This window comes from Yoonia sp. R2-816 (genome assembly GCF_046762905.1).
Taxonomy (GTDB): Bacteria; Pseudomonadota; Alphaproteobacteria; order Rhodobacterales; family Rhodobacteraceae; genus Yoonia.
The window spans coordinates 1-55,770 of record NZ_JBKQXN010000304.1 but is presented as its reverse complement, the minus strand read 5'-3'; the positions used below and the strand labels follow the sequence as shown (position 1 = coordinate 55,770).

The 55,770-nt window shown below is 60.5% G+C and carries 58 protein-coding genes and 1 riboswitch (1 of these 59 only partly in view); of the genes, 31 read left to right on the top strand and 27 right to left on the bottom strand.

Going from position 1 to position 55,770, the window contains the following annotated elements; all coding sequences use genetic code 11:
* The 7 genes from cobM to ACFWW2_RS17515 all read right to left on the bottom strand — a co-directional run.
* A protein-coding gene (gene cobM / locus ACFWW2_RS17545) for a precorrin-4 C(11)-methyltransferase (RefSeq protein ID WP_393930090.1) crosses the window boundary here: on the bottom strand, window positions 1-656 show its 5' portion. It extends 118 nt beyond the left edge of the window; 656 of the gene's 774 nt are visible here — the first part of the coding sequence; the start codon lies at window positions 654-656; its stop codon lies off the left edge, out of view.
* A gap of 76 nt (window positions 657-732) precedes the next feature.
* On the bottom strand, window positions 733-2,541 hold the full coding sequence (gene cobJ / locus ACFWW2_RS17540; RefSeq protein WP_393930087.1) for a precorrin-3B C(17)-methyltransferase: 1,809 nt from the start codon (window positions 2,539-2,541) through the stop codon (window positions 733-735).
* Window positions 2,532-3,278, bottom strand: coding sequence for a precorrin-2 C(20)-methyltransferase (gene cobI, locus ACFWW2_RS17535; protein WP_393930124.1), 747 nt, complete (start codon window positions 3,276-3,278; stop codon window positions 2,532-2,534). The genes cobJ and cobI overlap by 10 nt, the downstream gene beginning before the upstream one ends.
* Complete coding sequence (gene cbiE, locus ACFWW2_RS17530; RefSeq protein ID WP_393930084.1) at window positions 3,275-4,477, bottom strand: precorrin-6y C5,15-methyltransferase (decarboxylating) subunit CbiE; 1,203 nt, start codon at window positions 4,475-4,477, stop codon at window positions 3,275-3,277. Before cbiE ends, cobI begins: the two co-directional genes overlap by 4 nt.
* Window positions 4,470-5,111: a precorrin-8X methylmutase gene (locus ACFWW2_RS17525; RefSeq protein ID WP_393930082.1), complete on the bottom strand. Its 642-nt coding sequence runs from the start codon at window positions 5,109-5,111 to the stop codon at window positions 4,470-4,472. The genes cbiE and ACFWW2_RS17525 overlap by 8 nt, the downstream gene beginning before the upstream one ends.
* A gap of 46 nt (window positions 5,112-5,157) precedes the next feature.
* Window positions 5,158-6,351, bottom strand: a complete 1,194-nt coding sequence (locus ACFWW2_RS17520) for a sirohydrochlorin chelatase (protein WP_393930080.1) — start codon at window positions 6,349-6,351, stop codon at window positions 5,158-5,160.
* Window positions 6,348-6,557, bottom strand: a complete 210-nt coding sequence (locus ACFWW2_RS17515; protein ID WP_393930078.1) for a DUF6732 family protein — start codon at window positions 6,555-6,557, stop codon at window positions 6,348-6,350. Before ACFWW2_RS17515 ends, ACFWW2_RS17520 begins: the two co-directional genes overlap by 4 nt.
* Window positions 6,558-6,819: 262 nt before the next feature.
* On the opposite strand from ACFWW2_RS17515, the gene ACFWW2_RS17510 reads away from it, so the two are divergent.
* Both ACFWW2_RS17510 and ACFWW2_RS17505 read left to right on the top strand, forming a co-directional pair.
* The gene (locus ACFWW2_RS17510) at window positions 6,820-7,284 is read left to right on the top strand and encodes a GNAT family N-acetyltransferase (protein WP_393930076.1); all 465 of its coding nucleotides are present in this window, start codon (window positions 6,820-6,822) and stop codon (window positions 7,282-7,284) included.
* Between the two features lie 132 nt (window positions 7,285-7,416).
* Window positions 7,417-8,391 (top strand): glutathione S-transferase family protein, encoded by a 975-nt coding sequence (locus tag ACFWW2_RS17505; protein WP_393930074.1) that lies wholly within the window; start codon window positions 7,417-7,419, stop codon window positions 8,389-8,391.
* Window positions 8,392-8,601: 210 nt separating this feature from the next.
* Here ACFWW2_RS17505 and ACFWW2_RS17500 read toward each other — a convergent pair whose 3' ends face one another.
* Entirely contained in the window at window positions 8,602-9,012 is a 411-nt protein-coding gene (locus ACFWW2_RS17500; protein WP_393930072.1) for a response regulator, read from the bottom strand.
* A 201-nt stretch (window positions 9,013-9,213) separates the two neighbouring features.
* Here ACFWW2_RS17500 and ACFWW2_RS17495 point away from each other — a divergent pair, with 201 nt between their 5' ends.
* The 4 genes from ACFWW2_RS17495 (at window position 9,214) to ACFWW2_RS17480 (ending at window position 12,693) form a co-directional block, all read left to right on the top strand.
* Window positions 9,214-9,588 carry a DUF1636 family protein gene (locus ACFWW2_RS17495; protein WP_393930070.1) on the top strand — a complete coding sequence of 125 codons (375 nt, stop codon included), beginning with the start codon at window positions 9,214-9,216 and terminating at the stop codon, window positions 9,586-9,588.
* Window positions 9,585-10,520: a threonine-phosphate decarboxylase gene (locus ACFWW2_RS17490; protein WP_393930068.1), complete on the top strand. Its 936-nt coding sequence runs from the start codon at window positions 9,585-9,587 to the stop codon at window positions 10,518-10,520. The genes ACFWW2_RS17495 and ACFWW2_RS17490 overlap by 4 nt, the downstream gene beginning before the upstream one ends.
* Window positions 10,517-11,422, top strand: coding sequence for an adenosylcobinamide-phosphate synthase CbiB (gene cbiB / locus ACFWW2_RS17485; RefSeq protein ID WP_393930066.1), 906 nt, complete (start codon window positions 10,517-10,519; stop codon window positions 11,420-11,422). The genes ACFWW2_RS17490 and cbiB overlap by 4 nt, the downstream gene beginning before the upstream one ends.
* Window positions 11,423-11,529: 107 nt before the next feature.
* On the top strand, window positions 11,530-12,693 hold the full coding sequence (locus ACFWW2_RS17480) for a lytic murein transglycosylase (protein ID WP_393930064.1): 1,164 nt from the start codon (window positions 11,530-11,532) through the stop codon (window positions 12,691-12,693).
* Here ACFWW2_RS17480 and ACFWW2_RS17475 read toward each other — a convergent pair.
* The 3 genes from ACFWW2_RS17475 to smc all read right to left on the bottom strand — a co-directional run bounded on the left by ACFWW2_RS17475 (window position 12,680) and on the right by smc (window position 17,182).
* Complete coding sequence (locus ACFWW2_RS17475; protein WP_393930062.1) at window positions 12,680-13,117, bottom strand: hypothetical protein; 438 nt, start codon at window positions 13,115-13,117, stop codon at window positions 12,680-12,682. The genes ACFWW2_RS17480 and ACFWW2_RS17475 overlap by 14 nt on opposite strands.
* Window positions 13,118-13,141: 24 nt before the next feature.
* Entirely contained in the window at window positions 13,142-13,543 is a 402-nt protein-coding gene (locus tag ACFWW2_RS17470) for a hypothetical protein (protein WP_393930060.1), read from the bottom strand.
* Between the two features lie 183 nt (window positions 13,544-13,726).
* Window positions 13,727-17,182: a chromosome segregation protein SMC gene (smc, locus tag ACFWW2_RS17465; RefSeq protein ID WP_393930058.1), complete on the bottom strand. Its 3,456-nt coding sequence runs from the start codon at window positions 17,180-17,182 to the stop codon at window positions 13,727-13,729.
* A gap of 235 nt (window positions 17,183-17,417) precedes the next feature.
* Window positions 17,418-17,635: riboswitch (cobalamin riboswitch) on the top strand.
* A 106-nt stretch (window positions 17,636-17,741) separates the two neighbouring features.
* Between smc and ACFWW2_RS17460 the strand changes: the two genes are divergently transcribed.
* The 3 genes from ACFWW2_RS17460 to ACFWW2_RS17450 all read left to right on the top strand — a co-directional run bounded on the left by ACFWW2_RS17460 (window position 17,742) and on the right by ACFWW2_RS17450 (window position 19,972).
* Window positions 17,742-18,386 carry a HupE/UreJ family protein gene (locus ACFWW2_RS17460; protein ID WP_393930056.1) on the top strand — a complete coding sequence of 215 codons (645 nt, stop codon included), beginning with the start codon at window positions 17,742-17,744 and terminating at the stop codon, window positions 18,384-18,386.
* 78 nt (window positions 18,387-18,464) lie between these two features.
* Window positions 18,465-19,526: a cobalamin biosynthesis protein CobW gene (cobW, locus tag ACFWW2_RS17455; RefSeq protein ID WP_393930054.1), complete on the top strand. Its 1,062-nt coding sequence runs from the start codon at window positions 18,465-18,467 to the stop codon at window positions 19,524-19,526.
* Entirely contained in the window at window positions 19,523-19,972 is a 450-nt protein-coding gene (locus ACFWW2_RS17450; protein WP_393930052.1) for a GNAT family N-acetyltransferase, read from the top strand. Before cobW ends, ACFWW2_RS17450 begins: the two co-directional genes overlap by 4 nt.
* A 2-nt stretch (window positions 19,973-19,974) precedes the next feature.
* Here ACFWW2_RS17450 and ACFWW2_RS17445 read toward each other — a convergent pair whose 3' ends face one another.
* Window positions 19,975-20,229, bottom strand: coding sequence for a hypothetical protein (locus tag ACFWW2_RS17445; RefSeq protein ID WP_393930048.1), 255 nt, complete (start codon window positions 20,227-20,229; stop codon window positions 19,975-19,977).
* Window positions 20,230-20,276: 47 nt separating this feature from the next.
* Between ACFWW2_RS17445 and cobN the strand changes: the two genes are divergently transcribed.
* The 7 genes from cobN (at window position 20,277) to bluB (ending at window position 27,420) form a co-directional block, all read left to right on the top strand.
* A complete protein-coding gene (gene cobN, locus ACFWW2_RS17440) occupies window positions 20,277-23,990 on the top strand; it encodes a cobaltochelatase subunit CobN (protein WP_393930046.1) in 3,714 nt (1,237 codons plus the stop codon).
* Window positions 23,991-24,125: 135 nt separating this feature from the next.
* Window positions 24,126-24,728, top strand: a complete 603-nt coding sequence (locus tag ACFWW2_RS17435) for a nucleotidyltransferase family protein (RefSeq protein ID WP_393930044.1) — start codon at window positions 24,126-24,128, stop codon at window positions 24,726-24,728.
* Window positions 24,729-24,774: 46 nt separating this feature from the next.
* Complete coding sequence (gene cobO, locus ACFWW2_RS17430) at window positions 24,775-25,383, top strand: cob(I)yrinic acid a,c-diamide adenosyltransferase (RefSeq protein WP_393930042.1); 609 nt, start codon at window positions 24,775-24,777, stop codon at window positions 25,381-25,383.
* Between the two features lie 24 nt (window positions 25,384-25,407).
* Complete coding sequence (locus ACFWW2_RS17425) at window positions 25,408-26,076, top strand: YrbL family protein (protein ID WP_393930040.1); 669 nt, start codon at window positions 25,408-25,410, stop codon at window positions 26,074-26,076.
* A gap of 17 nt (window positions 26,077-26,093) precedes the next feature.
* Window positions 26,094-26,438, top strand: a complete 345-nt coding sequence (locus ACFWW2_RS17420; protein ID WP_393930038.1) for a Lin0512 family protein — start codon at window positions 26,094-26,096, stop codon at window positions 26,436-26,438.
* The gene (locus ACFWW2_RS17415) at window positions 26,435-26,797 is read left to right on the top strand and encodes a Lin0512 family protein (RefSeq protein WP_393930036.1); all 363 of its coding nucleotides are present in this window, start codon (window positions 26,435-26,437) and stop codon (window positions 26,795-26,797) included. Before ACFWW2_RS17420 ends, ACFWW2_RS17415 begins: the two co-directional genes overlap by 4 nt.
* The gene (gene bluB, locus ACFWW2_RS17410; protein WP_393930034.1) at window positions 26,797-27,420 is read left to right on the top strand and encodes a 5,6-dimethylbenzimidazole synthase; all 624 of its coding nucleotides are present in this window, start codon (window positions 26,797-26,799) and stop codon (window positions 27,418-27,420) included. Before ACFWW2_RS17415 ends, bluB begins: the two co-directional genes overlap by 1 nt.
* Here the strand turns inward: bluB and ACFWW2_RS17405 are convergent.
* Entirely contained in the window at window positions 27,417-29,063 is a 1,647-nt protein-coding gene (locus ACFWW2_RS17405; RefSeq protein WP_393930121.1) for a thiamine pyrophosphate-binding protein, read from the bottom strand. The genes bluB and ACFWW2_RS17405 overlap by 4 nt on opposite strands.
* Before the next feature lie 107 nt (window positions 29,064-29,170).
* On the opposite strand from ACFWW2_RS17405, the gene ACFWW2_RS17400 reads away from it, so the two are divergent.
* Window positions 29,171-29,701 (top strand): NADPH-dependent FMN reductase, encoded by a 531-nt coding sequence (locus ACFWW2_RS17400; protein ID WP_393930032.1) that lies wholly within the window; start codon window positions 29,171-29,173, stop codon window positions 29,699-29,701.
* 10 nt (window positions 29,702-29,711) lie between these two features.
* On the opposite strand, the gene ACFWW2_RS17395 is transcribed toward ACFWW2_RS17400, so the two are convergent.
* Entirely contained in the window at window positions 29,712-30,107 is a 396-nt protein-coding gene (locus ACFWW2_RS17395; protein WP_393930030.1) for a VOC family protein, read from the bottom strand.
* A 35-nt stretch (window positions 30,108-30,142) separates the two neighbouring features.
* Here ACFWW2_RS17395 and ACFWW2_RS17390 point away from each other — a divergent pair, with 35 nt between their 5' ends.
* Entirely contained in the window at window positions 30,143-30,931 is a 789-nt protein-coding gene (locus ACFWW2_RS17390; RefSeq protein ID WP_393930028.1) for a MaoC family dehydratase N-terminal domain-containing protein, read from the top strand.
* 54 nt (window positions 30,932-30,985) lie between these two features.
* On the opposite strand, the gene ACFWW2_RS17385 is transcribed toward ACFWW2_RS17390, so the two are convergent.
* Window positions 30,986-31,714, bottom strand: coding sequence for an endonuclease/exonuclease/phosphatase family protein (locus tag ACFWW2_RS17385; protein ID WP_393930026.1), 729 nt, complete (start codon window positions 31,712-31,714; stop codon window positions 30,986-30,988).
* Here ACFWW2_RS17385 and ACFWW2_RS17380 point away from each other — a divergent pair.
* Entirely contained in the window at window positions 31,713-32,372 is a 660-nt protein-coding gene (locus tag ACFWW2_RS17380; RefSeq protein WP_393930024.1) for a hypothetical protein, read from the top strand. The genes ACFWW2_RS17385 and ACFWW2_RS17380 overlap by 2 nt on opposite strands.
* Window positions 32,373-32,375: 3 nt before the next feature.
* On the opposite strand, the gene ACFWW2_RS17375 is transcribed toward ACFWW2_RS17380, so the two are convergent.
* On the bottom strand, window positions 32,376-33,389 hold the full coding sequence (locus ACFWW2_RS17375) for an NAD(P)/FAD-dependent oxidoreductase (RefSeq protein ID WP_393930022.1): 1,014 nt from the start codon (window positions 33,387-33,389) through the stop codon (window positions 32,376-32,378).
* Window positions 33,390-33,437: 48 nt separating this feature from the next.
* On the opposite strand from ACFWW2_RS17375, the gene mnmD reads away from it, so the two are divergent.
* Entirely contained in the window at window positions 33,438-34,118 is a 681-nt protein-coding gene (mnmD, locus tag ACFWW2_RS17370) for a tRNA (5-methylaminomethyl-2-thiouridine)(34)-methyltransferase MnmD (RefSeq protein ID WP_393930020.1), read from the top strand.
* Window positions 34,108-34,974, top strand: a complete 867-nt coding sequence (locus tag ACFWW2_RS17365; protein ID WP_393930018.1) for a DMT family transporter — start codon at window positions 34,108-34,110, stop codon at window positions 34,972-34,974. The genes mnmD and ACFWW2_RS17365 overlap by 11 nt, the downstream gene beginning before the upstream one ends.
* Here the strand turns inward: ACFWW2_RS17365 and ACFWW2_RS17360 are convergent.
* Entirely contained in the window at window positions 34,971-36,989 is a 2,019-nt protein-coding gene (locus ACFWW2_RS17360) for a lytic transglycosylase domain-containing protein (protein ID WP_393930016.1), read from the bottom strand. The two genes, ACFWW2_RS17365 and ACFWW2_RS17360, sit on opposite strands and share 4 nt — an antisense overlap.
* Window positions 36,990-37,138: 149 nt before the next feature.
* On the opposite strand from ACFWW2_RS17360, the gene dapA reads away from it, so the two are divergent.
* Together dapA and ACFWW2_RS17350 are read left to right on the top strand one after the other, a co-directional pair.
* A complete protein-coding gene (gene dapA / locus ACFWW2_RS17355; RefSeq protein ID WP_393930014.1) occupies window positions 37,139-38,011 on the top strand; it encodes a 4-hydroxy-tetrahydrodipicolinate synthase in 873 nt (290 codons plus the stop codon).
* Between the two features lie 342 nt (window positions 38,012-38,353).
* Window positions 38,354-39,022 carry an imm11 family protein gene (locus ACFWW2_RS17350; protein ID WP_393930012.1) on the top strand — a complete coding sequence of 223 codons (669 nt, stop codon included), beginning with the start codon at window positions 38,354-38,356 and terminating at the stop codon, window positions 39,020-39,022.
* Window positions 39,023-39,172: 150 nt separating this feature from the next.
* Here the strand turns inward: ACFWW2_RS17350 and ACFWW2_RS17345 are convergent, their stop codons facing one another.
* Together ACFWW2_RS17345 and ACFWW2_RS17340 are read right to left on the bottom strand one after the other, a co-directional pair.
* Entirely contained in the window at window positions 39,173-40,369 is a 1,197-nt protein-coding gene (locus tag ACFWW2_RS17345; protein ID WP_393930010.1) for a winged helix-turn-helix domain-containing protein, read from the bottom strand.
* Window positions 40,366-40,809 carry an ion channel gene (locus tag ACFWW2_RS17340; protein WP_393930008.1) on the bottom strand — a complete coding sequence of 148 codons (444 nt, stop codon included), beginning with the start codon at window positions 40,807-40,809 and terminating at the stop codon, window positions 40,366-40,368. Before ACFWW2_RS17340 ends, ACFWW2_RS17345 begins: the two co-directional genes overlap by 4 nt.
* 76 nt (window positions 40,810-40,885) lie before the next feature.
* Between ACFWW2_RS17340 and smpB the strand changes: the two genes are divergently transcribed.
* Window positions 40,886-41,359, top strand: coding sequence for an SsrA-binding protein SmpB (gene smpB, locus ACFWW2_RS17335; RefSeq protein ID WP_393930118.1), 474 nt, complete (start codon window positions 40,886-40,888; stop codon window positions 41,357-41,359).
* Between the two features lie 24 nt (window positions 41,360-41,383).
* Here smpB and ACFWW2_RS17330 read toward each other — a convergent pair whose 3' ends face one another.
* The 4 genes from ACFWW2_RS17330 to ACFWW2_RS17315 form a co-directional block, all read right to left on the bottom strand.
* Window positions 41,384-42,568 carry an LLM class flavin-dependent oxidoreductase gene (locus ACFWW2_RS17330; RefSeq protein WP_393930006.1) on the bottom strand — a complete coding sequence of 395 codons (1,185 nt, stop codon included), beginning with the start codon at window positions 42,566-42,568 and terminating at the stop codon, window positions 41,384-41,386.
* A 109-nt stretch (window positions 42,569-42,677) separates the two neighbouring features.
* Window positions 42,678-45,098 (bottom strand): FAD-dependent oxidoreductase, encoded by a 2,421-nt coding sequence (locus ACFWW2_RS17325; protein WP_393930004.1) that lies wholly within the window; start codon window positions 45,096-45,098, stop codon window positions 42,678-42,680.
* A gap of 195 nt (window positions 45,099-45,293) precedes the next feature.
* Complete coding sequence (locus ACFWW2_RS17320) at window positions 45,294-45,944, bottom strand: ChrR family anti-sigma-E factor (RefSeq protein ID WP_393930002.1); 651 nt, start codon at window positions 45,942-45,944, stop codon at window positions 45,294-45,296.
* Window positions 45,945-45,952: 8 nt separating this feature from the next.
* Window positions 45,953-46,609, bottom strand: a complete 657-nt coding sequence (locus tag ACFWW2_RS17315) for a sigma-70 family RNA polymerase sigma factor (RefSeq protein WP_393930000.1) — start codon at window positions 46,607-46,609, stop codon at window positions 45,953-45,955.
* 123 nt (window positions 46,610-46,732) lie between these two features.
* Here ACFWW2_RS17315 and ACFWW2_RS17310 point away from each other — a divergent pair, with 123 nt between their 5' ends.
* The 7 genes from ACFWW2_RS17310 to ACFWW2_RS17280 all read left to right on the top strand — a co-directional run bounded on the left by ACFWW2_RS17310 (window position 46,733) and on the right by ACFWW2_RS17280 (window position 52,249).
* Entirely contained in the window at window positions 46,733-48,031 is a 1,299-nt protein-coding gene (locus ACFWW2_RS17310; RefSeq protein ID WP_393929998.1) for an NAD(P)/FAD-dependent oxidoreductase, read from the top strand.
* On the top strand, window positions 48,028-48,786 hold the full coding sequence (locus tag ACFWW2_RS17305; protein WP_393929996.1) for a DUF1365 domain-containing protein: 759 nt from the start codon (window positions 48,028-48,030) through the stop codon (window positions 48,784-48,786). The genes ACFWW2_RS17310 and ACFWW2_RS17305 overlap by 4 nt, the downstream gene beginning before the upstream one ends.
* The gene (locus ACFWW2_RS17300) at window positions 48,783-50,009 is read left to right on the top strand and encodes an MFS transporter (RefSeq protein WP_393929994.1); all 1,227 of its coding nucleotides are present in this window, start codon (window positions 48,783-48,785) and stop codon (window positions 50,007-50,009) included. The genes ACFWW2_RS17305 and ACFWW2_RS17300 overlap by 4 nt, the downstream gene beginning before the upstream one ends.
* Window positions 50,010-50,012: 3 nt before the next feature.
* Window positions 50,013-50,585: a DUF3833 family protein gene (locus ACFWW2_RS17295; RefSeq protein ID WP_393929992.1), complete on the top strand. Its 573-nt coding sequence runs from the start codon at window positions 50,013-50,015 to the stop codon at window positions 50,583-50,585.
* A gap of 1 nt (window position 50,586) precedes the next feature.
* Entirely contained in the window at window positions 50,587-51,324 is a 738-nt protein-coding gene (locus ACFWW2_RS17290; protein ID WP_393929990.1) for an SDR family NAD(P)-dependent oxidoreductase, read from the top strand.
* Between the two features lie 105 nt (window positions 51,325-51,429).
* Window positions 51,430-51,858 (top strand): GFA family protein, encoded by a 429-nt coding sequence (locus tag ACFWW2_RS17285; RefSeq protein WP_393929988.1) that lies wholly within the window; start codon window positions 51,430-51,432, stop codon window positions 51,856-51,858.
* 64 nt (window positions 51,859-51,922) lie between these two features.
* Window positions 51,923-52,249 carry a DUF3775 domain-containing protein gene (locus ACFWW2_RS17280; RefSeq protein WP_393929986.1) on the top strand — a complete coding sequence of 109 codons (327 nt, stop codon included), beginning with the start codon at window positions 51,923-51,925 and terminating at the stop codon, window positions 52,247-52,249.
* Here the strand turns inward: ACFWW2_RS17280 and ACFWW2_RS17275 are convergent.
* Genes ACFWW2_RS17275 through ACFWW2_RS17260 form a run of 4 tightly spaced genes read right to left on the bottom strand, consistent with a single transcriptional unit; the run spans window position 52,234 to window position 55,492 of the window.
* Window positions 52,234-53,184, bottom strand: a complete 951-nt coding sequence (locus ACFWW2_RS17275; protein WP_393929984.1) for a glutathione S-transferase family protein — start codon at window positions 53,182-53,184, stop codon at window positions 52,234-52,236. The two genes, ACFWW2_RS17280 and ACFWW2_RS17275, sit on opposite strands and share 16 nt — an antisense overlap.
* The gene (locus tag ACFWW2_RS17270) at window positions 53,184-54,233 is read right to left on the bottom strand and encodes a saccharopine dehydrogenase (RefSeq protein WP_393929982.1); all 1,050 of its coding nucleotides are present in this window, start codon (window positions 54,231-54,233) and stop codon (window positions 53,184-53,186) included. Before ACFWW2_RS17270 ends, ACFWW2_RS17275 begins: the two co-directional genes overlap by 1 nt.
* Entirely contained in the window at window positions 54,233-54,832 is a 600-nt protein-coding gene (locus ACFWW2_RS17265; protein ID WP_393930115.1) for a glutathione S-transferase family protein, read from the bottom strand. Before ACFWW2_RS17265 ends, ACFWW2_RS17270 begins: the two co-directional genes overlap by 1 nt.
* A 15-nt stretch (window positions 54,833-54,847) precedes the next feature.
* Complete coding sequence (locus ACFWW2_RS17260) at window positions 54,848-55,492, bottom strand: histidine phosphatase family protein (protein WP_393929980.1); 645 nt, start codon at window positions 55,490-55,492, stop codon at window positions 54,848-54,850.
* Between the last annotated feature and the right edge of the window lie 278 nt (window positions 55,493-55,770).

The window sequence follows — 55,770 nt, the reverse complement described above, 5'->3', positions numbered from 1 at the left end:
CGCGTAATCTTGGCCGCCCGCACCTTCTCACGCACATCCGTCAGCGTCCCCCGGATAATCATCTGGTCGGGCCAGCCCACCCGGTAGATCACCGCGACCGGACAATCCGCGCCATAGTGCGGCACTAACTGCCGCTCAATCTCGCGCAGCGCCCTGATGCCCAGGTGAATGGCCAGCGTCGCCCCGGATCGCGCGAAATTCTCCAGCGTCTCGCCAGCTGGCATCGACGTCGATTTCATCGACATCCGCGTCAGCACGATGGATTGCGCCACCTCCGGCACGGTCAGTTCCGTTCCCAAAGCCGCTGCAGCAGCCGCGTAGGCCGGCACACCCGGGATGATCTGATAATCAATCCCATCGGCTTTCAACCGCCGGATCTGCTCCGCTATCGCCCCATAGAGCGACGGATCGCCCGAATGCACCCGCGCCACATCCTGCCCCTTCGCATGCGCCTCCAGGATCACCCCATGCGTCTCATCCAGCGTCATCGGGGCCGTATCCATCACCAGCGCACCAGCCGGCGCACAGGCCACAACCTCCGCAGGCACCAGCGACCCGGCATAAAGACACACAGGACAGGCGCCGATCACCCGCGCCGCCTTCAGCGTCAAAAGCTCAGGGTCACCCGGCCCGGCACCGATAAAATAGACAGTCATTTCTTTCTTCCATAAATACTCCCGCCGGAGGCAGCGGGATGGCGGATGGGGCGCATTTCGCGATAGCGAAACAGCGTCATCCAGCCAGATCCCCATCAATCTTGCGGGCATAGCCGCGCGGCGTATACATCCGCGGCCCGTCACCCAGTTCCGCCAACCGCGAATGAGATGACCCCACCAGAACAACGGTCAGCATATCCACCTCATCCACCTGCAATTCGTCCAACCGGCGATACCGCACATGCTCCTCCGGTCGGCCCAGCGACGATGCCAACATCACCGGCGTGGCCCCTGGTCGATGCTTTAGCAGGATATCCCGCGCTTCTGCCAACAATGTCCGCCGCCGCATCGACACCGGATTGTAAAAGGCAATCACGAAATCCCCCTCTGCCGCCGCCCGCAGACGTTTGATGATATCCTCACGCGGGGTCAGCAGATCAGACAGCGAAATCGCACAGAAATCATGGCCCAACGGAGCCCCTGCCCGTGCCGCAGCCCCCTGCAACGCACTCACACCCGGCGAACAAACCACCTCAACCCGGCGCGCCGCATCCGACACACCCATCTTATCCGGCCCACGATCCAGCAACTCGAACACAAGCGCCCCCATCGCGTAAATCCCCGCATCGCCCGAACAGACAAGCGCGACATTCTTACCCTTGCCCGCCTGCTCCAACGCGTAGCGGCAGCGATCCTCTTCACCGCCCAATGGAAAATCCGACCGGTCCTTGCCCACAGCCAACGGCCCCAGCAGATCGATATAGAGTCCATATCCCACCAGCTCATCCGCCTCGGCCACCAACCGCGACACCTCCGGCGTCCGCCAGGCCGCCTGCCCCGGACCAATACCCACAACCGACAACCGGCCCCGCGCCCGGCCGCGCAGTTCCACCAAGGGCTCAGGGGCCACTACCAACGCGCAGGTCGCGTTCGGGGTCTTGCGTTTCGTCACCATAAACTCACCCTTCGGCCCGGCCTGCGCCAGTGCCGCAGCCTCAGCCACGCCATGCGTGCCCACTTCCGCAAAGACGACCTCCGACGGGTTGACCAGCCTCGGCGTCTCCGCCTCCAACGCATCCGCCTCGAACAACCGCAAAGGCACGGCCAGATCATCCGCCAATGTAATTATCGCAGGTTCATCCGCCTTCAGCGTGATCGTGTTCACCGAATGCACTGCCTCGGGCGCCACCCCGGCCTCTGCCAGCACATCGGCAACCAGTCCCGCCAATTCCTCCGGCGGACAATTCCGCGCGCAGCCCACACCCAGCGTTAGCCGCTGCGGTGCAAACTGCAGATGGGCAGGTCCCAGATCATCTTGCCGCGCCATCGCGCAGGTCAAACGCACCGCGTCGCCCTTCGGCAACTCAGCCAGCCACGGCGCATCACCACACACATCCGCACCGCCACCCGACAGCAATGCGGCCATTGCACCTTTCGCATCGTCGCGGTTCACCAGCCGCCACCCCGCAGGCGGCGCATCCAGCGCCACGCCCAGCGCCACATCCCCCGCCGTCGTCACTGCCGCCACAGCGCCCAGTGCCTCCGCAATCTGTGCCGCCAACCGGTTTGCCCCACGATGCCCGCCCAGCAGCGGCACCACCACAGCCCCATCATCCGAGACCGAAATCACCGGCGGCTCTGTCGTCTTGTCCGCCAGCAACGGAGCCACCGCGCGGATCAGGATGCCGGATGCACAAATCCCCACGACTGGCACACCGGCCGCAAACAGATCACGCGCATGGTCCAGCGCATTGGGAAAGAACGCGTCTGCGTTGTCCACACGGCCCTCGCGGCCATGCACCTGCGCACCCAACACCCCGGCGACGCGATGCGCCGTTTCCTCACCCGACCGGGACAACGCAAGCACGACAGGTTTCACAGCCATGGATCGGCCCCTTTGGTCAGTAAGATCATCGAAAAATAGGGGGCCGTGTCCGGCGCCTCCGCCAGCGGCAGCACAACCTCTTCCGGCAATGTCGCCCGCTCCACATAAACCGCCTGTTCCGTCAGACCCAGGCCATCGATCACCGCGCGTATCTTCGGTAGATGGCGACCCACCTTCATGATCGCCACGCTTTCGGCCCCATCGATCCGGGCGCGCAGCTCATCCTCGGGCAATGGCCCCGGCAACACCGTCAGCCGCTCATTCCGCGCCGCCAATGGCATGCCTGCCCGCGCCGCACAGGCGGTGATCGACGTGACGCCTGGCACCACCTCAACCCGATAACGGCCCGCCAGCCGAGCAAAGAGATACATGAAAGAACCATAGAAAAACGGATCCCCCTCACACAGGCACACAACGTCTTGACCCGCATCCAAAGCTTCGGCAATCCGCGCGGCGCCATCGTCATAAGCGTCCTGCGCAGGCGCGCGCTCCACGCTCATCGGCACATCCATCACGATCTCTTCAGCCGCCGCCGGGATCAACCCCGCCGCAATCCCACGGGCAAAACTCTCCGCCCCCGCCAATGTCGGATAAGCGATGACGGCGGCCCCCTCAATCAACCGCGCCGCGCGCAAGGTGATCAGGTCCGGTGCCCCCGGCCCCACGCCCACCCCGTAAAGCACCCCACGGGATGGCGGGAGGGGCGCATTGGCATCGCCAACAGCGTCTCCCGTCATCGCTTCACCAAACTCCACTGCGTCACCGGCATCAGCGGGCGCCAGCCGGTCAAACGACCCACAGGCTCCGCCCGATGCACCGACAGCTTCACCAGATCGCCACCGCGCTCCTTATGCAGCGCGATCAGCTCTGCCTCACTCTCCAGCGTCACCGCGTTGGCCACCATCCGACCCAACGGACGCAAGGCATCCCACGCCGCGTCAAATGTCTCGCGGCTCAACCCGCCGCCAATAAAAATCGCATCCGGCGCATCCAGCCCTTCCAGCGCATCCGGCACAACCCCGTCCACCAGTTCCAGCTTCGGCACACCCAGCGCCAGCGCATTCGCCGCCGCCATCGCCCGCCTGTCGGCGCGTGGCTCGATCCCCACGGCACGGGCATAACGGGCCGCCCGCATCCACTCGATCGCGACCGATCCGCAACCACAACCAATATCCCACAGCAGCGCCCCGCGCATCGGCATCAGCTTGGCCACCGTGGCTGCGCGCACCTCCTGCTTGGTCATCGTCCCATCGGACTGAAACAGATGATCCGCCAACCCCGGCACACGGGGCAACAACGCGGCATCCGGCGCGGCGATGCATTCGACAGCCAGAGTGTTGAACGCCGGCACCACATGATCCCAGTTCGCGGCGACACCATCAAACCGGGCCTCATTCTTGCCCCCCATCGCCGCCAGCACGGTCATCTTCGACTGGCCAAAGCCGCGCTCGGTCAGGAACCGGGCAATCTGCGCCGGCGTCTCCTCGCCCGTGGTCAGCACCAGCAGCCGCGCATCCGGCTGGATAAAGGCGATCATCTGCTCGACCGGGCGGCCATGCACCGTCAGCGTCTCCACATCCGGCAGGGACCAACCCATGCGGGCGGCGGCCAACTGAAACGCCGACAATTGCGGATGATAAACGATCTGCGCAGGGTCAATTGCCCGGCCAATCTTGGCCCCCACCGAATACCAAAGCGGGTCACCAGTGGCGAGCACGACAACACGCCGCCCCCGCAACCCTTCAATGGTCTCGATCAGCGCGTCAAACGGATGCGGCCAGGCCATCCGCTCCGCCACCAGATTATCCGCCAGCGTATGATGCCGCTCACCACCGATAATAATCTCGGCGGCCTCCACAACAGCGCGGGTGGCAGGCAACAGCCCGTCCATCCCGTCTTCGCCAATACCGACGATATGCAGCCAGGGATCAGACATCTTCCGGCAACCCCGCTGCCAGCGCATTCACCGCGGCTGATGCCATGGCCGACCCGCCACGCCGCCCGCGCAAGGCGACATATTCGCAGCCACGCGGATCGCGAGCGAGTTCCGCCTTGCTTTCAGCGGCGCCCACAAAGCCAACCGGAAAGCCCAGAATGACGGCAGGCTTGGGCCAGCCTTTTTCCAATAGTTCCAGCAGATGAAACAGCGCTGTCGGGGCATTGCCGATCGCCACAACGGCACCGGCCAGATGGTCGCGCCACAACTCCACCGCCGCCGCAGACCTTGTATTGCCAATCTCCAGCGCAAGGCCCGGCACTGCCCCATCATTCAACGTCACGATCACCTCATTCTGTGCAGGCAGATAGCGGCGGATAATCCCCGCCCCCACCATCTCGCAATCGCACAGCACAGGCGCACCCGCCTGCAAGGCCGCCTGTCCCACCGCAGCGGCATGGGCGGAATAGGACAGGCGATCCGCAATTTCGACCATGCCGCAAGCATGGATCAGGCGCGTCATCAACGGGCGCATATCGGTCGGAAACCGGTCCAGACGCGCCTCATCACGCACGGTGGCAAAGCTCTGAGCATAGATTGCCTGCGGGTCTTTTTCATACGGTCTCAACAGCATACCTCATCCGCGATGGACGCCAATTTTCTTGCAAGAAAATTGCCCCCTAGCCCCTCGTCTTGCGTGCGCTTTCCGGACCATGCGGATGGTCCGCATGAGGGTATGGCGCGTGATGATGGTGATGATCATGGTCGTGATCATGATGGTGGTGGTGATGGTCATGCGCATGCTGCGCCTCCAGCCGGCACATCCCCGTGCAGAACGTATCGCACAGCGTGCAATCCGCCACGTTCGACCCCGGCGCATTGGCACCTTGCCCTTCGACATGGTGGTGATGGCTTTCCTGCACGGCACCAACCTCAGCCTCGAAACCCACAACCTGCACCCGGTACTTGCACAGCACACAGGTCGGCGGCGGCACAGCACCAAAGGCCGGATGGTTGCGATCCTCCGCCTTAATATGCAGATGCCCGCCATCCTCCAGCGCCAGCACCTGTTCGCGATAGCCGCAAATCCCGCAATTGGGCGGTGGCGTGTCGCTGTCCTGCTCCATGATCCGCTCAGCAAAGGTTTCCAGCACCTTGGGATGGTCGCCCAGATACCCGGCCTTCACGAACTCGATACCGGGATGCTCTGCCGCCACCTGATCGGTGAACCCATAGATCCGGTCGATCAGAATGCCCGAGAACAGGAAATACGGGAACACGATGACACGCTTATAGGGCAGCATCGCCACATGTTGCAGACACGGCTCCACCAGTGGGAATGTCACCCCGGAATAACCCACCTCGCACCAGCCGAACCCCATGCCTTCCTGCAGCATCCGGGCAATCTTGGACACATTGCCATTCGCATCCGGGTCAGAGGCACCACGCCCGATCACAACCAGACAGGTCTCGACCAGTGGCATCTCACCCAGTTCGGCATTGGCGCGGTCCAGAGCCTCCTGAATACGGCCGGCGGCAGCGGCGATCATCTTGGGATCAACACCCAACTCGCGTCCATAGCTGACCTGCATCCCATGCTTGGCCGCATAAGTATTCAGCACCGTCGGAATATCGTTCTTGGCATGCATCGCGGCAAACAGCATGCCCGGCACTGCCAGAATACGCTCGCACCCGGCCTCGCGCAGATTATCCAGACCATCGCGGATCACTGGATTGGCGAATTCCAGATAGCCGTAATCGGTGATCCAATCCGGGGGCAGGTAATCGGGAAGTTTCTCAGCGAGCACCGCAAATTCATCCACCGCCGACTGGCTGCGAGAGCCATGGCCGCAGATCATCACACCCGTTTTCATGCGGTTTCCTCTTCCAGCTCTTCGTCTTCCGGCTCCGGGTCTTTCTTCTGGCCTTTCAGCGCGCCCCAGATTGCGGCCAGCCCGGCCAGCCCAATCGCCGCCCCGGCGACCCAATGATCATGCCCTGCCAATTCGCCCCAATGACCGGGATGAGCCATCGCCGCAGAGCCTGCAAAAACCAGCATCAGGGAAAGCACAACACGCATCGGGTCCTCCGTTTCATATCACGACCAGAGGCCCGGATGATCCGGGATTTGACGACGTGGTGCTTGGGTCCCCGTTTTGGGTCAACCGCCGCACCTCCAACCGTTCTGGCCACATCGGGCTTCGTCTGCAAAGACGTATAAGGTGCGGAACCGCCCGGGGCAAACCGATATGCGACAGTTCGGAACAATCCGGCGGCAGCGTATCGGTGAAACGACGCGGGGTTATTGCCACTCCTCCTGGGCGCAGGCATCTTCCACCCTCATGAACCATCAACCCACCATCCGCGCAGCCGGCCCCGGCGATCTTGAAAACCTTCAGGATCTCTACGCGCAGATGACCCCGAACCAGCAGCGTTGCCCGCCAGAGATCGCCACCGATATCCTGACGCGGTTCGAAAAATACGATGGCAGCGCCATCCTTCTGGCCGAGATTGACAAGACCCTTGTCGCATCCTGCGCGCTGATCATCGTCCCAAATCTGACCAGAGGCGGGGCACCCTTCGCCCTGATCGAAAACGTGGTAACCGATACGGGCCACCGGCGTCAGGGCTACGGCAAGCTGATCCTGAATGCCGCCGCTGACCTTGCATGGCAGTGCGGGTGTTACAAGGTCATGCTGCTGGCGGGATCGCTGGAACCATCGATACTGTCCTTCTACGAAGGGGCCGGATTTGCCCAGTCAAAGACCGGTTTTCAAATGCGGCGGTCGCCAAAGCGCCCCGCGTAAAGCGCCCGAACAGCCACCAAAGCACACCAAATCCGGCCCTATGTGCAGTTGCGCACGGTCCCTGCGCCTCGGTCCGCATTGGTTCATTAACGCAATTGCGCTAACTCCTCCCCCAGCAATAGGAGCATCGCAATGGGCCAACTGGTTGACGGCGTCTGGAATGACGTCTGGTATGATACGAAATCGACAGGCGGGGCGTTCAAACGGTCCAACGCAAAGTTCCGCAACTGGATCACCGCGGACGGGTCCGCCGGACCATCCAGCGAGGGCGGGTTCAAAGCCGAATCCGGACGCTACCACCTCTATGTTTCCTACGCCTGCCCTTGGGCGCACCGAACGCTTGTCTTCCGCAAGCTGAAGGACCTGACCGATCACATCAGCATCTCGGCCGTCCATCCCGACATGCTGTCCGACGGCTGGACGTTCGAGACCGATGACAACGGGGCCACCGGCGATACGCTCTACGGGCTGCCTTTTGCACGGGACATATACATCAAAGCAGACCCGAACGTCTCTGGCCGGGTGACCGTACCGATCCTCTGGGACAAACAACGCGAAACCATCGTGTCCAACGAATCCTCCGAAATCATCCGGATGTTCAACAGCGCCTTCAACGACATCACCGGCAATAGCGATGACTTCTGGCCGACAGACCTGCAGGCCGACATCGAACCCGTCAACGACCGGATCTACGACACACTCAATAACGGGGTCTACAAATCCGGCTTCGCCACCACGCAAGAGGCTTATGACAAGGCCGTCCACCCGCTTTTCGATACGCTCGACTGGCTTGAGGACCGGCTGGGCCAAAACCGCTACCTGATGGGCGACCAGATCACAGAGGCTGACTGGCGGCTCTGGACGACCCTGATCCGGTTCGACATGGTCTATCACCAGCATTTCAAATGTAACCGCAAGCGGATTATGGATTACCCCAACCTGTTCGGGCTCACCCGCGAACTATATCAATGGGATGGGGTGGCCGAGACGGTCAATTTCGACCATATCGTGCGGCATTATCACTACAGCCACGAAACCATCAATCCAAACCGGATTATCCCGATCAACCCACAGATTGACTGGCGCGCGCCGCACGGGCGGGGCTAGGGGGCGTTAGCCTTTGGAAGATAGCACCGGTTTCGGGCAAAATTGCTCTGTTCCAGGAAACAGAGCGCAGGACTAGCCGGCTAATTCAAGCTCTGTTGACGCAGAAATGGGCAATTTTGGCGAAACCCCTGCGGGGCGCGGCGCATTTTGCCTCTGCCGTCGCGGATTTACCCTGCCGATCACCCACATCGCTGCGGTCAAATCAGCTTGTCAGCGGCAAAATGGTGTCGCGCCGGTGCTGTGTTCCAAAGGCTGACGCCCCCTAGGGCTGCCATAATGATGCACAATCGCCGCCAGATCGCGTGGCGGTGTCGCCGTCTCGATAAAGGCGCGGGCGTTGGCACTATGGTTAAAGATCGAGCCATCTGAAAAGAACGTGGTATCCGTGACGAAAACCACATTGGCATCAGGTTGGCGAAACTGTGCAAAATCCGCGACGGTCAGGGCGCTGCCTTCTGCCAACACCAGATCAAGAACGATCACGTCAAAATCCCGGCCTTCGACCATCTGAAGGGCCTCGGCACCGGTCTGCACGTGGGTGACATCCGCGTGCAAACGCTCAAGGTGTCGTTTCCACAACTCACCCAGGCTTTGGTTGCTTTGGACAATCAGGACGCGCATTTTGACTCCGTGTTTTAGACAGTTGTAATCGTACATGAAGGACTCGTTAAACAAAACGTGTTCCATCACAACTCTGCCCAAATTACTAACGAAGTATTAACGTGGACGTTAACCTGTACGAAAAGAGAGTTAAGAAAGCTTAACCTTGTGATTCCGGCGAAAATCCGCTTGGTAAGCAGCACAAAAGACAGGCGGAATTTCATGACAACCTGGATCACCACATGTGACACCTGCAAGCGCGAAGGCTGGGAAGACAGCGATATGGCGCAGACCGATGGCGAAAAACTCGCCACCCTGATCGAAATGGCGGCGACCGGGCTGACAAATGTCAGAACGCGGCGCGTATCCTGCCTGATGGGCTGCAAAAAAGGGTGCAACGTGGCCATCCAGGGACGCGACAAGCTGAACTACACGATCGGCGATTTCGAACCCAATACCGAATCCGCGTCTGGGATTGTGGCCTATGCCATGGCGCACGCCACATCGGATACCGGGCAGGTCCCCTATCGGGAATGGCCGCAGGCGATCAAGGGGCATTTCGTGACCCGTCACCCGCCATTGCCACAGGACGAATGACCCAAACACGCGACCATGGCGGCGGCCTTGATGCCGCCATCGCCCGATATGGCGGCGACAGGGCCGGTTGGCTGGACCTGTCGACAGGTATCAATCCGATGCCGTATCCGATGCCGCGCCTGCCCGCCGATGCATGGACCGCGCTGCCGGACCGCGCCGCATTCACGCAGCTTTACGCGCGCGCGCGCAGTTTCTGGAATATACCGGACGGTGCGGCGATCATTGGCGCCACCGGGGCATCGGCGATTATCGCGGCCCTGCCCGGCGCCCTGCCAAAGGGCGAGGTCTGCATCCCCGGACCGACCTATAACGAACATGGCGCCGCCTTTCGCGCGGCGGGCTGGAACTTGGGTCAAGACCCAAGCCACGTTGTGGTTGCTGTTCATCCCAACAACCCCGATGGGCACCTGTGGCAGGCGGGCGACCTGACAGCCGATATCACGGTGATTGACGAAAGCTTCTGCGATGTGGCCCCCGATCAATCCCTGATCCATCTGGCGGACCAACCCGGCACGGTTGTCCTGAAAAGCTTTGGCAAGTTCTGGGGGCTTGCCGGCCTGCGGCTAGGTTTCGCCATCGGCGATCCGGACATCATTGCCAAACTGACCGACCTGCTTGGCCCGTGGCAGATATCCGGCCCGGCGCTGGCCATCGGGTCAGAGGCACTGGCCGACCCACAATGGGCCGACGAAACCCGCGCCCGGCTGACAACCGACGCCGCCCGGCTGGACACGCTTCTGACCTCCAAAGGGGCGGAACTGGTCGGCGGCACCAGCCTGTTCCGGCTTTACAAGGTGAAAGACGCTGCCGCCGCCCAAGATCAGCTGGCCCAACATCACGTGTGGTCGCGCATCTTTCCTTATGCCGCTGACTGGCTGCGACTGGGTCTGCCCGCCCACGGACGCTGGGCACAATTGGAAGCCGCCCTGTGACCCTGATCCTTGGCATGCTGCTTGATGCCATCTTTGGCGAACCACGCTGGCTTTGGTCGCGCATCCCGCACCCCGCCGTGCTGACCGGTCAGCTGATCGGCTGGTGCGATGCCAAATTCAACAAGGGCGATCATCAGCGGCTGATGGGTACACTGACCATTGTTGAACTCTGCATTGCCGCCGCAGCGCTTGGCTGGCTCTTACAAGCGATCCCCGGACAGATCGTTGACATCATCGTACTGGCAATCCTGCTGGCGCAAAAATCGCTGGTCCAGCATGTGCAGGCGGTGGGCGACGCCCTGCGCCTGTCGCTGGGCGACGGGAAACGGGCGGTCGCCATGATTGTGGGGCGCGACACCCGCGATATGGACGAGGCCGCAGTTGCCCGCTCCGCCATCGAAAGCGCGGCTGAAAACCTCTCCGACGGGGTGATCGCCCCGATCTTCTGGTTCGCCGTGGCGGGGCTGCCCGGGCTTCTGGTTTACAAGGCCACCAACACCGCCGACAGCATGATCGGCTACCGGACACCCAGGCACGAGAAATTCGGCTGGGCCGCCGCCCGGTTCGATGACCTCCTGAACCTGATCCCGGCACGGATGACGGCGCTCCTGATCTGGGCCGTCACAGCGCGCCCCGACATGCGCAAGATCCTTGGCGATGCCAGGCTTCACCGTTCGCCCAACGCCGGCTGGCCAGAGGCGGCGATGGCCTACGGACTTGGCATCGCGCTCAGCGGACCGCGCAGCTACAACGGCACCATGCGGGACTATCCGCTTGTGAACGCCGAGGGCGAACGCCATCTGACACCGGATCATGTGGATGCGACTGTCAAAACGCTATGGCAGGTCTGGGTCCTGACGCTCGCGGGGGCATTGGCTATCTGGATCATCCAGCTGACCTAAAATGGCTTCTGTTGCGCAGATATCAGCGGATCGCTCAGGTGATGATGACTTTGCTTGCGCCCTCACACATCGCTGTTAACGTCGGCGCAAATTCGAAAGGATACCCCATGCGCCTCGCCCTCGCCTTCGCCCTTCTGGCCAGCACCGCCCACGCCCAGACCTGCGGTGGCCCGGTCGGCGCGTTTATCGAGGGGGTCAAGGCCGAGGCACAGGCTGCAGGCATCCCAGCCGCCACCGCCGACAGTTTCTTCCAAGGGGCGCAAATCGACGATGCGGTTCTGCGGGCCGACCGGGCGCAAGGGGTGTTCCAGAAGGATTTCATCAGCTTCTCGCGCGCTCTGATCAGCCAGAACCGGATCGACAACGGACGGGTCTACAGCCAGCGTAACGACGCGACATTCGACGCGATCGAGGCACGGTTCGGCATCCCGCGCGGCGTGCTTCTGGCGTTTTGGGCGTTCGAGACGGATTACGGTCAGGTCCAGGGCAGCTTCAACACCCGCAACGCGCTGCTGACACTGGCCCATGACTGTCGGCGGCCCGATCTGTTCCGCCCGCAACTGATCGCAGCAATTGAACTCTACCGGCGCGGCGGCATGAACCCCACCAGCACCACTGGCGCCTGGGCGGGCGAGATTGGGCAGTTGCAAAAACTCCCCCGTGAGATCGTGGAAAAAGGCATGGATGGCGATGGGGACGGGGTTGTCGACCTCAAATCCTCCTCTGCTGATGCGCTGATGACCGGGGCCAATGTGCTGTCCTCGCTGGGCTGGCGACCAAACGAACCCTGGCTGCAGGAAATCAACGTGCCCGCCAATCTTGACTGGGGCCTGACCGGCCTGAACAACAAGGCCACGGTCGCCGATTGGGCCGCGCGCGGGGTCACCGCGCGCAACGGCAGCCTCGGCCCCGCCAACCTGCCCGCCGCCGTCCTGCTACCCATGGGGCGGAATGGGCCAGCCTTCCTCGCCTATCCGAATTTCGACGTCTATTTCGACTGGAACAAAAGCTTCGTCTACGTCACCACCGCCGCCTATTTCGCGACCCGGCTGGAAGGCGCGCCGGTCTATAACGCCGGCAATCCCAGCCCCCCGCTGACAGGCTCGCAAATGCAGCAATTGCAGCAAAAACTGACGGCGCGCGGGCACGACGTGGGCGGGATTGACGGGATACTGGGAGCGAAAACACGCGAAGCGGTTCAGGCGGAACAGGTGCGACTTGGGTTACCCGCCGACGCATGGCCTACAGTGGATTTGCTCAACCGCCTTTAGACAGCCCGCCATTGCGTCGCATCCACAACCAACCGCGCAACCCGCTCAGCGCGAGCGCCCCCGCGAATACCGGGACAATCCAGGTGAGCGCCAGTGCCGCGATCGGAAACTGGGGACCCCGGGTCATACTGTGGCCCAATACCGACAGAACCATATTCAAGAGGGCAAAAACAACGAACAGAACTACCATAATAGGGACCAGCCCGGCATTCCCGGCATGCATGCGAAAGGCGATAACAGCCAGACCCACAGCAACGGTTCCTGCAACCGCAGCCACGCGAAATTCGGGCGTCACCTGCACCAGCGCACTTAATGCAACAAGCAAGGCGTTCACTGCCATGATCAAAACCGGCTGGCCCGCCATCCTGACAGCCTGACGGGCCGATGCGGCATCCTCGACCGGCAGCCAAAAGCCAAAAGCCAAAAAAAGAAGCCCGGGAACCCGACATTACAATGCCACCTCCATGGCAGCACGTTCACCTGCCTTGGCTCTGACCGCCCGCACCATCATGAACGCGCCTGACCATTCTGGATGGTCCGCAAACCGCCAGACCCCGTCGATCCGGGTCAGTGCGCCATTCAACACCCCTTCATAAACCGGATCATCCCCCTGGTCGAAACCGGCATAGGTCTTGCGAAACGACACATCATGACCATGGCGTGTCCCTGCCAGACGTGCAATCAGATCACTGCCCATATCAGACCGAAAGGTGTTGGGCTCGGTGATCTCGCCGCTCAGCGCACCTGCCTCTTCCTGCAAAATGGCTTCGAAGGACACCGGGAACAGACCCTCACCATAATCATAGCGGCCCATCCAGACACCGCTGAGTGTCGTGAAAATGTCAGTCATTGTCAGCAGTCTTTCCAAATTCTCGGGCCGATATGCGTCCTGCAACAGGTAAATCGTTAATGCAGCCACCGTGCGTTGGGGTCCGACGTTTTGCCGACGCAAATCCGACGCGATGCCGACCGCCCAATCCGGGGCGAATCGGTCATATATGAACACTCCGTGCGGATGGGTTGCATCGCCCCCTCACGCCACCAGCGCTTCGGCTTTCTTGAGGTCCACAGACACCAGCTGCGACACGCCCTGTTCGCCCATTGTCACACCAAACAGCCGGTCCATCCGGCTCATCGTCACCGCATGGTGGGTGATGATCAGGAACCGGGTTTCGGTGCGGCGTGTCATCTCATCCAGCAGATCGCAGAACCGCGTCACGTTGGCATCATCCAGCGGCGCATCGACCTCGTCCAGCACACAGATCGGGGCCGGATTGGCCAGGAACACCGCAAAGATCAAGGCCAGCGCTGTCAGCGTCTGCTCACCACCCGACAGCAGCGACAGGGTGCTCAGCTTCTTGCCCGGTGGCTGGCACATGATCTCCAGCCCGGCCTCAAGCGGGTCATCGGATTCCACCAGAACCAGCTTCGCCTCACCACCGCCAAACAGATGGGTGAACAGCAGACCGAAATTATCATTCACCTGCTCAAAGGCGGTCAAAAGCCGCTCGCGGCCTTCCTTGTTCAGGCTCGCAATTCCCGACCGCAATGCGGCAATCGCCGCCTCAAGATCGGTCTTTTCGGACACCAGATTGTCATGCTCAACCTGGACTTCCTTGGCGTCCTCCTCGGCGCGCAGGTTTACGGCACCCAGCGAATCCCGCTGCCGTTTCAAGGCATTAACCTGGCCCTCGATCACGTCAGAGGCTGGCATCTGATCGAGATCGGCCTCCAGGCTTTCGAGCAGTTTGTCAGGCGTGACCTCCTGTGCCTCCATAATCCGCTCGGCGGCATAGGCGACCGTCTCCCGCGCGGCATCCGCTCGCGCCTCTGACCGGGCACGCGCCTCTCGCGCCTCCGACGCCAGACGCTCCGCATCGCGTTCCTGATGGCCCGCATCACGCAGGACGTTCTCAGCCTCGGCCAGCTTATCGGCCGACGCCTTGCGTCGGGTCTCGGCCTCGTCAATCGCTTCAGCCAGTTCGGCCCGTTTTGCCGCGATCTCTTCAGGGGCCGCTGTCGCCTCGGCCAGTTCCGCCTCTGATGCCGCCTTGCGTTCGGCCAGTTCCGCCGTGCGCTTGTTGGCCGTCTCCAGGCGGTGCTTCCAGCCCGAGATTTCTTTGGTGATCTCTTGTGATCGTTTCAGCCGCTGCTCACCCTCGCGGCGTACCTCGTCATGGGCAGACCGGCGTGACATCATGGTGATCCGCGCAGCCTCGACCGTCATCTTCACATCTTCAACCGACGCGCGCGCCTGATCCAGATCGGGCAGGCCCTGAGCGGTCTTTTCGGCCTCTGTTAGGGCCTTGCGCGCGATCATCGCCTCTTCTTCATGGCGCTTCACCGCCAGTCCAAGACTGTCCAATTTGCCCTGCGACAGATTTCGATCCGCCTCCGCCCGGCTTGCAGCCCGGTTTGCATCCGCCACGGCACGGTCGGCATCACGCCGGGCGGTGCGGGCGGCATGGTCGGCCTCCGTCTGCTGTTTCAACAGCGCGGTCAGTGCCTCATGCGCCTGCGCGGCGCCGACGGCCGTCGCCGCGGCCTCCTCCAGATCGCGCTTCAGCTCGGTCAGCCGGTTCAACTGCTGCAAACGCAGGGCCGCCGCTGATGGCGCATCCTCGGCCCCGGCGCGGAACCCGTCCCAGCGCCACAGATCACCATCCACAGAAACCAGCCGCTGCCCCGGCTTCAACGCCGCCTGCAACCGTGGGCCATCTGCAGCATCTACCAACCCCACCTGGCTCATCCGGCGCGCCAGAACCTCCGGCACGGTCACGTAATTCGTCAGAGCCATCACACCATCAGGCAAGGTCTGCGGCGTGGCATATCCTGGCAACAACGCCCAACCCGATTTCGCATCCGCGCCGACCTCTGGTGCGCGCAAATCATCGGCTAGTGCTGCACCAAGCGCCTTTTCATATCCGCCCTGAACTCGCAATAAATCAAGGACTTGCCCACCCTCAGCCGTATCGCGCTCCACCAGCTTGGCCAATGCGGCCACCTCGGCGCGCAAGGCATTCGCCTCACCCTCCGCCTCGGACCGCGACGCGCGCGCATCGCTTTCGCGACCTTGCGTTTCGGCCCGTGCCGCCTCGGCCTCGGCCAGCGCCTTGTCCGCCGCCTCAGCCGCCGCAACCGCCAGTTTTTCAGCCTCACCCGCCGCTGCAAAATCCGCCTCGGCCTTGGCGAGCGCTGCCGCCGCCTCTTCCATCGCGGCCTTGGCGCGCGCCGCCTCACCTTCGTTCTTTTCCAGGGTGGTGCGGTTGTCTTCCACCAGACGCTGCGCCGACTGATGACGCGCCGCCAAACGCGCCACATCTTCGGTCAATTGCGCCGAATCCGCTTCGCGCTCCTGCAGCACACCCGCCGCCTCGCGGGCGGCAACCTGCGCCTCTTCCAGGCGCTTTTCATGCCCTTCACCGGCCTTGGCGATCTCGCGGGCTTCCCATTCCAGCCGCTCAATCGTCTCGCCCGCGTCCTTGTTTAGCCCGCTCTCGCGTTCCATATCGCGGCCCAACTGGTCAATCCGGGCGCGCAGGGTTTCGATCATCTCAAGCGCGCGCGCTTCCTGATCTTTCAGCGTATCGCGCTGCACCTGCAGGCGCCGCAATACTGCTGCCGCAATCGCCTCTTCCTCGCGCAATGGGGGCAAAGCATCTTCGGCCACCTGCCTACCCTTAGAAGCCTCTCGCGCAGCTTTCTCGGCCTGTGCCGCTGCCGTTGTCCGCTCGCGCAACTGCTCAGACGCCGCCAACAACGCCTCATCCGCCTCTTTCCAACGACGGAACAGCAACATGCCTTCGGCCTTGCGCAGCTTCTCACCGATCTCGCGATAACGCGCCGCCTGTTTGGCCTGCCGGGCCAGTTGGCCCAATTGCGACGCCAGTTGTTCGATCACATCATCAACGCGGGTCAGGTTGGTCTCTGCCCCTTTCAGCTTCAACTCCGCCTCATGGCGGCGCTGATAAAGACCCGAAATCCCCGCCGCTTCTTCCAGAATACGCCGCCGCGATTTCGGCTTGGCGTTGATCAGTTCTGAAATCTGGCCTTGCCGCACCAACGCGGGTGAATGCGCACCGGTCGAAGCATCGGCAAACAGCATCTGCACATCGCGGGCGCGCACATCTTTGGCGCCGACCTTATAGGCAGAACCGGCATCGCGGGTGATGCGGCGAATGATCTCCAGATTGTCATTGTCGTTAAAGGCCGCAGGCGCCAGCCGCTCACCATTGTCGATGACCAGCGACACCTCGGCAAAGTTGCGCGCCGGTCGGGTCGCAGCGCCGGCAAAGATCACATCTTCCATGCTACCGCCACGCATGGCCTTGTGGCGATTTTCGCCCATGACCCAGCGCAGAGCCTCCAGCAGATTCGATTTGCCACAACCATTCGGCCCCACAACCCCCGTCAGACCATCGGCAATGATCAGATCGGTGGGGTCGACAAAGCTTTTAAAGCCATTGAGTCGTAGCTTGCTAAATCGCACTGGATACCTGCTCTTGATTCCCTCAAGTTGACAAATTCTGTCCCCGCAAGGCCCCCGGTGTCAACGAAAGCCATCTACATAAGGCCAAATCACGCCACTTATCCACAAGATATTGCGGTAATCTATCTTCTTTCTTCCATAAATACTCCCGCCGGACGCTGCCAACCTGTCAACCGAGGCCGTCATCGGCTCTGTAAAGGTCGGTTTCCACCTTGACGGCGCGGTCTGCAAAGGCGCACAACATTCCTTGTATGGTTCCCCGACGATGCCAAGCTTCAGGGGATCAAATGGGAATGTGGACGGGCCGATCCAAATCGGGGGCCTCAAGCCACAGCCGCCCCCGCGACTGTATGCGGAGAGTGCTTTGCGAATATGCCACTGGGTCCGCCCGGGAAGGCCGCAAAGTGCATCGACCCGCAAGCCAGGAGACCAGCCATACGTCGGGGTAAATGCCTCGGGAAACAACAACGGACGGGGTGTTCCGTGGGGGTTCTGGCCGGGGCAGATGCCGCGACCACTCCATGAAATCCCCCCTTTAAGACGATCCAAAGGGGACGACATGAAACGTATTATCACAGCCGCAGGCCTCAGCCTCGCCGCCTCACCCGCTCTCGCACATCACCCGCTGAACGGCATGCCGATGGAGACATTTGCGCATGGCGTACTCTCTGGCGTGGGTCACCCCGTGCTGGGCTTTGATCACCTGTTCTTCGTGGTCGCCATGGGGATCGCCGCGCTGTTCACCGGGCGCAAGCTGCTGACACCCGCGGCCTATATCGGGGCCATGCTGATCGGCACCGCGCTGATGTATGCAGGCATCGCCATGCCGATCGCCGAAACGGTGATCGTCCTGTCCTTGATCGTGCTGGGTGGCATCGTCCTGTCCGGCAAGGCGCTGAATACCACGACCGCTATCCTGATCTTCGCAACCTTCGGTCTGTTCCACGGCTCCGCCTTCGGCGGCTCCATCGGGGGGCAAGAGGGCGGCGTTGGTGGCGCGGTCCTCCTGGGCTATCTGATCGGACTTGGTGTGATCCAGTACGTCATCGCCATCGGCGCAGGCTGGGTCGTCACGAAACTCGGCGCATCTGACGCGACCGCCATCAACGCCCGCCTTGGCGGCGCAATGGTCGCCGGTGTCGGTGTCTTTCTCGCGCTGGAAATTGTCGAAGGGCCCATTGTGGCCCTTCTGGCCGCCGCTTAAGCGCCAAACAAAACATGAAACATGGCGGCCCCGCAGGGGCCGTCATTCCGTTTGGTCAACCCTTTCAAGGACGCGCAAATGCTCGCCAAAATCCCCGCTACCGTCGTCACCGGCTTTCTCGGCGCCGGGAAAACCACGTTGATCCGCCACATGCTGCAAAACGCGCAAGGCAAACGGATCGCGCTGATCATCAACGAATTCGGCGATCTCGGCGTCGATGGTGACATCCTCAAGGGTTGCGGGGATGAGGTCTGCAGCGAAGACGACATCGTCGAGCTGTCCAATGGCTGCATCTGCTGCACCGTGGCCGATGATTTCATCCCCACGATGGAAGCGCTTCTGGCCCGCGATCAGAAACCCGACCACATCGTCATCGAAACCTCCGGCCTCGCCCTGCCGCAACCGCTGGTGCGCGCCTTCAACTGGCCCGGCATTTCCACCAAAGTTACCGTCGACGGTGTGGTCACCGTCGTTGATGGCCGGGCTGTGCATGACGGCCAGTTCGCCCATAACGTCGCCGCCGTCGATGCCCAGCGCGCGCAGGATGAAAACCTCGACCACGAAACCCCGCTCTCCGAACTGTTCGAAGACCAGATCGCCTGTGCCGACATGATCGTCGTAAACAAGACTGATCTTCTTGACGGGTCAGAGGCCGACACACTTACCGCCCGGCTAAAATCCGAAAGCCGCGCCGGCGTGCAGGTCGTCAAGGCCAGCATGGGCGCGTTGCCGGTCGATGTCCTGCTCGGTCAGGGGATCGGCGCGGAAAGCGACCTCGCCGCGCGGCACGAAATCCACCATCACCACCACCATGATGATGACGAAGGCGACCACGATCATGAACACGACCACGGCCATGACGAATTCGAAAGTTTCATCGTCACTCGTGGCGAAATCAGCGACGCCAACGCCTTCGCCGAACAGGTGGCCGACACGATCCGCGAACATGACATCCTGCGGCTCAAAGGCTTTGTCGCCGTCGCGGGCAAACCCATGCGCCTGACCCTGCAGGCAGTCGGCCCGCGCGTCGAAACCTATTTCGATCAGCCCTTCGGCGATGCACCCCGCCACACCCGTCTTGTCGTGATCGGCGAGGCAGGGCTGGATCAGGCCGCCATCACCGTCGCCCTGTCGCGATGATCGTTGTCGAACGCACCGACCCGCGCCATCCCGGCGCCGTGGCCCTGCTGCAGCGAAGCCACGCACTGATGCAAAGCCTGTTCCCGCCAGAGGACAATTTCTATCTCGACATCAATGATCTGGCCGCAGATCACATCCATTTCTTCACGGCCCGGCAGGGCGACAGCATCCTCGGAACCGGCGCCGTCGCCATCAAGGACGGCTATGGCGAAATCAAATCCATGTTCGTGGATCAGGCCGCGCGCGGCACCGGCGTCGCCGATGCCCTGATGCGCCAGCTCGAGGACGCAGCCCGCGAAAACGGCGTCACCCTGCTGAAGCTCGAAACCGGCAATGTCCTGCACGCGGCACATAAACTCTATCGCCGTCACGGCTTCACCGATTGCGGGCCGTTCGGCGACTATGTCGCCGCCAAAAGCTCGATCTTTATGGAAAAGAAGCTGTGATCTCAGCCCGGCCGCTGATCCAGATCGCGCATCGGCTTGCCGCGCGCCTCGTCCACATCCACGTCATCGGCAGGATCGGACGGACGATCCTGGCTTGGATCCGCACCTGCGGCCTGCGCCTTTTTCATCCGGGCCAGCAATTCCTCCTTGCTCGGCCGCTGACCAAAGGGCTTCTTAGCCGACCCATGGGCATTATGTTCGCGATGTTTTGGTGCCTTCTTGCCCATTTTCGGCGCTCCTGCGGCTTTGTAGTCCATGATCTTTCCTCTTCATCTAGGGCGCAGCTACCACGGGGCCAGCGCTGATGCATCTGCTTGCTGCAACCCCCGGCGCGATTTCTGACGGAACCGAACCCGTCGATCTGGGTCAGACCCCCGCCGATCTGGTCATCGTTTCCGCCGCCGACACCGAACTGGCCGCCCTGTCGGATGCACGTAGCGAAATGGCCGATCCGCCAACCCTGCGGCTGGCCAATATGATGCACCTGACCCACCCGATGTCGGTCGATCTGCATCTGGACAATTGCGCCACGAAATCCCGGCTCGTCATCGCCCGCGTCCTCGGCGGGGCAGGTTACTGGAAATACGGGCTGACTCAATACGCCGCGCGGCTGCATGCGGCAGGCATCCCCTTTGCCGCCCTGCCCGGCGATGATAAACCGGACCCTGAGTTGCGTGGGCTTTCGACCGTCAGCGAACAGGATTACGACACCCTGTGGTCCTACCTTGTCGAAGGCGGCCCGCAGAACAGCACCAACCTGCTCGCCTATGCAAAGGCCATGCTGGACGGCGGCGCAAAACCCGCCGCCCCCGCGCCGCTCCTGCGCGCCGGGGTCTACTGGCCCGGCGCAGGCATCGCCGACCTTGCAGCAGCCCAGGCAACATGGACCAACGGTGCAGCCATCATCCCCATCATCTTCTACCGCGCCCTCGTCCAGGGCGGCGGGCTGAACCCCATCAACCGGCTCACACGCAGCCTGTCACGTGCAGGCCTCAACCCGCTGCCCATCTTCGTGGCCAGCCTCAAGGACCCCATCAGCACCGCCACACTGAAATCGGTCTTCGACGCCGCCCCGCCCGACGCGATCCTGAACTGCACCGCCTTCGCTGTGGGCTCTCCGCATGACGGCGACGACAGCCCGGAAAACCCTTTGCTCGCCAACAACGCCACAATCTTTCAGGTCATCCTGTCTGGTGCCGCCGAATCCACATGGGCCGACGGGTTGCACGGGCTGACCGCCCGCGACATCGCCATGAACGTCGCCTTGCCAGAGGTCGACGGACGCATCCTGTCACGCGCAGTCAGCTTCAAGGGCGAGGCTTTCTTCGACGACGCCACCGAATGCCCCATCGCCACCTATCAGGCGCGCGGCGACCGGATCGATTTCGTCAGCCAGTTGACAAAAAACTGGGCCAACCTGCGCCACACGCCACCGCAGGACAAGAAGGTCGCCCTGATCCTCGCCAACTACCCCAACAAGGACGGGCGGCTTGCCAATGGCGTCGGCCTCGATACACCCGCCGCCACAATCCACGTGCTGAAACTGCTACAAACGGAGGGCTACGAGGTCACACTACCCGCCGACAGCGCCGCGCTGATGCACCAGATCATGGACGGCCCCACAAACTGGCTCACCGACAGGGCCGACAAGGAGGGCGGCGAATTCCTCCTCCTCGCCCTCTACCAGCAATATTTCGACGCACTCCCCTGGGACATCAGGGAGCAGATCACCAGCCGCTGGGGCCAGCCCGAAGACGATCCGTTCATCCACGCTGACGGTTTCGCCCTCAGTATCCACCGCTTCGGCAACGCCGTGGTCGGCCTGCAACCTGCGCGCGGCTACAATATCGACCCGACCGACACCTACCATTCGCCCGACCTCGTCCCCCCGCACAACTACCTGGCCTTCTATTTCTGGCTGCGCCACCATTGGGGCGCGGACGCCATCGTGCATATGGGCAAACACGGCAACCTCGAATGGCTGCCGGGCAAGGCCGTCGCCCTGTCCGAAACCTGCTGGCCAGAGGCCGTGCTTGGCCCCACACCCCATATCTACCCTTTCATCGTCAACGACCCCGGTGAAGGCACGCAGGCCAAGCGGCGCGCCAGCGCGGTCATCATCGACCACCTGACCCCACCACTGACCCGCGCCGAAAGCTACGGCCCTTTGCGCGATCTGGAGGCGCTGGTCGATGAATATTACGAGGCCGCAGGCGTCGATCCCCGCCGGATCGATCATCTGCGGCGCGAAATCCTGTCCTTATCAGACGTCACCGGCCTTGGAAAAGACGCAGGCTTCACCGGCGATAGCGACGGTGACCTCGGCAAACTCGACGCCTATCTTTGCGAACTGAAAGAGGCGCAGATCAGGGACGGGCTGCACATCTTTGGCCAATCGCCCACCGGGCAACAGGAACGCGATCTGGCCATCGCGCTCGCCCGCGTGCCACGCGGCGACGGCAAAGGGGCCAACGCCTCACTCCTCCGGGCACTGGCTGCCGACCTGAACCTTGGCTTCGACCCGCTCGATTGCGACATGGGTGCACCGGCAGCAAAAAAATCCGACGCTCTCGCCGATGGCACCACCTGGCGGACCAATGGCGACACGATCGAAAAACTCGAAAACCTCAGCCAAAAACTCTTGCGGGACGGCGGGTGGGGCGATGTGGGGTTCACCCCACGAGCGTCACAGGCCGTCCTCACGGAAATCCGCGACCACATCCTGCCCACTATCCAAACCTGCGGCCGGTCCGAAGGGGCGGCCCTCCTCACGGCCCTTTCAGGGCACTTCGTCAGCCCGGGCCCGTCAGGCGCCCCAACGCGCGGGCGGCTCGATGTGCTGCCCACCGGGCGCAATTTCTTCAGCGTCGACAGCCGGGCCGTTCCCACCCCAACCGCCTGGGCGCTGGGCTGGAAATCCGCCAACCTCTTGATCGAAAAACACCTGCAGGACCACGGTGACTGGCCACGAACCATGCTGATCACCGCCTGGGGCACCGCGAATATGCGCACCGGCGGCGATGACATTGCGCAGGCACTCGCACTGATGGGCGTCAAACCGACCTGGGACAGCGCCAACCGGCGCGTCACCGGCTTCGAAATCCTGCCCCAATCCGTCCTCGGCCGCCCGCGCGTCGATGTGACCCTGCGTATTTCCGGCTTCTTTCGCGACGCCTTTCCGCAACTCATCGCACTGGTCGATTCCGCCGCCCGCGCCGTACAGGCACTGGACGAACCCGATGATCTCAACCCCGCCGCCGCCCGCACCAGACAAGGCGAGGATCAGTCCCGCGTCTTCGGCTCCAAACCCGGCGCTTACGGGGCCGGCCTGCAAGCCCTGATCGACGAACGGATCTGGACCGACAAGGCCGACTTCGCCGAGGCCTATCTGGAATGGGGCAGCTACGCCTACGGGTCAGGGGCCGAAGGTCGCAGGGCCCGCGCGGCCATGGAACAGCGCCTGTCTCAGACCGAGGCCATCGTGCAAAACCAAGACAACCGCGAACACGACATCCTCGACAGCGACGATTATTACCAGTTCGAAGGGGGTGCCGCAGCCGCCATCAGCACATTGCAAGGGCAGGACCGCCCAATCTATCACAACGATCACTCACGCCCCGAACGCCCCATTATCCGCACGCTGGATGATGAAATCGGGCGCGTCGTGCGGTCCCGCGTGGTCAACCCCAAATGGATCGACGGCGTCAAACGGCACGGCTACAAGGGCGCGTTCGAAATTGCTGCGACAGTGGATTACCTCTTCGCCTTCGCCGCGACGACTGGCGCGGTGCGCAACCACCATTTCGACCTCGTTGAAGAGGCGTTCATCGCCGATGACGTCACCCGCGACTTTATCGCCGATGCCAACGCCCCAGCGCTCAAGGAAATCGCCGAACGGCTGCAGGAAGCAATAGACCGCAACCTCTGGCAGCCGCGGTCAAACTCGGCCCGGGCGCGCATTGCGGGGCTGCTGTCAGATGCCAGTGGCCAGCGCAGCAACACTCAGATAACACAGTAATAAGGCTCCACAAAAATAGGGCATCAGATCGTCCAGTCCTTGATTTTACGTTGCAGACATAGTGTAGGCAAACAACGTCGCGAAAGCGGGAAAGGTTCACCAAATTTCCCCCAAAATCATCAGATCAGAGGGCGCATGAACCACCTTCGCTACGCCAATTTGCCAAAGAAAAAACAATGCGATGTTCTGGTAAGCATTGTTGAAGAATGCGCACCGCTGATTCAGGTCTTCTCCCAAGCGCGCACACTCAACCTGCCCGACTGGTGGATCGTCTCGGGCGCGATCTACAATCAGGTCTGGAACCACCTGACCGGCAGGCCAGACCTACATGGCGTCAAAGATATCGACCTGTTCTACTTCGATCCGGATACCAGCTACGGCGCAGAGGACGATGCGATCAGGCGTGCCGAAAGCCATTTTGACACCCCGGTGCCCGTCGAGGTCCGCAACCAGGCGCGGGTCCATGTGTGGTACAAGGATCATTTTGGACAGGACTATGACCCGCTGACGAAAACCACCGACGGCATCGACAACTTTGCCTGCAAAACCCACTCGGTCGGGATGCGCCTTAGCCCGGACAACCGGTTCGACATCTACGCACCCTTCGGCCTGGACGACATCTTCAGCTTCCGCCTTACGCCCCATACCAAACGCGACAACCGGGCTACACATCTGGCCAAAGCCAAACGTCAGATGAAACTTTGGCCGGAACTGAGCTTTGTGCCATGGCCAGATTGAACCCACCCCCGCCTCCCGCTACGCTCAGCCGCAAAGGAGCCATCCCATGACAGACGATACCGAACGCCACGCAATGAAAATGGCCAAGAAAAAGGCCGCCCGCGACAAGATCATGGCGACCAAGACCGACAAAAAAGGCCTGATCATCGTCCATACGGGTAAGGGCAAGGGCAAATCCTCGGCCGCTTTTGGCATGATCTTCCGCTGTATCGCCCATGACATGAAATGCGCCGTCGTGCAGTTCATCAAAGGGGGCATGTCGACCGGTGAGCGCGACCTGATCCTGTCAAAATTCAGCGATACCTGCGCCTTCCACACTATGGGCGAAGGCTTCACCTGGGAAACCCAGGACAAATCCCGTGATACGGAAATGGCGCAGGCCGCATGGGCTAAGGCCAAGGAACTGATCCTGGATGACACCAACCACATGGTCCTGCTGGACGAAATCAACATCGCGATCCGCTATGACTATGTCAGTGCTACCGAAGTGGTGGACTTCCTGAAAAACCACAAACCCGAAATGACCCATGTGGTGCTGACCGGGCGGAACGCGCATGAAGACCTGATTGAACTGGCCGATCTGGTCACTGAAATGGAACTGGTCAAACATCCGTTCCGGTCCGGGATCAAGGCGCAGATCGGGGTGGAATACTGATCAGCGCGGGGCAAGGGCACCGGCATGACACGTGCTTTGATCCTCAGCGAAACCGACCTTGTTGCCAGCGGCGTGCAGCGGGCCGTCTACTTGCACCCGCATGACAAGACAAAACTGGTCAAGGTACTGCGTCCGGCAGAAGAGATGCCCGCCCGGACCAATTTCAACGGGATCATGGACCGTCTGTTTCCCAGCACCCGTCTACGCCAGATCCGCAAGGAATATCAGGAATACCTGCGCACGATGCTGCGCCACCCCGAAGCCGATTATCACAGCCCGATTTCACATATGTACGGCTTTGCAACGACCAATATGGGGCTGGGATGCATCACCGAACGGGTAATGAACGCGGATGGCACGCTGGGGCCCACCATCGGGGCGATGGCCAAGGCGGGCAATCTGACGCAGGACGCTATCGACCTGCTCAACGATACAATCGGGCGCATTTACAGGTATCATATCCGCGCCAGCGACATGAACTCGAACAATTTTGTCGTCGGCCATCGCGACAGTGGCAGCGGGATGGGGCCAAGGGAATGTGTGCTGGTGGACGGGTTCGGCGATATCCATGCAATCCCGGTGCGGTCGATGGGACAATGGGCAAATCGCATGGGGCTGGATGACAGCTGCCGACGACTTGCCCGCAACACAGGGCTGCAATGGGACGGCGCTGCGCGCCGGTTCTCGCGCTAGGGACGAAAGGATATGACATGGCAAAACACCGCGTTCTGACCGAATTCGGCATGGGCACCAGCCTGCGCCGCCAGGATTACACGCAGGCCGCGCGGCGAGGGCTGCAGGATGCGCTCTGGCACAACTCCATCAACATGGCCGAACTTTTCGGGTTCCCGAAAGAGGCTATGCTGATTGATGTGCAGATCGGGGTGCAGGAACCGGATCAGGTGGATACAGACAGCCTGCTCGATATCTTCCCCTACGGCCAGCCGACCATCACGGTGCATCATGGCGGGCTGGATATACCCCGCCCGGACAGACCCCCGACCGTCATCGCAAATGTGGCGATCAACGTGTCCTTCGACATGGTGCCCGCATGACCGAACAACGCGTGATCATCGAAATGGGCATGGGCAACGACCTGCACGGGATGGACTATCAAAAAGCCGCCCAGCGCGCGATCGAGGATGCGATACGCCATTCCACCCTGCCAATCTTCGAAAGTATCGGCTTGCCCCACACGGACATGCGCGTGCAGGTCACCGTGGGCGTGCAGGACCCCGATCAGATCGACGCGGATGCGCTGACCGCCGGTCTGCCGCGCGGTCGGGCCACGGTCCGCGCGGTCAAGGGCGGCCTGAACGTTCCCAATCCCGAAACCGGCGACACCGCAGTTGTCGCGACAGCCGCGGTCGAGGCTTTTCTGCCCTCGCAAAAGGGCAAATGGACCGCCACTTGATGGAACTGACCGACGCCCACCGCAAGGCCCTGCATGACGTTCTGCAATGGCGGCGCGACGTGCGGCACTTTCTGCCTGACCCGATCGCGCCCGAAACCCTCGCGGTGCTGCGCAAGGCGATGGACATGGCCCCGTCCGTCGGCAACGCCCGGCCCTGGCGGGTCTTGCAGGTGACGACACCAGCACTGCGCGATGCCGTCATCGCCAATTTTGAGGCCGCAAATGCAGCGGCAGGCGCGATCTACGATGACGAAAAACGCGCAGCCTATGATCAACTCAAACTGGCCGGACTGCGCGACGCGCCGGTGCATCTGGCCGTGTTTACAGAGCAGACACCGGGCGAAGGCCACGGGCTCGGCCGTCAATCCATGCCCGAAATGCTGAACTACTCCACCGTGTCGGCCATCCACACGCTATGGCTGGCGGCACGGGCCGAAAACCTTGGGCTCGGCTGGGTGTCGATCCTTGATCCCGACGGCATCGCCCGGATCCTGAACGTGCCCGACAGCTGGCAACTGACCGGCTACCTGTGCCTTGGCAAGGCTGCGTTCGATGATGACACCCCGCTGCTGCACCGTCAGGACTGGCAGGAAAACACCGCAACGCAGTGGCGGGAAATCTAGCGCTTCATCGCCGCATCACGCACCGCACTCAGCGTAGCACCGGTCGCCAACGCCTCTTCATCGACCTTGCATTCGATGATGGCCAATGTCCCCGCATCCTGCGCCCTTGCAAACGCCGCCGGGAAATCGGCGGTCTTGCTGACCACCTCACCATGCCCGCCATAGGCGCACGCGAGCGCTGCAAAGTCCGGGTTGGCCAGTGCGGTCCCCGACACACGCCCCGGATAGGTTTTTTCCTGATGCATGCGGATTGTGCCATAGCGCCCGTTATTCATCACAACCACAATCGGTCTGGCCCCATGCTGGACCGCCGTCGACAACTCGTTACAGGTCATCTGGAAACACCCGTCACCCGCCAGACACACCACCGTGCGGTCAGGATATTCCAGTGACGCCGAAATCGCCGCCGGAAACCCGTATCCCATCGACCCGGATGTCGGGGCCAGACAGGTACCATACTGCTTGTAGACGAAATAGCGATGCAGCCACGCGGCATAATTCCCCGCGCCATTGGCGAGGATCGCATCATCGGGCAGGTTGTCAGACAACCACCGGATCACCTCTTCCTGTTTCAGATCGCCGGGGCTTTCCTGCGGTGTCACCCAAGCCTCGTAATCGGCGCGGGCGTCCGATGTCCAGTCGGCCCAGTTGCCTGCGGCGCCTGCATCGGCCAGATGTTTCAGCACCGTGGGCGCCGTGGCGGCAACGGCAATATCTGGCGCATAAACGCGGCCCAGCTCATTGGGGTCGGCATGGACATGCACGATCGTCTTGGCAGGATCAGCCGGATCAACCAGCGTGTAACCTTGCGTTTCGATGTCACCAAACCGGGTGCCCAGCAGCATCAGCGTATCGGCCTCGCGCACGCGGGCCGCCAGCTTCGGGTTCACCCCCACATTCAGGTCACCCACGTAATGCGCATGGTGATTGTCCATGTAATCCTGACGGCGGAACCCGGCAGCCACCGGCACACCCTGCGTTTCGGCAAAGGCCTGCAGATGGGCCTGCGCTTCGCGGCTCCAATGCGGGCCACCGACCACCACCAGCGGTTTCAGCGATTGGGCAAGCGCGTGCATGATCGCCTGCGTCACATCGGCGGACATCGGGTGCAACACCTCCGGCAGCCGCAAATCGGACACATCGGCACTGGCGCTCAGCATGTTTTCAGGCAGCGCCAGCACAACCGGCCCGGGTCGACCCGACATGGCCACACGAAACGCGCGGCCGATATATTCCGGCAGACGGTCGGTATGATCCACCTGCGCCACCCATTTGGCCAGACCGCCAAACATGGCGCGATAATCCACCTCCTGAAATGTCTCGCGATCAGTATGGCGATTATCGATCTGGCCCACGAACAACACCATCGGCGTGCTGTCCTGCATGGCGATATGGATACCCGCACTGGCATTCGTCGCCCCCGGCCCGCGCGTGACAAAGCAGACACCGGGCTGGCCCGTCATCTTGCCATAAGCCTCAGCCATCATCGCAGCCCCGCCTTCCTGCCGGCAAACAACGTTCTGGATGCAACTGTCATAAAGCCCATCGAGAGCGGCAAGAAAGCTTTCCCCCGGCACCGAAAACACACGGCGCACGCCCAACCTGACCAGTTGATCGCTCAGAATTTTACCACCGTGCCGGATCACTGCCGCCCCCCTTTTGCGATTTTGCAGGGATCATGTGCGAACTGTTCGGGTTGCGCAATCAGACATTCGCGTTAGGTCTGTTCCAAACATCGAAAGGACCAATCATGACCACCCTGCTTGGCATCTCCGGCTCGCTCCGCAAGGCGTCGACCAACACCATGCTTATGCGCAACGCCGCTGAAATCTTTAACGCCGACACCTTCATCGAAGGGGACATCAACTTCCCGCTGTATAACGGCGATCTTGAAGAGGCGTCAGGCATTCCCGCCGCCGTGCAAACGCTGGCCGATCAGATTGCAGCTGCGGATGCCGTCATCATTTCTACTCCGGAATACAACAAGGCGATTTCCGGGTCCCTGAAGAACGCGCTCGACTGGGTCAGCCGAACCAAGGGCGGGCCGTGGAAAGACAAGCCGCTGGCGATCATGTCTGCCGCTGCAGGCCGCGCAGGTGGCGAGAGGTCACAATTTTCCCTTCGCCTCGCCATGATGGCCTTTCGCCCGCGCATCCTGCAGGGACCCGAGGTGCTGGTGGCAAATTCCAGCAAGGAATTCGACGAGAACGGCAAACTGACTGGAGAGCTTTACATCAAGCTGCTGACCGAGTTGATGGATGAGTTGCGCACCATGACCTAGGGTCCGGACCCTAAGCGCGCTGCGACACCTCGATCAGATTGCCATCAGGATCACGAATATAAAGCGACATGATCGGCCCTGTCGCGCCCGTCCGGGCGACAGGGCCTTCTTCGATGGCTACGCCCGCCTTGTCGAAATGGACCTGCCATTCATCCAGCGGCGCATCGGACAAAAAGCAAAGGTCAGCAGACCCTGGTTGCGGCACCGCCGCCTTGGGATCGAAGGGGCCATCCGCCGGATGCAGGTTGATTTTCTGCGCAGCAAATTTCAGCGCCCAGCGTGTTGTACCGTCCGCCGGACGGAAATGTTCAGGCACCATCCCCAACACATCGCGATAAAACGCCACCGTCCGCTCCAGATCGGCAACGGTCAGCACAATATGGTCCAAATCTGACAATTGGGGCATTTGCGCGCGCCTTTCATTCCGCTTACGCTTTGATCATGCACGACAATCACAACCGATCCCAGACCCGAAGCGATCCTTTTGACATAGCCCGCGCCCATGCGCTGCAGGCCACGTTCGGGCATACACCTGACCTGCGAACAGGCGATCCAATGCCGCCCTTCTTTCACCAGATCTATTTCTGGGATCCGCAACCGCCAGCCCATCTGGGGCGCGATGGTCATCCCGCTACAGGCGGTTTCATCCCAGACCTTGGCTTGCCGCGGCGGATGTGGGCGGCGGGTAGTCTGACGTTTCACCGCCCGCTTCTGGCGGGGATCAAGGCCGAACGCGCCAGCACGATTGAGGCCGTGACCCGCAAACAGGGACGATCCGGCCCTTTGGGTTTTGTGACCCTGAAACATGACATCAAACAACGCGGCACCCTGGCCCTGACAGAGCGGCAGGAACTGGTCTATCGCGAGGATGGAACAGCAACCGCACCGCCACAGGCACAAACCGACGAAACCCATGCCGAGACATTCGATTTCAACAGCACGCTGCTCTTTCGTTACTCTGCGCTGACCTTCAACGGGCACCGCATCCATTACGATGAAACCTATGCCCGCAATGTCGAAGGTTATGACGGGTTGGTGGTGCATGGCCCGTTACTGGCCCACCTGCTAATTGGCTTGGCCGCGCGGCAGTTGGGCAGTCTGAGCCATTTCAGCTATCGCGCGACAGCCCCGCTCATGCATCACGAAACCGCAACGTTGTGCTGGAAGGCGGGGCAGGTATGGGTCAGGGGACCGGACGGGCGGCAATGCATGATTGCAGAGGCCGGGTAGACAGAATTTCTCGAAATTCTGTGGCACCACGAAAATTCTGGAATTTTCGTGCGCTCAGGCAATGTCAGCCCAGATCGGCAGGTGGTCGGATGCATGTCGGGCCGGCCCCTCCTGCACAACTCCGGCCTTGCGCACCACCAGCCCCGGTGACACAGCGATCCGGTCCAGCGCCGCAATCGGCCGGGCGGCGTGGAAACTGTGGCCGGGCGCATGAATGTCAAACGCATCCAATACTTCGAGCCCCTTATGTGGGGACCATTCGTTGAAATCACCGGCCACCACAGCATGTGAACACCCCTCCACCGCTCTGGCGATGGCGCGCAACTGACCCGCCCTGTGCCGCCGCATCAGACCCAAATGCGTGGCAACAAGACTGAACCTGGGCAGATCGACGCGCACCGCCCCGCGCGGCTCTAACCCCGGCAGGTCGATATGGGTGACCTTGCCATAAGGCATCCCCTTGCGCACCAGAACCGCATTGCCGTGCCAACCCAGACTGACATCGTTCCTGGCGACTGGGACCACCTCAAAATCCGTCTCGGCATCGATCATGCTGCGGCACAGGACCGACGGGCGCGCGCCCATCCGCCTGTCCGCCTCTTGCAAGGCGATCACATCTGCCTCCAACCCGTTCAGAACGTTCAGAATCCGCATCGGATCACGGCGGCGATCCAAACCTTTGGCCTTGCGGATATTGTAACTGGCGACCCGAAGGCTTTTATCTGAGTGATACATGCCGAACAAATGGGGGCGGCAGAAGAAAAAGGAAAGGGTCTGTATCATGCCGGGTGGGCAACTGTTCGGACAAAGCCGGATTATCGCGATCTTGTGGGGCATCTTGCTGCTCACATCGCTCACCGCGCTTGTCTTTGGGCTGTGGGAACTCAGCTTTGTCGCGATCGCGACATTGGCCTTGGCCGTTGCACCAGCCTTTCTGGCATCACGACTGGACATCTCGCTACCGGTCCCATTCGTCGTCGCCACCACGATCTTTATTTTTGCCAGCGTGTTCATGGGCGAGCTGTTTGATTTTTATGAACGTGTCTGGTGGTGGGATATCGCCTTGCATGGCGCGTCCTCTATCGGGTTTGGCCTGATCGGCTTTCTCTTCGTTTTCATGCTGTTTGAGGGTGACCGCTACGCAGCACCCCCGTTCGCCATGGCGTTCATCGCGTTTTGCGTTGGCGTCATGGTCGGTACCATGTGGGAAGTGTTCGAGTTTGCCATGGACAGTTGGTTCGGTCTGAACATGCAGAAAACCGGGCTGGACGACACGATGCTTGATCTGATCATCAATGCGATCGGCGCAAGTTTTGGTGCCTTTGCCGGGTTCATTTATCTGCGCCGCAGGGGAAACCACTGGATCAGCGGCCTGATTGAAGATTTCGTCGCCCGCAACAAACGCCTTTACCAGAAATCGCGAAACCGGCTGGGCAAGTAGATATCAGCCCGGTGCGGCGCGGAAATCATCAGGTATCGTATCCCGCCCATCCAGCAGAAGGTCGGCCATCACCTCGCCGACTTTCGGAGCCATGCCGAACCCGATCTTGAACCCACCATTGGCGACAAATGCCCCCGGCCGCACCGGATGATGGCCCAACACCGGGGCGCGGCTGCGGCTGCGCGGGCGCACCCCTGCCCAGCGCTCAATGACCGGCGCATCGGCGAGTATGGGAAAGGCCGCAAAGGCCCGTTCAAGCACGTCATCCAGCGCCTCATCGGTACTGCTGGGGTCGTCAAACACACGCTCTGACGTTGATCCGACTGCGACCGTACCGTTGCCATGCGGAATGATATGCAATGCATCGGCGAAAAGCTGAGGCTGGCCTGCGGCATCGTAATCCAACAGGGCGGCTTGCCCCTTGACACCGTTACCCCCGATTTCCTTGCAGCCGTCCCAGCCTGTGGCCCAGACCACCTGTCCCTGCGCGGGTCCGGCGTGCGTGACCTCACCGCCCAAGGCCACAACCGCATCAGCAAGCGCGCGTGTCGCGTTGCGCGGGTGGATCAGCGCCGACAACGTATCCCGGATCACCAGCCCGGTTGGTGACGGCGGCACCCATGTGCCTTCCACTGCCGAAATAACCTCCCACGCTGCCTTGCCCTGCCACAGCTCTGCCGCCGACAGAGCCCGCGCGCGCGCCAAATCAACCGCACGTTCATCCGCCAACGGCTGCAATCGGCCGGTTCTCGCATAGCCCACATCAGCCCCGGTCAAGGCTTCAACACCAGCCCAGAATCCTTCGGCCATGATCAGGCTTTCGAACTGAAACGCCTTCTTGGCGTTCCAGTTTTCCGGCACATGCGGGGCCAACGCACCGACCAGTCCGCCGCTGGCACCCGCCGCCACGCCATTGGGGTCGATGACCCGCACACGTGCACCGCGCTGCGCGCAGGCATAGGCCACCGACAGGCCGAAAATGCCCGCCCCCATCACTGTCACATCTGCCGTTGCCATTCCGCGTCCCAACGCCCAAAGATAGCCGCATCCTTAGGGCATGGGCGGATGGCAGACCAGACAGCAAAACTCGACTGGCGGGATGGTGTGCCGATCGCAACCGCGTTCGACGACCCTTATTATTCGCTCGACAATGGGTTGGCCGAGACGCGGCATGTGTTTCTGGCGGGCAATGACCTACCTGCGCGGTTTGGTGGTGATTTTCAGATTGCAGAGCTGGGGTTTGGTACCGGGCTGAACCTGCTGGTCACATGGGCGGCATGGGTGGAGGCCGGGCGGCCCGGCGCGCTGCACTTCACCTCGTTCGAGGCGTTTCCGATGGCGCTGCAGGATATGGCAGATGCGCTGTATCATTTTGCTGACTTGGCGCCCTACGCCAAAACTTTGTTGGCGGAATGGACACCGAACGCTGGACCTGTACACCTCTCAGAAGGGCCGGTCCTGCATGTGATCACCGGCGATGCGCGACAGACGCTGCCTGCGTGGACACAGAAGGCGGATGCCTGGTTCCTCGACGGCTTCTCGCCCGCCAAGAACCCGGAACTCTGGGAACCTGACCTGCTGAAAGCCGTCGGCCAGCACACCAAACCGGGCGGGACTGCAGCCACCTATAGCGCCGCCGGGCACATCAGGCGCAGCCTGGAGGCAGCGGGTTTCACCGTCAGCCGCTCCCCCGGTTACGGACGCAAACGGCATATGACGCGCGCATTGATGCCCGATGCAGAGTAACACGCGCCTTGGCATCCTTTTGATGATCGCGACGACATTCGTTTTTGCGGTGCAGGACGGTATCTCACAGCATTTGGCGAGCAATTACAACGTGCTGATGATCGTCATGATCCGGTACTGGTTCTTTGCTGCCTTTGTCATCACCATCGCGACACGACAATCGGGTTCGGTGCGGGCGGCGGCAGCCACGAAACAACCCATTCTCCAGATCTCGCGCGGCGTCCTTCTTGCCACGGAAATCTGCGTGATGGTCACTGGTTTTGTCTATCTGGGGCTGGTGGAAAGCCATGCGATCTTTGCCTGTTATCCGCTGTTGATCGCGGCACTGTCGGGTCCGGTCCTTGGCGAAACAGTCGGCTGGCGGCGCTGGGTCGCTATCGCGATCGGCTTTGTCGGCGTTCTGGTCATTCTGCAGCCCGGCTTTGCGGTCTTTGCACCGGCTGCGGTAATCCCGCTTGCGGCGGCGCTGATGTTTGCCCTTTACGGGCTGCTGACACGCTATGCCGCCCGCAAGGACAGCACAGCGACATCGTTCTTCTGGACCGGGACGGTGGGGGCGGTGGTGATGACCGCTGTGGGCCTATGGTTTTGGGAACCCATGATCCTGACAGATTGGTACTGGATGGGCGCGCTTTGCATCACCGGGGCGACAGGGCATTGGCTGTTGATCAAAACCTACGAGGTCGCAGAGGCCAGCGCGGTACAGCCTTTTGCCTATTTGCAACTGGTCTTTGCCAGTGCCATCGGGCTCATGATCTTTGGTGAAGCACTGCGCTGGAACGTCGCCTTAGGAGGTGCAATCGTTGTCGGTGCGGGGCTGTTCACGCTCTGGCGGGCCCGTCAGAAAACGGTCTAGCCGCCTGATACCCGCTCCGGCCGGGCAATCGGACGTACGCTGGGGGCGTCGCCTACCACCTGCGGCAGTGGGCGCGCACGTGGACGCAACAGCGGCTTGACCCCCACCAGCATCTTGGTGAGTGCAATGGGGCCTGTCTCTCCGCTCACCCGTGCCTGATAAATCGGGATGCTTTCGGTCACACGCATTACGTAATTCCGGGTCTCGCGAAACGGGATATGTTCGATCCAGTCGATCACATCCATTTCGCCTAAGCGAGGGTCGCCACGTTCCCGCATCCAGGACAGCGGGCGGCTCGGGCCTGCATTATAGCCCGCCGCGATCATGACCGGAGAGTCGCCAAACTCTTCCTCCAGAACCGACAGGTATTTGGCACCCAGCGTGGCGTTGTATTCCCAATCCGTGGTCAAGCGGGCCCTAGAGTAGGGCAGATCAAGAAATCCAGCCACCTCTTCCGCCGTTGCTGGCATCAACTGCATCAGTCCCAGCGCGCCGACCGGGCTGCCGATGGCGATGTTGAATTCACTTTCGCGGCGGGCAATCGACAGGGCCAAGGCCGGGGCAACCGGCAAATCCATCTGCGCCAGATCATGCATTGGGAAATAGTTTTGCGGTACGATCACGCCTCGCCTTACGGCCCGCTTGCCCAAGAGCAGGGTGTAATACTGCTCATCCATCTCATCCAGCGCAGCACCGACCTGCGCCAACGCACCCGGCTCCAGCGTCGCGCCAAGTTCGGCAAAGAATGTCACCGCATGTCCGCGCTGACCGGATTCCAACAACAAAAACGCCGCTTTGGTCAGGTCCTGCGCGAAAACATCCGATTGCGGGACAATCGGGGTCTGCGCCCAGATCGGATCAAGCGAGCGGCCCAGCTTTTCTGCGGCCAGCAAGCCGTAGAATCCTGTCTGGTGTTCGGCGGCGACGGCATAAGCTGCAGCCGCCAGAGCGGGGGCATCCATCACCTCATGAGTGCGACCGATCCAGTAGTGCATCCGGCCCTTGGAAATAGGCGTTTCGACAGACGCTGCCGCCGTCTCAAAATGATCAAGAGCCTGCACGGGATCACCCAGATAAGTCAGGGCGATGTAGCCCGACAGCCATTCCAGATCGGCAAAGGCGGCGCCGTCCGTCAGGTAATGGCGGGATGCCAGATCATAGGCCTGTTGTGCCCGCCCCTCGCGCATTTCCCAGCGCGCCAGCGACCGGCGCCAGCCGGACCAGCGAAACGGTTCACCCAATGATGCGCGGCTGGTAGACCGGTCCATCAGGATCTTGACGGCATCGCTGCGCCGTCCCTGCCCGGCCAGCCAGTTGTAACGGGCATAGGCCAGCCCGGCATCTTCCCGGGACTCTGCCGGGACAGCCGCCAGAAGTTTCGGAATACTGGCCGAGCGATTGATGAAACCGATGCGGGCGCGGGCAAGTGCCTGTTGATCCGGCTCCAGCAACCGCAGCGTGCGCGCGGCATCGGTGGTACGTCCGCGCCACAAAAGCGCATCGGTGCGAGCCACATGGTACGGGGCCAGTTCCGCGCCGAACGCATCAATCATGGCCTTGTGGCCGTCATCGGTCAGGCGGCTTTCGAGCCAGACCGTGCGCAACGCCGCCTCAGCCTCTTCCTCTTTATCATTTGTGATCAATGCCTTGGCGAAGGTCACGGCACCTTCGCCCGTTTGTGGCGTTATATCCCCAAAGAACGCCAACACCTCGGCGGGATCAGCATCGTCTTCAATCTGCAACTCACCCGCGGCGCGCAAGCGGTCTTGGCTTGGCCAATCGGGACGCTTTGCAAAGAAGGTCAGGTATTCGTCAAGCGTGGCATCACCACGGCGCAGACGCATCCATGTCAGCACATCTGTGGTGACCGGATCAGCCTCGGCCGCCAGTTCATAGGCCTGCCCCCAGCTTTGGTCAGCGGCCCTGATGGCGGCGATATCGGCCGGGTCGACGTCCTGCGATGCGGCCGGACCTGCGACAATGGCGGCCACAAAAGCAAAGGTCAGAATTCGCATGAATGTCACCGCACTGCCTGTTTTGTTCGTAAGGTAACCCAAGCCCTTCCAATAACAACTCACAAACTTGGCAATCGGCAGAAAGGTGGCTAGGGTCCGCGCGATTTTACCACGGCGATTCAAGCCATCAAACGAAAAGGAAGCGTGCCATGTTCAAGGGATCACTCCCCGCCCTCGTCACGCCGTTTAGCAACGGCAAAGTTGACGTGGACACGCTGAAAAAACTGGTGAACTGGCATGTGGAGCAAGGCTCGCACGGGCTGGTGCCGGTGGGAACGACTGGCGAAAGCCCGACGCTGACCCATGAAGAGCATGATCAGGTCGTTGAAATCGTTGTGAATGAGGCGGCAGGGCGTATCCCTGTGATCGCCGGGGCCGGGTCCAACAACACGGCTGAAACCGTGCGGCTGGTGCAGGCGGCGAAAAGCGCCGGGGCCGATGCCGCATTGGTCGTGACCCCCTATTACAACAAGCCGACCCAGCGCGGGTTGATTGCCCATTTCATGGCCGCCGCCGAGTGCGGTCTGCCGATCATCATCTACAACATCCCGCCCCGGTCGGTCATCGACATGACGCCAGAAACGATGGGCGAATTGGCCAAGCACGAGATGATTATCGGGGTCAAGGATGCGACCGCGGACCTCAGCCGCGTGCCCACGCAGCGGATGACCTGTGGCCCTGATTTCATTCAGCTTTCTGGCGAGGATGCAACGGCCCTTGGATACAACGCCCATGGCGGGTCGGGCTGTATTTCAGTCACTGCCAATATCGCGCCGAAACTGCTGGCCGAGTTTCAGGAAACCACGCTTGCGGGCGACTATGCCACCGCGCTGACCCAGCTTGACCGGCTGATGCCGCTGCACGAGGCGGTGTTCACTGAACCGGGGCTTGTGGGTGCGAAATATGGCATGTCGCTGCTGGGATTGTGCAGTGACGAGGTGCGGTCACCGCTGACCGGGCTGATGGACAGCACCAAGGACAAGATCCGCGCGGCGATGGTGCATGCGGGGTTGTTGAACTGATCCGGGAAGGGGCCGCGTCGGCACCGACCGCGCGTTGCGTGGCCCCCACCGTACGGTGATTTTCGTCATTTGCGCCGAATCATTGGTTAACACCATATTTTGCTGGGAAATGTGCGGTCGGCATCGCGTCGGATTTGCGTCGGCAAAGCGTCGGGCACTTTTTCGGCCTTTTGCGGGATTAACGGCGCGCGCGGTTGGATGGGTTAACGACTGTTAAGGTTTGGCGGACGGCGGGTGCTTTCCATCATAACGGGGCTTGTGGATGCCGACGCGTCAGAGAAGATGGGTGCGGCAAAGATCAAGCCTGATCAGAAATACTAACTTGATGTTTGGAGATGCTTAATGGCCATTACGATTTCAGGTGATCACGCACATACCCCATCAAAAACTGTCGAAGCGGTGCCGTTTGGAGAGGAAGAAACTGCGAAATACGCGCGCTTTAAGGAGTGGAAGAACCAGACTGAAAGCAAACATAGAGTTGACTGGATTATATCCAAAGCGCCAAAGTCGGAAGACCGGCAGTTGAGTTTCCCATATAACGCTGACCTCGTACCAAAGAAGATGCAGCTAACCAATGGCAGCGCGGATTGGGATTATTCAGGTCACGTTGGCATACCAAATGCGAATGCAGTTGGCCAAAAGTTCAAAGATGTCATCGAGAGCGTTGAAGCTGATGTGCATCAGTTTTTGCCATTCGAGTTGTATGATCAAAAAGGCATGTTGATTAATAAACCATTTTATTTCTGGCGCATTTGTACATCAATTGATGCAATCAGTCCCGCCTTAGGTGGTGTAAAGCCAATGACCAACTCGCCACATTATCTTTGGCAGATATTGCGAGGTGAAGGTCGAAAAAAACTCGCCGTTCGCAAAGATCTAATCATTGGTAGGGCGGCATGGTACGATGTTCGTTACAAGCTGCCACCTTTCATTTCTGATGAAGTTGTTGGCCTACTGAAAGCGCAAGAACTTACAGGCTGGACCGCAACAGATTACTGGAAAGAGATTTGAGATTTAGCACGCGATCCTATCAAAAGTGCTAAAAATTCTCCCGGCTATACCGAAATTAGGACCGCTGAATGTACATCGTGATCAGTTATAAACAACTACTGGCGATTTTCGCCGGAGTTGATTTGCGAGGCAAGTGTGGGGTGAGTGATTTCACCTATCCTGCCGTAACCATCCCTCATAAAATCTAACCCCCTCACACCCACCAAACACCGCCGCCCTCTCCAGTTCTGTTTCCAGCGCCTGCACGCGTCCGGTTCCCATCCGCACGCCCTGCTCTGGCCAGAAGGCGCGGATGGCCAGAACCCCGTCCTCGCGTTTCATGTCGATCCGCCCGATCAGCCGGTCGCCTTCCATGACCGGGAAGACGTAGTAGCCGTATTTCCGCTTGGCTTCGGGGACGAAGATTTCGATCCGGTAGTGGAAGCCGAACAGCCGTTCGGCCCGTTTCCGGTCCCGCAGGGCGGGGTCGAAGGGGGACAGGATGCGCAGGCGTGGTGTCGGCGTGCCGACGTTCAGATCCATCACGTCCGGCCAGGCGAAGGATCGACGCAGTTTGCCGTCCACGCCTTCTACGTCGACCTCAATGATCCGGTGATCGGCCAGGGCTGTGGTGCACCACGCCTTGGCCTCGGCCGGGGTGATGTGATCCCAGAACGCCGCCAACTCACCGCTGGTGGCGAAACCGAGCCGGTCCAGCGCGCCGGTGCAGCACCAGTCGATTGTCTCTTCAGGGTGATGCCGCCGGTTGAGATGGTCCGCCGGGATCACCCGTTCGGTCAGGTCATAGACCTTGGTAAACCCGTCGCGGCGCACGACCGAGACCTGACCGGACCGCCACAGATATTCGAGCGCTGTCTTGGACGGGTGCCAGTCCCACCAGCCGCCTGATCCGCGCTCCTCCCCCTCGCCCACCTGACCGGAGGTGCAGTGCCCGTGATCGGCGATCCGGCGCAGAACAGCGTCGATCTTGGCCGTGAAATCGCCGCGCCGCCATTCCTTCCAGCGTTCCTCCATCCGCACCGCATCGCGTTGAAAGCGTAGCCGCCAATGGGCGAAACTTTCGATGGGGATGATGGACGCATCATGGGTCCAATGTTCGAAGACCTGCCGGTCGCGGTGCAACAAGTGTTGCAACGCCTTGGGCCGGTATTGCTGCCGCCGCGACCACAGGATCAGATCATGGGCGCGGGCGAAGGTGTTGACGCTGTCGACCTGTACGAAACCCAGATTGTCGATCACACCTTTCAGGTCTGCGCCCTTGCCGGGGCCGGACGGACGGGTCGCCAGCCCGTGCCGTGCCAGAAACAGGTGCCGGGCGGTGCGGTTGTCGAGGATGGGAACGTTCACGTCTCGCCTTTCAGCATCTCAAGCTGTTGCAGGCGGACCTGGCGCAAAGCCTCGACCAGCAAAGCCGTGACCAGACCGATGTTCAGGAGGCCGTTGGCTGCCGCCATGCCGCCCAAAAGCCGCCATTCGACAGGCAGCAGAACGTCACCAAACCCCAGCGTGGTAAAGGCGACAAGGGCGAAATAGACCGACAGTTCCATCGTGTCGAACACACCGAGGCCCAGCATCGTCAGCGCCCAGAGCCAGACCCCTGCGGTCATTTGCAGCGTGATCCAGACAGCCGCGACGCACAGAACAATGATCAGCTTGGGGCGGTGTGGTTCGCGTGTCAGCCAGGGGCGGTAGCGCATCAGCCAGATTTCCATCAGCCAGAAGCTGACCCCTGCGATCATGATTGAAAGCAGCATCAATGCGGTGCCAAGGGCAATTTGAATGAACACCCGATCTTCCCTTTTCCTGCTCCACAGGCGACCGGACCTTGTGCGCCCGTCGCCCATCGCCTATTTCAGCCCAACTATGGCCAAGAAACCCGAAAACAAAAACTACAAAGTCATCGCCGAGAACCGGCGTGCCCGGTACGACTTTGCCATCGAGGACGATATCGAGGTGGGTATCATCCTGACCGGGTCCGAGGTCAAATCGCTGCGCATCGGGCAGTCGAATATTGCCGACAGTTATGCATCGGTCGATGACGGGGAGTTGTGGCTGACCAATGCCTATATCGCCCCTTATGACCGGGCCATGTTCGGCCACGAGGAACGGCGTAAGCGCAAGCTGCTGGTGAGCCGCAAAGAGCTGTCACGGCTGTGGAATGCGACCAAGCGTGAAGGCATGACGCTGGTGCCGCTGGTGATGTATTTCAACGACCGTGGTCTGGTGAAGCTGAAGATCGCGACGGCCAAGGGTAAGAAAAACCACGATAAACGGGCGACCGAGGCCAAGCGCGACTGGGGTCGCCAGAAACAGCGGCTGCTGCGCCACGGGGATTAACGCGGCGCAGGTTCTGCCCTGCCGCTATTCGGCGGGTTCTGACGCCTTCCGCCCTTCTTTTTCCGCTGCGTATTTTTCCTGCGCCGTTTCCACGGCCTTGGCGTGGATTTCGGCCAGTTCCGGCCGCATCTTTTGCGCGCGCACCGCTGCGTTCATCGTTGACATGTGCTGGCCCTGGAAATGGGGGAAGACTTCGCGGGCGATCAGGTCATAGGATTTCCTGGTCGCGTCGAAATTCGCCCAGTTATGTGCCAGCATCAGGTAGGCGCCGAAGCCGCCGTTGGACTGTTTCCAGAGCCGGTCGATCTGGGCTTTGCACATCTCGGGCGTACCAATCGCGCCGAAGCCGCTATCGTTGATGAAATCGATCATTTCCTTGGCGTTCTGCCCGGGCATCGACATTTGCGGGAAGGCGGCGATTTCCTGGAAGTAGTTGAACCAATGTTCAATCCCGTATTCCACGTCGCGGCGGGCCTGTTCGGCGGTTTCGGCGATATGGCACAGCCCGACAAGCCGCCATTTGGACCGGTCGACCTTTTGTTTGTAGTGCTTCGCCTCTTCCTCGATCACGTCCCAATGCAGGGCGAGTGCGTCGAACCCGGCGGCCGTTGTTGCCCCGATGGAGATCAGGCCGGTGCCGTATTTGCCCGCCAGTTTTGGCCCGGTGGGCGAGGCGACGGCGGCGGTGGCCAGATCGAAATTGGAATAGGGGCGCAGATGCAGGCGCGCGTCCTTCAGCATCCAGCGGTCGTTTTCGAAATTCACTGGCTCGTCCGAGCGCAAGAGTCGGGTGATGATATCGAGCCCGTCGGCGAGCAGACCGCGCGTGTCTTTCTGGCTGAGCCCGATCATGGCGGCGTCTGTGGGCAGTGACCCCGGCCCGAGGCCAAGCATCGCGCGACCGCGCGTCAGATGATCAAGCTGCACGATTTTTTCGGCCACCCATAAAGGGTTGTGATAGCTGACGGACACCACGCCGGTGCCGAGTTTGATGCGGCGTGTACGTGGTGCTGCGGTGGCGATCATGATCTCGGGGCTGGCCGAAATCTCGGACCCGGCAGAGTGATGCTCGCCAAACCACACCTCGTCATAGTCACATCGGTCGAGCCATTGAACCAGTTCGAGGTCTTGCTCCAGCGCGAGTGTGGGGTTGATCCCGGGCTTGTGAAACGGAGCCAGAAAAATACCAAAACGCATACGGTCTGTCATTGATTGTCCTCCCTAGCGTCCTCGCAAGATGCGAGTGACGTAAGGGAAGGCTAGCCCACCAACCACAACCGTTCCAAATAAAATCTACGCTTAGCAATGACGGGTGCGATCAAGCCCTGACACGCGAATTCTGGGGATCATAGGGACCGGACGCAATCACAACAGAAGGCGTCGGCGCGCCGACAATGTCGACGTTCAACGCAGTCCCGATGGTGGAAAACTCTGGCTCTACAAAGGCGTAGGCAAGGTTCATTCCGACCCTGTGCCCCCAGTCACCGGATGTGACGGTGCCCACAACCCCGTCGTTCAGGACGACCGATGACCCGGCATGTGCCGGGGCAACATCAGCATCAATCCGCAGTGTGACCAGCCTGCGGTGCGGTCCATTCTGCTGGCGCTGGCGCAGCGCATCACGCCCGATGAACGGGCCCTTGTCCAACCGCACGAAACGATCAAGACCGGTTTCAAACGGATCAAACTCGGTCAGAATGTCAGCCTTCCAATGCAGATACCCTTTCTCCAGCCGCATTGATTCCACCGCCCGCGCACCAAAAACATGCAGGCCGTGATCCGCACCTGCGGCGCCTAAAGCCAGCCATGCTGCATAAAGCTGATTATTCGGTACGTGAATCTCGTAGGCCAGTTCGCCGGAAAAACTGACCGACATCACCACTGCCGGGGCAATACCGACAAAACAGCGACGCACACGCAGCCAAGGGAACGCATCCGCCGACCAGTCCTCGCGACTGACAGCGCTCAGGATATCGCGTGATCGTGGCCCGGCCAGAACAAGCGCTGTGTAGTCGTTGGTCAGTGACTGGATCTGCACGTTGTTGTCGGGACCCAGATGCATCTGCAACCAATCCATATCGTGAAACTCTGACGCGGCGGCCGATCCGTACCAGACTTCGCCATCCGGCAGATTTGCAATCGTGGCTTCGGCCTTCAGCATCCCGTCATGGTTCAAAAGATAACCCAGGCCAACGCGGCCGACCGACCGTGGAACGTGGCCACAGATCATACGATCCAGAAAATCATGCACACCGCTGCCCGTCAGCGCGAAACGGTTGAAGCCGCTCACCTCGCAAATCCCGGCAGAGCCTTGGATCGCTACGACATCGCGGGCCACTACATCAAATACTTCGTTAAATCGGAACCCATGGGTTTCGTGGAAATCAGGTGCGGGTTTGATGTAGTCGACACGTTCCCACCCGTTGACCACCGAAAATGCTGCGCCCTCAGCCGCCAGTACGGGGGTCAGTGGCGTTGTCTTGGCAGGGCGCCCGGCGGGCCGGTGTTCATGGAGGAAGTGGAAGCGAAACTCGTTCTGATAATCCTCTACCGCCTTCAGCGCCGTGAGTTCCACATTGGCGTGTCCGGTAAAACGGCGTGGGTCAATGCACCAAGTGTCATAACACGCCTCACCATGCACAATCTGCTGTGCCAGCAACCATCCATGACCGCCACCTTCACCGAGACCTGCACGCAGCCCGATGATACAGAATGCATTACGCTTGCCCGGGATCGGGCCAACCAGCGGCGCACCGTCGATCGTATAGGTGATCGGGCCATTCACGACCGTATGAATGCCGGTTTCTGTTAGCGCGGGCATACGGGCAAAGGCCCCTTCCAGCACATCTGTCACCCGGTCGAGGTCATCGGGACAGAGCGCGTTTGTAAAATGCGGGTCGATACCATCCATGCCCCATGTCTTGCAGTCCTGCTCGTAAAACCCGACCAGCAGACCATTCTTTTCCTGTCGGCAATAATAGTCCGAGATTGGACAGCGTAGCAGAGGCATCCTGTGACCCGCTTCCTTGATCGCGGGGATGTCTTCGGTCAGGAAATACTGATGCTCCATGGACACCACGGGGTGATGGACGCCCATCATCGCGCCAATCTCGTTCACCCGATAACCGGCGGCGTTGACCACGATATCGCATTCAATTGTCCCGTGCTCCGTTTGGACGACCCAGCTATTGTCGGGCTTCTGGATCAGATCGGTCACTGCCGTGTGGCGATAGATTTCAGCACCGGCCAGGCGCGCGCGACGTGCCAGCGCCTGGCACAATTGTGCCGGATCAATGTCACCATCCAATGGATCCCACAGACCGCCCAGCAGATTGTCGGTCGAAATCAAGGGGTGGCGGCGCGCGCATTCGGCCGCATCAATCACTTCGAATTCAACACCCATGCCCTTGGCCATGGATGCAAAGTGACGATAGCCATCCATTTGGGCGGCGGTGTTGGCCAGCCGGATACCACCATCGGCATGGTGATAATTGATCGGATACTCCGGGTCCTCTGACAGCGCCTTGTAAAGAGCAATTGAGTGAGACTTCAGGCCGACCATCGTCTGGTTCATCCCGAAATTCGTCACTTGGGCTGCCGAATGCCATGTGGTGCCACTTGTCAATTCATCGCGCTCGACCAGCACGACGTCGGCCCAACCTTCCTGCGTCAGATGATAAAGGGTCGAACATCCGGCAATCCCCCCACCAATGACAACCACCCGCGCTTGCGATTTCATCTTTACCATCTCCCTTGTGCGGAACGAGCCAACGGGCAGCCGCTAAACCAATGCACCCTGACCGGGAAGACAGGTCTTTGCAAATCGCGACGACAAGACAGCGCGACAGGTCGGGTTTGGCCGCCACACCAGATGACGCGGCACAAAAAAAGGCCCCGGACGAACCGGGGCCTGATGAGTGGCCTTGGGAATTTCTTAGATGCGCACGAATTTTTGCGCGATACGCGGCAGCAGGCCGCTGAATTTCAGGGGTGCGTCAGTTGCCGCGAGGCAGATGCAATCCATCCCTTCCTCCGCAACCGGTGTGTGCTGAAGATCTTCGTTAGCGACCTCGACGTCACCGGCAGCGAACCTGTCTTCGTCATCGACGAAAGCACCCTGCAGCACCAGCGTCAGTTCTGTGCCCCGGTGACCGTGATCAGGCACGGCAGTCCCCGCAGGGATCCGCAGCAGGCGCACGCTGGCATCTTTCGACGTGGGCAGGATCATCTGGCTGACGCCACCACCAACCTTGCGCCATTTCAGGCTGTCCAAATCACCTTGGACGTAATCCTGCAATGGACCGGGGAAGATGCTGTTTTTGACCCGTGCGGGGGCCGGCTTTTCGTTCAGCGTTCCGCTTTCGATCATGGCCATCGTCGCGGCAAGCGCATCTTCGGCCACATCAATCGGGTCGACATCTGCCATGACCTCGCCACCGACGGCCTCGTATTCGGCCAGTGCCGCGCGACAGTCATCGCACATGGAAATATGTGTCGCGACCACAAGGTTGAATGCTTCCGGCAAGGTGCCTGCTGCGTAGCCCATCAACAGGGGTTCGGTCAGGTGATGCTTAATCTGTTTCATACCACTCATCATTTCATCGTATGGCGCAACCGTTCCAGCGCCAGCCTTATCCTCGATTTGATCGTCCCTAATGGTAGCCCGGTTTCGGCGGCAATCTCGCTATGCGACAATTCGCCGTAATAGGCCTTTTCGATCAGTTTCCTTTGTTCTTCGGGCAGTGCGGCAAGCGCCTGACCGAGTTGTTCCGTTTCTTGTTGTAGTCCCATCGCGTCGGCCTGATCAGGCTCCGGCTCGGGACCCCATGGCAGGTCTTCGGGTTCTGGCCGCTTCTGCTTGCGCAGCAGATCGATCTTGCGGTTCCGGGCGATCGTGAAAATCCATGTGGATACACTTGCCTTTGCCGGATCGAACATGTGGGCCTTGTTCCAAAGGGTCGCCATGACCTCCTGTGTGCATTCTTCTGCCAGATCCGGGCTGGCCCCCGATTTCATCAAAAATGACTTCACGCGTGGAGCGAAATATCCAAAGAGTTCGGCAAAGGCTGCCTTGTCCTTGTTGTCCCGGACCGCAGAAACCTGGAAGACCCAGGCCATGCGTTTGGTCGCTTGTTCGGCTGTCAACTTTTTCGCCCCCGATTTGCGAAACGTCATTATGTCCGACCCACTATAGGGTGGCATGACAACTGGCGCATCAGCTTTTGCGAGGACACTATTTTCGGTCAACATGCACTTCTTACGGGCCGCGTTAACGATTGGATCAGTGCGCATGCATTTTTTCTGTTTGATCCGGACAAGTCCAAGCTACGTAAGAAATAATAACTTCAAGACCGGACAACGGAGCGACCATCAATGCCATTCGAGACAAGTACATCCGCACCCAGAAAAGTAGCGGTTATCGGGGCGGGTATTTCAGGCATGGGTGCCGCACATGCGTTGGCCAAGGATCACCGCGTTGTTTTGTTCGAGGCTGAAAAGCGGTTGGGCGGACATGCCCGCACCCGGATGGCCGGACCAAAGCGCGATCAGGCGGTCGACACTGGATTTATAGTGTTCAACTATGCCAATTATCCGAACCTGACGGCACTTTTCGATCATCTTGAGGTGCCGGTTGTCAAAAGCAATATGAGCTTTGGGGCGTCCTTCGCAGGCGGCAAGCTGGAATATGGTCTGGCCAGTCTTGACGCGCTTTTCGCCCAGCGCAGCAATATCGCCAGCCCGCGTTTTCTGCGCATGGTGCGCGATATCTTCAAGTTCAACGCCAAGGGGTTGGACGCCAGCCGGGACGAGACACTGACCATTGGCGAATTGATGCACAAGCTGAAGCTGAGCAACTTTTTCCGCGATCATTACCTGCTGCCGTTTTCCGGCGCGATCTGGTCCACGCCTAAGGAAAAAATCCTCGATTTCCCCGCCTATGCGATGATGAAGTTTTTCGACAATCACGCGCTGCTTGGCGCGACCGGCCAGCATCAATGGTACACCGTCGCGGGTGGATCACGTGAGTATGTGACCCGTCTGGGCGCAGATATGTTCCGCCGTGGCGTCGACATGCGTCTTGGCGCGCCCATTTCCGGGGTCCGCCGCGGCCCATTGGGCGTTGAAGTTAAGGCGCAGGGTGGCGATTGGGAGATGTTTGACGAGGTGGTGTTTGCCACGCATTCCGATGACACGCTGCGCCTGTTATCCGACGCAACGGCGGTTGAGAAATCGGTGCTGGGCGCCGTGCGTTATCAGCCCAACCGGGTGGTGCTGCATTCCGATACATCACTGATGCCCAAGCGGCGGCAGGTCTGGTCGTCATGGGTTTATTCAGAGGATGCCGACCGCACTGGCGGCGAAATTGACCTGACATATTGGATGAATTCGCTTCAGCCGTGGTTGAAGACTGACGACATGATGGTGACCCTGAATTCAAAACGCCCGATCCGGGAAGATCTGATCTGGGACGAGGTGACATTGCGTCATCCGGTCTACGATCTTGAGGCGCTGGCGGCACAAGAGGCGGCGACCGCCATGAACGGGTCGAACCGCACGTGGTTCTGCGGGGCCTGGATGAAAAACGGCTTTCACGAGGATGGATTGTCCAGCGCGCTGGATGTCGTCCACGCCCTGAACGCGGTCGAGCGGCTGGAGATGGCAGCAGAGTGAGCACCACCGTCGATCATATTGCCGGTGAGACCTATCACGGGCGGCGGGGCGCGACGAAAAACGCCTTTCGCTATTCTATCGACTATGTGCTGCTGGATGCCGAGGCTGATGTGACAACCCCGGCCCTGTTCGCGCGGAATCGCGGGAACCTGATGTCACTGCAGGATAGCGACCACGGCGGGCCGCCCAAGCAGGGGCGCGGGGCTGCATGGGTGCGGGACGTTTTGGTGGCGCATGACATCGCTGATCCGGCGCGGATCGAATTGCTGGCCCAACCGCGTGTCTTGGGGCATGTGTTCAATCCCGTGTCCTTCTGGCTGTGTTATGACGCAGACGATATTCTGCGCAGCGTTATTGCAGAGGTGACCAATACCTTTGGCGATCGCCATTCCTATCTGTGTCATCATGATGATGGACGGGCGATCACAAAGGCCGACACATTGTCAGCGCATAAACTGATGCATGTTTCACCTTTTCAGCCTGTTGAGGGCGGATATGTGTTCCGATTTGATATCCAAACTGACAGCATCGGTATCTGGATCGACTATTCGCGCGGCAATGGCGGGCTGATCGCCACGCTGACGGGTCACCGCAAACCGATCAGCAACATGTCCATCATCAAGGCGGTCCTGCGGCGTCCGTTCGGGTCGCGCCGGGTGCTGACGCTGATCCATTGGCAGGCGCTGAAACTGTGGTTCAAAGGCGCCACGTTCCGATCACAACCTGCACCGCCGGTCGAAGAAGTCAGCAGATGAAAGCCTTGCAAGAACGGCTTCCTGCCTACACCGGCTTCGCCGCTGTACTGTCCGGCGCTGGCCTGCCGATCTATATCTATGCCCCCAAATACTACGCCGATACGTTTGGCGTCAGTCTGACGGCGCTTGGCGCATTGCTGTTCGGTTTGCGCCTGTTCGATGTGGTGCAGGACCCGGTGCTGGGGTGGATCAGTGAACGGTTGGGCAATGCCAAGAAATTCGCTGTCACCGCAACAGCATTCATCCTTGCCTTGTCGATGATCGGTCTTTTCGCCGTGGCCCCGCCGATCAGTGCGATCTGGTGGTTCGGGCTGACGATCACCGGGCTTTTCAGCGCTTTCAGCTTTCTCAGCATCAATTTCTATGCCCAAGGCATCAGCAAGGCGGGCGATGGACCCAAGGGCCATGTGCGGCTGGCGGCGTGGCGCGAAAGCGGCGCGCTGTTGGGGGTCTGCATCGCCGCTGTGATCCCGACGTTGCTGATGGGGGTGGTGGCGGATCCGTTTGCCACTTTCGCCTATGGCTTTGCGGCGGCGGCCCTTGTCGCTACGTTTTTCATGTGGCCGGAATGGAAGGGTAAAACCACGACCGAACCGTCACAGATCGGCGATATCATCAAGGATAGCACGGCACGCAGGCTTCTGATCCTGGCGCTTGTTAACGCCACACCGCTGGCGGTTTCGTCGACACTTTTTCTGTTTTTTGTCGAAAGCCGTCTTGGCGCACCCGGCTGGGAAGGCGGCTTATTGGTCCTGTTTTTCCTTGCAGCTGCATTGTCATCGCCGATCTGGTCCGCGCTGGCGCAGCGGTTCGGCGAAAGGCCTGTTTTGCTCACCGCGATGGTCCTCGCCGTTGCGTCATTTGGTTACACCTTCACTTTATCGACCGGCGATGTGATCCCCTTTGCCGTCATCTGCGTATTAAGTGGTGCAAGCATTGGAGCAGACTTGACTTTGCTGCCTGCGATGTTCGCGAAGCGCATGGCCGTTATCTCTCCTAATGGTGGGCAAGGGTTCGGACTGTGGAATTTGGTGAACAAGTTCACGCTTGCCTTCGCGGCGGTGGTGCTCTTGCCACTTCTCGAACGGTCCGGCTTCGAAGCCGGGGGAACAAACCTGCCTTCCGAGGCATTGACCATGTTGACGGTGCTTTACGCCCTTGTGCCGTCACTTTTGAAACTTGTGGCGATCGGGCTTCTGTTCGCCACGAAACTAGAGGAATAAACGATGTCGTTTATCACCTACATGCTGATTGGTGCGGCTCTCATGGTAATCGCCGTGATGTGCAAACAGCGCTATGTCTCATTCTGGGCGCAGAAGTCTACGGATTATGCCGATGGTCCGATCTTTGACATCCGCGAGCGGTTCAACGGCCCAATCGTGTGCGAAGGCGTGATCTATGGCCCCACGGGCAAGGTATCGTCGCGGTTCGTGGCAGATTTCGAGGCATCGTGGAATGGCAATGTCGGCACGATGGTGGAACGGTTCCACTATGACAGCGGCAATGTGCAGGATCGCGTCTGGACACTGACCCTTGGCAATGACGGCAACATCAAAGCCGAAGCGCCTGACGTGGTTGGCGCGGGCACCGGGCGGCAGGAAGGATCTGCCGTACTGCTGAACTACCGGATCAAGCTGTCGGAAGAGGCTGGTGGGCACGCATTGGACGTGACCGACTGGATGTATCTGATGTCGAACGGATCAATAATGAACCGAAGCCAGTTTCGGAAGTTTGGTATCAAGGTGGCCGAACTTGTCGCCACCATGCGCCCCAAAGACAAAGCCTACGCAGGAGAATAAAGTGACAGACTGGCAGGGAAAACGATACTGGCTCGTTGGTGCGAGCGAGGGGCTGGGGCGCGAGGTCGCGTTCTGCCTGAGCCGCGCGGGGGCCGAGGTGATCGTGTCCGCCAGATCAGAGGATCGGTTGAAGGAACTGGTCGAGGAACTGCCAGGCAAGGCATCCTACATCACAGTGGATGTATCCGACCGGGAGGCTGTTGAAAAAGCTGCTGCCGAAGCTGGCGAGTTGGACGGTGTTGTCTATCTCGCTGGCGTCTACTGGCCCATGAAGGCCAGCGAATGGGACAACGAAAAAGCCGACCTGATGGGTGAGATCAATTATCTTGGCGGATCGCGGGTGGTCGGCGCCGTCATTGGTGGAATGATCGAACGCGGGCGTGGGCACATCGTGCTGACCGGTTCGCTGTCAGGCTTCCGCGGCTTGCCTGGCGCCATTGGTTATTCTGCGTCGAAGGCCGGGCTGATGGCGCTGGCCGAGTCCATGCAGGCCGATTTGCGCACCTCGGACATCAAGGTGCAGGTGATCAATCCGGGTTTCATCAAGACCCGCCTGACAGACAAGAACGACTTTACCATGCCCTTCATCATGGAGCCGGAAGACGCGGCAAAAGAGTTTTTCGACCACATGAACACCGATACATTCAAAAAAAGCTTTCCTATGGTGTTTTCATGGGTGTTCCGGTTGTCGCAATTGATGCCGGACTGGATGTATTACCGGCTGTTTGGCTCTAAATAAGCCACCAACCTGTTGCCAGTTTGCGTTCCTGCGCAGCAGGTCTATCCTATCGTATGATACTGATTATAGGTCTTGCGCCTGTTGGCGCAGGAACAGGATGGACCCATGGCAGACGATATCACGTCGGAAATCACAGGCCGCTGTTATTGCGGCGCGACACGATTGCATGCCACAGAAACCCCTTTATCGGTGCTCTATTGCCATTGCACGGATTGCCGCCGCGCATCCGGGGGACCGGTTGCGGCCTTTGCCGCATTTCGCGAAGGCACGATTGCGTTTTCACCAAGCGAAGGACGCGCAATCAGCTGCGTTCCCGGCGTGATCCGCACCTTCTGCGAAACCTGCGGCTCACCGCTGACGGGCCGCAACGATTATCTGCCAAACACGGTTTATGTCCCCCTTGGATTGCTTGATCAGACCGACAGGTTCCCGCCTCAGATCCATGCCCAAGATGATAACAGGCTCCAATGGCTGCACATCAATGACGACCTGCCTCGGCACACCAGTTCGGCGCGCAGCAAACTGAATGAATGACTTGCGCCAGATCAAAGTCAGACATGCTATGATGCGCCAAGAAGGGGCTAAAGGAGTGCGCGACATGCTACCAATATCGACCGACAAAGTGGCCGAAGTGATCATCCTGGCCCGTGAACTGGACCGGGCTGAAAATGAATTCAACGGCTTTGTGGACCAATTGACTGACGACGAAAAGATCGGGCTGGTTGCCATTTTCTGGATCGGGCGGGGCAGCTTTGACGCTGAAGATCTGCAAGAGGCGCTCAACACAGCCGAAACCGAGGCGACCACACCGACAGCGGATTACCTTAAAGGTTCGCCGCATCTGGCCGACCATCTGGAAAGCGGGCTGGAGGCGCTGGGAATTGACGCCAGCGACGCCGAGGACGACCTTTACCGGCCCGCCTGACTGAGTTCTTCCCGCTCGGGGGCCGGGTCCCAATCAATCTCCGGCCCGATCGGGATAATGCCTAGCGGATTCCGCTTCTCGCTCGCGCTGAAATAGCCCTTTTTGTAGATATCGAACCTGACCGTTTCAGCCACGCCGGGCATGGCATAGATATCCCGCGCGTAGGGCCAAAGATGCGCATATTCCGCCAGTCGGCGCAGGTTGCAGCGAAACGCGTAGTGATAGGCAACGTCAAAGCGTGCCAGCGTCGGGAAAAGCCGTAGATCGGCCTCGGTGAATGCGTCGCCGCACAGGAACCGATGTGTCGCGAGGTGATGATCAAGCTGATCGAGCACATCAAACACATCCTCAGCCGCGCTTTCGTAAGCGTCCTGGGTAGAGGCAAATCCGGCACGATATACGCCGTTGTTCACCTTGTCATAAATCAGCGTGTTCCAGTCATCGATTTGTCCGCGCAAACCGGGTGGCGCAAGGTCAGGTCCATCAAAGGCATCGTTCAACATCCGTACGATATCTGCGGATTCGTTGCTGACCATGCGGCCCTGTACCTTGTCCCACAGCACCGGCACCGTCAGCCGCCCGGTATAGCGCATCGGGTCCGCGCTATAGACCTCATGCACCGCGCGGGCACCCAGAACAGGGTCAGAGAATTCACCGTCAGCATCATAAACCCAGCCCTGATCGGTCCGGTTTGGGCGCGCATAGGATACTGAGATCGCCTCTGTCAGCCCCTTGACGACACGGGTCAGCAAGGCCCGATGCGCCCACGGGCAATTCCACGCCACAAACAGATGATATCGCCCCGCCTCTGCCGGGAAATCTCCCTGACCGATCCAATGGCGGACTGTGCTGCGGCTCCGCTCCCATGCGCCGGAGCTGAGGGTTTGCGTCACATCATCGCCAACGTGATAAACCCCGTCGACCATATAGCCCATCAGCCCATCGCCCGGTCAAAACAGGCCCTGGCACGGCCCCAGACGCCCTGGTCAAGTGCGGTCAGTGTCATCAGGTGCGGCAACAACTGGTCTGCAAAATCTTCGCTGCTTTCGGCGGGCAGCATTGAGGGCAGATTATCAATGGCCGTGACATCCAACATCGGCGCATCATGCACGCGCAGCGCGGGGGCGTCCCATGTCGTTGTCCGGTCATAGACCTTGATTGGGGAAAAATCGCTGTCGGGGTCGCAGGCGATGTCGCCGATCACGCTGAGCTGGCGATCGGCGATCTTGGCGCTGGCTGGTACGAAAACCGGCGTGCCGGGTCGTGCCAGAATACAGTTGAGAAACACATCATGCGCCAGCACCTGCGGAAACGGGCCACCGTGGGCGGTCTCTGCCATGTCCCATCTGGTCACGGCCACACCCATGGCCTGACACAGGTCAGCCGCCCCGGATCCGACGCGCCCCAACGCCCCGATGATCAGGGCGGTCGGACGCTGCGTACCGATCTGCACCAGACCTTGCTGCATCGCCGCCAGCATGTGACTGGCCGAAGGGTATGTTCCAACCGGCCCCGCAATGTCACCACGCTGTTGCGCCATCCAGCACATCAGCGACACCGCCGCCCCGGCATAACCTGCCCAATAGCCAAAAGCGGCAACGCGGCGACCATCTGCATCCGTCAGATATTCCAGATCATAAAGCGCACCACCCCCGGCCCCGAACCGGTCCAGCAGCACCTGACCCGCTTGCTGGCCCTTATAGGCATGACCGAACATGATGTGGCGATGGCGCAAGGACGTGCCATCATCAGGCAACTCTTTCAGGCCAAATACGATGGCATCATCAGGGGCATCGACCCAGGAAAACTCTGGCGCGATGGCGCAACCCGCCGCTTCATATTCCGCTATCGGCAGAACCCGCTGGGCGCTTTGCTCCACCGTTACCTTGAACCCCGCATCAATCAGCCGCGCCGCGCCCTGTGGGGTCAAACCGACCCGTTCTTCATTGGCGCGGCTTTCCGAGCGGACCCAGAGATGGACCATCAAAGCATCCCTTTCTCAAAGGCCGCCTGTACCGAAGCCCGCGTATTCATGCGATGCTGGAAATCCTGCAAGGTCGCAAACTCCGCGATATCCACGCCATCGCCGGGCAGCCATGTCAGCACGACATACAGATAGAAATCGGACACGACCTGCCCTTCGCCGGATGGGAACGGCAGTGCCTCCAAAGCCTCTTCGACATAGGCGCAGGATGCCGCCACCGTCTGCGGCACCTTCTGCTTCATATCGGCAAAGGACGCCTCCTGATCCGCCCAGCGACTGCCGCGCAGTCCATGGGCGTGGTTGGGGTGCATGGTTCCATTGAGATAACACATCAACTCGCGCATGCGAGCGGCGGCAAACGGATCGGTTGGCACAAGGGACGGGGCGACATATTCCAGCAAAGCGCCGGTTTCGGTCAGAACCCCATGTGGTGTCTCCAGCGCGGGGACCCGGCCCTTGGGGTTCAGCTTGTGATAGGCGGCCGTGGTTTGCTCACCCTTGCTGAAATCGACAAGCACCGGTTCATAGGGCGTGCCGACCTCCTCCAGCGCCATGGCAACAGCGACAGAGATCGTACGCGGGGCATAATGCAGCTTCAGCATTGGGGTCTTCCTTCAGTAGTGGGTAACGGCATGGGCGCGGTCAGGCTGGTCCAGATGCGGGATCGTGTTGAACGCGGCAAGGATCGGCCCTTGCGGGATCACATGAACCCGGTGCACCGAACTGTTCAGGATCGGCAGCAGGATATGCGCCATCCGGGTGGGATCAAGGTTCAGCAGATGGCGGATGATCATGCCGATGACACCACCGGATGTGACGCAAAGCACGCGCGCGCCGGGCGTTGCGGCCTCTTGCAGAACCGATGTCACCCGCGCCTCGAATGACGCAAAGGTTTCGACCCCCATGATTTCGGCCTTATGCCAGGCTTCCATGACCTGCGGGACGTGGGCGGCAAATTCATCGGGGCCGGGAAAGGGGACGCCATGCACATCCTCCAGCGCCTGGCCGAGGTTGAAATAGTCCATTTCGTTCAGGCGCGGATCAATGACGGGGTCGCCATACCCAATTCCGGCAGAGGTTTCCCGGTGCCGACGCAGACTGCCAGAGATGATCTTGTCAAACGGGCGTTCCCGGTCGCGCAGATAATCGCCCAGCCACCGGGCCTGCTGATGGCCCAGATCAGACAGCTTGTCATAGCTTTCTTCGTCATTGGCAGCGGAATTGGCCTGCCCGTGACGGACCAGAATAATCTCACCCATAAACACCCTCCTGAGCGGACAGGGTTACGGGCTGGTAACAGGCTTGGCAACGATTTTGAGTCGCGGCGTATGGCTGTTTCTGGGCATTCGGACCACCGCGATAACGCACCTAACCACTACAATTCATGTCACTTTTTTCACGCCCTCGCGAAAAGTTGGAAATAATTGGGTGTCACGCAATTGGGTGCGCCTGAAATCTGTGAACAGCTGAAAGAGTTTGCGGGGGTCCGGGGCTGACCTAGGGGCAGCCTGGCGCACAGATCGGGGTCGGGTTCTGT

Bases quoted from the DNA above. Each gene is read 5' to 3' on its own strand.
- mnmD (WP_393930020.1), top strand. From the start codon at position 33,438: ATGGCAGACCAGACAGCAAAACTCGACTGGCGGGATGGTGTGCCGATC.
- ACFWW2_RS17445 (WP_393930048.1), bottom strand. From the start codon at position 20,229: ATGGACTACAAAGCCGCAGGAGCGCCGAAAATGGGCAAGAAGGCACCA.
- ACFWW2_RS17280 (WP_393929986.1), top strand. From the start codon at position 51,923: ATGCTACCAATATCGACCGACAAAGTGGCCGAAGTGATCATCCTGGCC.
- ACFWW2_RS17480 (WP_393930064.1), top strand. From the start codon at position 11,530: ATGCGCCTCGCCCTCGCCTTCGCCCTTCTGGCCAGCACCGCCCACGCC.
- ACFWW2_RS17415 (WP_393930036.1), top strand. From the start codon at position 26,435: ATGACCGAACAACGCGTGATCATCGAAATGGGCATGGGCAACGACCTG.
- ACFWW2_RS17390 (WP_393930028.1), top strand. From the start codon at position 30,143: ATGCACGACAATCACAACCGATCCCAGACCCGAAGCGATCCTTTTGAC.
- ACFWW2_RS17375 (WP_393930022.1), bottom strand. From the start codon at position 33,389: ATGGCAACGGCAGATGTGACAGTGATGGGGGCGGGCATTTTCGGCCTG.
- ACFWW2_RS17420 (WP_393930038.1), top strand. From the start codon at position 26,094: ATGGCAAAACACCGCGTTCTGACCGAATTCGGCATGGGCACCAGCCTG.
- ACFWW2_RS17350 (WP_393930012.1), top strand. From the start codon at position 38,354: ATGGCCATTACGATTTCAGGTGATCACGCACATACCCCATCAAAAACT.
- ACFWW2_RS17320 (WP_393930002.1), bottom strand. From the start codon at position 45,944: ATGAAACAGATTAAGCATCACCTGACCGAACCCCTGTTGATGGGCTAC.
- bluB (WP_393930034.1), top strand. From the start codon at position 26,797: ATGGAACTGACCGACGCCCACCGCAAGGCCCTGCATGACGTTCTGCAA.
- ACFWW2_RS17400 (WP_393930032.1), top strand. From the start codon at position 29,171: ATGACCACCCTGCTTGGCATCTCCGGCTCGCTCCGCAAGGCGTCGACC.
- ACFWW2_RS17500 (WP_393930072.1), bottom strand. From the start codon at position 9,012: ATGCGCGTCCTGATTGTCCAAAGCAACCAAAGCCTGGGTGAGTTGTGG.
- ACFWW2_RS17490 (WP_393930068.1), top strand. From the start codon at position 9,585: ATGACCCAAACACGCGACCATGGCGGCGGCCTTGATGCCGCCATCGCC.
- ACFWW2_RS17435 (WP_393930044.1), top strand. From the start codon at position 24,126: ATGAACCACCTTCGCTACGCCAATTTGCCAAAGAAAAAACAATGCGAT.
- dapA (WP_393930014.1), top strand. From the start codon at position 37,139: ATGTTCAAGGGATCACTCCCCGCCCTCGTCACGCCGTTTAGCAACGGC.
- ACFWW2_RS17505 (WP_393930074.1), top strand. From the start codon at position 7,417: ATGGGCCAACTGGTTGACGGCGTCTGGAATGACGTCTGGTATGATACG.
- ACFWW2_RS17425 (WP_393930040.1), top strand. From the start codon at position 25,408: ATGACACGTGCTTTGATCCTCAGCGAAACCGACCTTGTTGCCAGCGGC.
- ACFWW2_RS17330 (WP_393930006.1), bottom strand. From the start codon at position 42,568: ATGACAGACCGTATGCGTTTTGGTATTTTTCTGGCTCCGTTTCACAAG.
- ACFWW2_RS17260 (WP_393929980.1), bottom strand. From the start codon at position 55,492: ATGGGTGAGATTATTCTGGTCCGTCACGGGCAGGCCAATTCCGCTGCC.
- ACFWW2_RS17315 (WP_393930000.1), bottom strand. From the start codon at position 46,609: ATGTTGACCGAAAATAGTGTCCTCGCAAAAGCTGATGCGCCAGTTGTC.
- ACFWW2_RS17295 (WP_393929992.1), top strand. From the start codon at position 50,013: ATGTCGTTTATCACCTACATGCTGATTGGTGCGGCTCTCATGGTAATC.
- ACFWW2_RS17270 (WP_393929982.1), bottom strand. From the start codon at position 54,233: ATGGTCCATCTCTGGGTCCGCTCGGAAAGCCGCGCCAATGAAGAACGG.
- cobW (WP_393930054.1), top strand. From the start codon at position 18,465: ATGCTCGCCAAAATCCCCGCTACCGTCGTCACCGGCTTTCTCGGCGCC.
- ACFWW2_RS17385 (WP_393930026.1), bottom strand. From the start codon at position 31,714: ATGATACAGACCCTTTCCTTTTTCTTCTGCCGCCCCCATTTGTTCGGC.
- ACFWW2_RS17470 (WP_393930060.1), bottom strand. From the start codon at position 13,543: ATGACTGACATTTTCACGACACTCAGCGGTGTCTGGATGGGCCGCTAT.
- ACFWW2_RS17525 (WP_393930082.1), bottom strand. From the start codon at position 5,111: ATGCTGTTGAGACCGTATGAAAAAGACCCGCAGGCAATCTATGCTCAG.
- ACFWW2_RS17450 (WP_393930052.1), top strand. From the start codon at position 19,523: ATGATCGTTGTCGAACGCACCGACCCGCGCCATCCCGGCGCCGTGGCC.
- ACFWW2_RS17310 (WP_393929998.1), top strand. From the start codon at position 46,733: ATGCCATTCGAGACAAGTACATCCGCACCCAGAAAAGTAGCGGTTATC.
- ACFWW2_RS17275 (WP_393929984.1), bottom strand. From the start codon at position 53,184: ATGGGCTATATGGTCGACGGGGTTTATCACGTTGGCGATGATGTGACG.
- cobJ (WP_393930087.1), bottom strand. From the start codon at position 2,541: ATGGCTGTGAAACCTGTCGTGCTTGCGTTGTCCCGGTCGGGTGAGGAA.
- ACFWW2_RS17395 (WP_393930030.1), bottom strand. From the start codon at position 30,107: ATGCCCCAATTGTCAGATTTGGACCATATTGTGCTGACCGTTGCCGAT.
- ACFWW2_RS17365 (WP_393930018.1), top strand. From the start codon at position 34,108: ATGCAGAGTAACACGCGCCTTGGCATCCTTTTGATGATCGCGACGACA.
- ACFWW2_RS17360 (WP_393930016.1), bottom strand. From the start codon at position 36,989: ATGCGAATTCTGACCTTTGCTTTTGTGGCCGCCATTGTCGCAGGTCCG.
- cobI (WP_393930124.1), bottom strand. From the start codon at position 3,278: ATGACGGGAGACGCTGTTGGCGATGCCAATGCGCCCCTCCCGCCATCC.
- ACFWW2_RS17325 (WP_393930004.1), bottom strand. From the start codon at position 45,098: ATGAAATCGCAAGCGCGGGTGGTTGTCATTGGTGGGGGGATTGCCGGA.
- ACFWW2_RS17285 (WP_393929988.1), top strand. From the start codon at position 51,430: ATGGCAGACGATATCACGTCGGAAATCACAGGCCGCTGTTATTGCGGC.
- cobN (WP_393930046.1), top strand. From the start codon at position 20,277: ATGCATCTGCTTGCTGCAACCCCCGGCGCGATTTCTGACGGAACCGAA.
- ACFWW2_RS17380 (WP_393930024.1), top strand. From the start codon at position 31,713: ATGCCGGGTGGGCAACTGTTCGGACAAAGCCGGATTATCGCGATCTTG.
- smpB (WP_393930118.1), top strand. From the start codon at position 40,886: ATGGCCAAGAAACCCGAAAACAAAAACTACAAAGTCATCGCCGAGAAC.
- cbiE (WP_393930084.1), bottom strand. From the start codon at position 4,477: ATGTCTGATCCCTGGCTGCATATCGTCGGTATTGGCGAAGACGGGATG.
- ACFWW2_RS17510 (WP_393930076.1), top strand. From the start codon at position 6,820: ATGAACCATCAACCCACCATCCGCGCAGCCGGCCCCGGCGATCTTGAA.
- cobO (WP_393930042.1), top strand. From the start codon at position 24,775: ATGACAGACGATACCGAACGCCACGCAATGAAAATGGCCAAGAAAAAG.
- ACFWW2_RS17300 (WP_393929994.1), top strand. From the start codon at position 48,783: ATGAAAGCCTTGCAAGAACGGCTTCCTGCCTACACCGGCTTCGCCGCT.
- ACFWW2_RS17520 (WP_393930080.1), bottom strand. From the start codon at position 6,351: ATGAAAACGGGTGTGATGATCTGCGGCCATGGCTCTCGCAGCCAGTCG.
- ACFWW2_RS17515 (WP_393930078.1), bottom strand. From the start codon at position 6,557: ATGCGTGTTGTGCTTTCCCTGATGCTGGTTTTTGCAGGCTCTGCGGCG.
- ACFWW2_RS17495 (WP_393930070.1), top strand. From the start codon at position 9,214: ATGACAACCTGGATCACCACATGTGACACCTGCAAGCGCGAAGGCTGG.
- ACFWW2_RS17460 (WP_393930056.1), top strand. From the start codon at position 17,742: ATGAAACGTATTATCACAGCCGCAGGCCTCAGCCTCGCCGCCTCACCC.